At 59.1% G+C, this 55417-nt stretch carries 57 protein-coding genes (1 of these 57 cut by a window edge); 43 read left to right on the plus strand and 14 right to left on the minus strand.

Annotated features, from left to right (window positions below):
• The first annotated feature begins 113 nt into the window (after positions 1-113).
• The 17 genes from GOB86_RS08645 to GOB86_RS08725 all read left to right on the plus strand — a co-directional run bounded on the left by GOB86_RS08645 (position 114) and on the right by GOB86_RS08725 (position 14512).
• A complete protein-coding gene (locus tag GOB86_RS08645) occupies positions 114-425 on the plus strand; it encodes a hypothetical protein (RefSeq protein ID WP_242012570.1) in 312 nt (103 codons plus the stop codon).
• A 14-nt stretch (positions 426-439) separates the two neighbouring features.
• A complete protein-coding gene (locus GOB86_RS08650) occupies positions 440-796 on the plus strand; it encodes a HypC/HybG/HupF family hydrogenase formation chaperone (protein WP_277875465.1) in 357 nt (118 codons plus the stop codon).
• Between the two features lie 7 nt (positions 797-803).
• On the plus strand, positions 804-1214 hold the full coding sequence (locus tag GOB86_RS08655) for a thioredoxin domain-containing protein (RefSeq protein WP_165991945.1): 411 nt from the start codon (positions 804-806) through the stop codon (positions 1212-1214).
• Positions 1211-2101 (plus strand): hydrogenase expression/formation protein, encoded by an 891-nt coding sequence (locus GOB86_RS08660; protein WP_165991946.1) that lies wholly within the window; start codon positions 1211-1213, stop codon positions 2099-2101. The genes GOB86_RS08655 and GOB86_RS08660 overlap by 4 nt, the downstream gene beginning before the upstream one ends.
• Entirely contained in the window at positions 2098-2925 is an 828-nt protein-coding gene (gene hybE, locus GOB86_RS08665; RefSeq protein ID WP_165991947.1) for a [NiFe]-hydrogenase assembly chaperone HybE, read from the plus strand. Before GOB86_RS08660 ends, hybE begins: the two co-directional genes overlap by 4 nt.
• The gene (locus GOB86_RS08670) at positions 2922-3926 is read left to right on the plus strand and encodes a nickel-dependent hydrogenase large subunit (protein WP_165991948.1); all 1005 of its coding nucleotides are present in this window, start codon (positions 2922-2924) and stop codon (positions 3924-3926) included. The genes hybE and GOB86_RS08670 overlap by 4 nt, the downstream gene beginning before the upstream one ends.
• Positions 3919-4260: a hydrogenase maturation nickel metallochaperone HypA gene (hypA, locus tag GOB86_RS08675; protein WP_165991949.1), complete on the plus strand. Its 342-nt coding sequence runs from the start codon at positions 3919-3921 to the stop codon at positions 4258-4260. Before GOB86_RS08670 ends, hypA begins: the two co-directional genes overlap by 8 nt.
• Complete coding sequence (hypB, locus tag GOB86_RS08680) at positions 4260-5192, plus strand: hydrogenase nickel incorporation protein HypB (RefSeq protein WP_165991950.1); 933 nt, start codon at positions 4260-4262, stop codon at positions 5190-5192. The genes hypA and hypB overlap by 1 nt, the downstream gene beginning before the upstream one ends.
• A 7-nt stretch (positions 5193-5199) precedes the next feature.
• Entirely contained in the window at positions 5200-6687 is a 1488-nt protein-coding gene (locus GOB86_RS08685) for a sigma-54-dependent transcriptional regulator (RefSeq protein ID WP_253544050.1), read from the plus strand.
• A 1-nt stretch (position 6688) separates the two neighbouring features.
• Entirely contained in the window at positions 6689-6970 is a 282-nt protein-coding gene (locus tag GOB86_RS08690) for a HypC/HybG/HupF family hydrogenase formation chaperone (RefSeq protein WP_165991952.1), read from the plus strand.
• Positions 6971-6973: 3 nt separating this feature from the next.
• Positions 6974-8095 (plus strand): hydrogenase formation protein HypD, encoded by a 1122-nt coding sequence (gene hypD / locus GOB86_RS08695; RefSeq protein WP_165991953.1) that lies wholly within the window; start codon positions 6974-6976, stop codon positions 8093-8095.
• On the plus strand, positions 8095-9150 hold the full coding sequence (hypE, locus tag GOB86_RS08700; protein ID WP_165991954.1) for a hydrogenase expression/formation protein HypE: 1056 nt from the start codon (positions 8095-8097) through the stop codon (positions 9148-9150). Before hypD ends, hypE begins: the two co-directional genes overlap by 1 nt.
• A 1-nt stretch (position 9151) precedes the next feature.
• Positions 9152-10216, plus strand: coding sequence for a HoxN/HupN/NixA family nickel/cobalt transporter (locus tag GOB86_RS08705; RefSeq protein WP_165991955.1), 1065 nt, complete (start codon positions 9152-9154; stop codon positions 10214-10216).
• A gap of 9 nt (positions 10217-10225) precedes the next feature.
• Positions 10226-11551, plus strand: coding sequence for an RNA polymerase factor sigma-54 (gene rpoN, locus GOB86_RS08710; RefSeq protein ID WP_165991956.1), 1326 nt, complete (start codon positions 10226-10228; stop codon positions 11549-11551).
• A 417-nt stretch (positions 11552-11968) separates the two neighbouring features.
• Positions 11969-13570, plus strand: a complete 1602-nt coding sequence (locus GOB86_RS08715; protein WP_165991957.1) for a flavin monoamine oxidase family protein — start codon at positions 11969-11971, stop codon at positions 13568-13570.
• A complete protein-coding gene (locus tag GOB86_RS08720; protein WP_165991958.1) occupies positions 13570-13986 on the plus strand; it encodes a c-type cytochrome in 417 nt (138 codons plus the stop codon). The genes GOB86_RS08715 and GOB86_RS08720 overlap by 1 nt, the downstream gene beginning before the upstream one ends.
• A gap of 4 nt (positions 13987-13990) precedes the next feature.
• The gene (locus GOB86_RS08725) at positions 13991-14512 is read left to right on the plus strand and encodes a RidA family protein (RefSeq protein ID WP_165991959.1); all 522 of its coding nucleotides are present in this window, start codon (positions 13991-13993) and stop codon (positions 14510-14512) included.
• Between the two features lie 41 nt (positions 14513-14553).
• Here GOB86_RS08725 and GOB86_RS08730 read toward each other — a convergent pair whose 3' ends face one another.
• The 6 genes from GOB86_RS08730 to GOB86_RS08755 form a co-directional block, all read right to left on the minus strand.
• Positions 14554-15567, minus strand: coding sequence for an ABC transporter ATP-binding protein (locus GOB86_RS08730; protein WP_242012571.1), 1014 nt, complete (start codon positions 15565-15567; stop codon positions 14554-14556).
• A gap of 8 nt (positions 15568-15575) precedes the next feature.
• A complete protein-coding gene (locus GOB86_RS08735; protein WP_165991960.1) occupies positions 15576-16613 on the minus strand; it encodes an ABC transporter ATP-binding protein in 1038 nt (345 codons plus the stop codon).
• Complete coding sequence (locus GOB86_RS08740) at positions 16603-17577, minus strand: ABC transporter permease (RefSeq protein ID WP_165991961.1); 975 nt, start codon at positions 17575-17577, stop codon at positions 16603-16605. Before GOB86_RS08740 ends, GOB86_RS08735 begins: the two co-directional genes overlap by 11 nt.
• Positions 17578-17592: 15 nt before the next feature.
• A complete protein-coding gene (locus GOB86_RS08745) occupies positions 17593-18603 on the minus strand; it encodes an ABC transporter permease (protein WP_408737356.1) in 1011 nt (336 codons plus the stop codon).
• Positions 18604-18673: 70 nt separating this feature from the next.
• A complete protein-coding gene (locus GOB86_RS08750; RefSeq protein ID WP_165991962.1) occupies positions 18674-20482 on the minus strand; it encodes an ABC-F family ATP-binding cassette domain-containing protein in 1809 nt (602 codons plus the stop codon).
• Between the two features lie 63 nt (positions 20483-20545).
• On the minus strand, positions 20546-21295 hold the full coding sequence (locus GOB86_RS08755; RefSeq protein WP_165991963.1) for a response regulator: 750 nt from the start codon (positions 21293-21295) through the stop codon (positions 20546-20548).
• Between the two features lie 121 nt (positions 21296-21416).
• Here GOB86_RS08755 and GOB86_RS08760 point away from each other — a divergent pair, with 121 nt between their 5' ends.
• The 12 genes from GOB86_RS08760 (at position 21417) to glpK (ending at position 35440) form a co-directional block, all read left to right on the plus strand.
• Positions 21417-21917 (plus strand): sigma-70 family RNA polymerase sigma factor, encoded by a 501-nt coding sequence (locus tag GOB86_RS08760; RefSeq protein WP_338421521.1) that lies wholly within the window; start codon positions 21417-21419, stop codon positions 21915-21917.
• Between the two features lie 113 nt (positions 21918-22030).
• Positions 22031-22627, plus strand: coding sequence for a sigma-70 family RNA polymerase sigma factor (locus tag GOB86_RS08765; protein ID WP_165991964.1), 597 nt, complete (start codon positions 22031-22033; stop codon positions 22625-22627).
• Between the two features lie 116 nt (positions 22628-22743).
• On the plus strand, positions 22744-22905 hold the full coding sequence (locus GOB86_RS16065) for a NepR family anti-sigma factor (protein WP_231945768.1): 162 nt from the start codon (positions 22744-22746) through the stop codon (positions 22903-22905).
• A gap of 101 nt (positions 22906-23006) precedes the next feature.
• Positions 23007-24680, plus strand: a complete 1674-nt coding sequence (locus GOB86_RS08775) for a histidine kinase dimerization/phosphoacceptor domain -containing protein (protein WP_165991995.1) — start codon at positions 23007-23009, stop codon at positions 24678-24680.
• 100 nt (positions 24681-24780) lie between these two features.
• Entirely contained in the window at positions 24781-26502 is a 1722-nt protein-coding gene (gene cydD / locus GOB86_RS08780; protein ID WP_165991965.1) for a thiol reductant ABC exporter subunit CydD, read from the plus strand.
• A gap of 1 nt (position 26503) precedes the next feature.
• Positions 26504-28237: a thiol reductant ABC exporter subunit CydC gene (gene cydC, locus GOB86_RS08785; RefSeq protein ID WP_165991966.1), complete on the plus strand. Its 1734-nt coding sequence runs from the start codon at positions 26504-26506 to the stop codon at positions 28235-28237.
• Between the two features lie 86 nt (positions 28238-28323).
• Positions 28324-28701: an OmpA family protein gene (locus GOB86_RS08790; protein ID WP_165991967.1), complete on the plus strand. Its 378-nt coding sequence runs from the start codon at positions 28324-28326 to the stop codon at positions 28699-28701.
• Positions 28702-28775: 74 nt separating this feature from the next.
• The gene (gene recQ, locus GOB86_RS08795) at positions 28776-30626 is read left to right on the plus strand and encodes a DNA helicase RecQ (protein ID WP_165991968.1); all 1851 of its coding nucleotides are present in this window, start codon (positions 28776-28778) and stop codon (positions 30624-30626) included.
• A complete protein-coding gene (locus GOB86_RS08800) occupies positions 30623-31405 on the plus strand; it encodes a DeoR/GlpR family DNA-binding transcription regulator (protein ID WP_165991969.1) in 783 nt (260 codons plus the stop codon). Before recQ ends, GOB86_RS08800 begins: the two co-directional genes overlap by 4 nt.
• Before the next feature lie 121 nt (positions 31406-31526).
• Positions 31527-33044 carry a glycerol-3-phosphate dehydrogenase gene (glpD, locus tag GOB86_RS08805; protein ID WP_165991970.1) on the plus strand — a complete coding sequence of 506 codons (1518 nt, stop codon included), beginning with the start codon at positions 31527-31529 and terminating at the stop codon, positions 33042-33044.
• Between the two features lie 49 nt (positions 33045-33093).
• Positions 33094-33912, plus strand: coding sequence for an MIP/aquaporin family protein (locus GOB86_RS08810; protein ID WP_165991971.1), 819 nt, complete (start codon positions 33094-33096; stop codon positions 33910-33912).
• A gap of 28 nt (positions 33913-33940) precedes the next feature.
• Positions 33941-35440, plus strand: coding sequence for a glycerol kinase GlpK (glpK, locus tag GOB86_RS08815; RefSeq protein ID WP_165991972.1), 1500 nt, complete (start codon positions 33941-33943; stop codon positions 35438-35440).
• 62 nt (positions 35441-35502) lie between these two features.
• On the opposite strand, the gene GOB86_RS08820 is transcribed toward glpK, so the two are convergent.
• A complete protein-coding gene (locus tag GOB86_RS08820; protein WP_165991973.1) occupies positions 35503-35994 on the minus strand; it encodes a copper chaperone PCu(A)C in 492 nt (163 codons plus the stop codon).
• Positions 35995-36127: 133 nt separating this feature from the next.
• Here GOB86_RS08820 and nrdR point away from each other — a divergent pair, with 133 nt between their 5' ends.
• From nrdR to thiL, 3 genes are all read left to right on the plus strand, one after another.
• A complete protein-coding gene (nrdR, locus tag GOB86_RS08825; RefSeq protein ID WP_086646468.1) occupies positions 36128-36604 on the plus strand; it encodes a transcriptional regulator NrdR in 477 nt (158 codons plus the stop codon).
• A 62-nt stretch (positions 36605-36666) separates the two neighbouring features.
• The gene (gene nusB, locus GOB86_RS08830; RefSeq protein ID WP_165991974.1) at positions 36667-37194 is read left to right on the plus strand and encodes a transcription antitermination factor NusB; all 528 of its coding nucleotides are present in this window, start codon (positions 36667-36669) and stop codon (positions 37192-37194) included.
• Complete coding sequence (thiL, locus tag GOB86_RS08835) at positions 37160-38158, plus strand: thiamine-phosphate kinase (protein WP_165991975.1); 999 nt, start codon at positions 37160-37162, stop codon at positions 38156-38158. Before nusB ends, thiL begins: the two co-directional genes overlap by 35 nt.
• 74 nt (positions 38159-38232) lie before the next feature.
• On the opposite strand, the gene GOB86_RS08840 is transcribed toward thiL, so the two are convergent.
• The gene (locus GOB86_RS08840) at positions 38233-39390 is read right to left on the minus strand and encodes a GNAT family N-acetyltransferase (protein WP_165991976.1); all 1158 of its coding nucleotides are present in this window, start codon (positions 39388-39390) and stop codon (positions 38233-38235) included.
• A gap of 21 nt (positions 39391-39411) precedes the next feature.
• Between GOB86_RS08840 and GOB86_RS08845 the strand changes: the two genes are divergently transcribed.
• Positions 39412-40263, plus strand: a complete 852-nt coding sequence (locus GOB86_RS08845; RefSeq protein ID WP_242012573.1) for an SDR family NAD(P)-dependent oxidoreductase — start codon at positions 39412-39414, stop codon at positions 40261-40263.
• 112 nt (positions 40264-40375) lie between these two features.
• Here GOB86_RS08845 and GOB86_RS08850 read toward each other — a convergent pair whose 3' ends face one another.
• Positions 40376-41764, minus strand: coding sequence for an NAD-dependent succinate-semialdehyde dehydrogenase (locus GOB86_RS08850; RefSeq protein WP_165991977.1), 1389 nt, complete (start codon positions 41762-41764; stop codon positions 40376-40378).
• A 238-nt stretch (positions 41765-42002) separates the two neighbouring features.
• On the opposite strand from GOB86_RS08850, the gene GOB86_RS08855 reads away from it, so the two are divergent.
• Positions 42003-42950, plus strand: coding sequence for an AraC family transcriptional regulator (locus GOB86_RS08855; RefSeq protein WP_165991978.1), 948 nt, complete (start codon positions 42003-42005; stop codon positions 42948-42950).
• Positions 42951-42965: 15 nt separating this feature from the next.
• On the opposite strand, the gene cysG is transcribed toward GOB86_RS08855, so the two are convergent.
• Positions 42966-44372, minus strand: coding sequence for a siroheme synthase CysG (gene cysG / locus GOB86_RS08860; protein WP_165991979.1), 1407 nt, complete (start codon positions 44370-44372; stop codon positions 42966-42968).
• Positions 44373-44487: 115 nt separating this feature from the next.
• Positions 44488-44721, minus strand: coding sequence for a hypothetical protein (locus tag GOB86_RS08865; protein ID WP_165991980.1), 234 nt, complete (start codon positions 44719-44721; stop codon positions 44488-44490).
• Between GOB86_RS08865 and cobG the strand changes: the two genes are divergently transcribed.
• From cobG to cobJ, 4 genes are read left to right on the plus strand one after another with little or no spacing between them, the layout of a single operon-like run.
• Positions 44701-45933, plus strand: coding sequence for a precorrin-3B synthase (gene cobG, locus GOB86_RS08870; protein WP_338421522.1), 1233 nt, complete (start codon positions 44701-44703; stop codon positions 45931-45933). The genes GOB86_RS08865 and cobG overlap by 21 nt on opposite strands.
• On the plus strand, positions 45920-46549 hold the full coding sequence (locus GOB86_RS08875) for a precorrin-8X methylmutase (RefSeq protein WP_165991982.1): 630 nt from the start codon (positions 45920-45922) through the stop codon (positions 46547-46549). Before cobG ends, GOB86_RS08875 begins: the two co-directional genes overlap by 14 nt.
• Positions 46546-47271 (plus strand): precorrin-2 C(20)-methyltransferase, encoded by a 726-nt coding sequence (locus tag GOB86_RS08880; RefSeq protein ID WP_408737357.1) that lies wholly within the window; start codon positions 46546-46548, stop codon positions 47269-47271. Before GOB86_RS08875 ends, GOB86_RS08880 begins: the two co-directional genes overlap by 4 nt.
• Positions 47268-48035, plus strand: a complete 768-nt coding sequence (gene cobJ / locus GOB86_RS08885) for a precorrin-3B C(17)-methyltransferase (protein WP_165991984.1) — start codon at positions 47268-47270, stop codon at positions 48033-48035. The genes GOB86_RS08880 and cobJ overlap by 4 nt, the downstream gene beginning before the upstream one ends.
• Here the strand turns inward: cobJ and GOB86_RS08890 are convergent.
• The gene (locus GOB86_RS08890) at positions 48002-48838 is read right to left on the minus strand and encodes a cobalt-precorrin-6A reductase (protein WP_194301143.1); all 837 of its coding nucleotides are present in this window, start codon (positions 48836-48838) and stop codon (positions 48002-48004) included. The genes cobJ and GOB86_RS08890 overlap by 34 nt on opposite strands.
• A 109-nt stretch (positions 48839-48947) precedes the next feature.
• On the opposite strand from GOB86_RS08890, the gene cbiE reads away from it, so the two are divergent.
• Genes cbiE through cobM form a run of 3 tightly spaced genes read left to right on the plus strand, consistent with a single transcriptional unit; the run spans position 48948 to position 51313 of the window.
• Positions 48948-50189: a precorrin-6y C5,15-methyltransferase (decarboxylating) subunit CbiE gene (gene cbiE, locus GOB86_RS08895; RefSeq protein WP_165991985.1), complete on the plus strand. Its 1242-nt coding sequence runs from the start codon at positions 48948-48950 to the stop codon at positions 50187-50189.
• A complete protein-coding gene (locus GOB86_RS08900) occupies positions 50186-50557 on the plus strand; it encodes a cobalamin biosynthesis protein (protein ID WP_165991986.1) in 372 nt (123 codons plus the stop codon). The genes cbiE and GOB86_RS08900 overlap by 4 nt, the downstream gene beginning before the upstream one ends.
• Before the next feature lie 3 nt (positions 50558-50560).
• A complete protein-coding gene (cobM, locus tag GOB86_RS08905) occupies positions 50561-51313 on the plus strand; it encodes a precorrin-4 C(11)-methyltransferase (RefSeq protein WP_165991987.1) in 753 nt (250 codons plus the stop codon).
• Here the strand turns inward: cobM and GOB86_RS08910 are convergent.
• The gene (locus GOB86_RS08910) at positions 51310-52401 is read right to left on the minus strand and encodes a cobalt-precorrin-5B (C(1))-methyltransferase (RefSeq protein WP_165991998.1); all 1092 of its coding nucleotides are present in this window, start codon (positions 52399-52401) and stop codon (positions 51310-51312) included. The genes cobM and GOB86_RS08910 overlap by 4 nt on opposite strands.
• 83 nt (positions 52402-52484) lie before the next feature.
• Positions 52485-53558 (minus strand): AraC-like transcriptional regulator QhpR, encoded by a 1074-nt coding sequence (qhpR, locus tag GOB86_RS08915; protein ID WP_165991988.1) that lies wholly within the window; start codon positions 53556-53558, stop codon positions 52485-52487.
• 179 nt (positions 53559-53737) lie between these two features.
• Here qhpR and GOB86_RS08920 point away from each other — a divergent pair, with 179 nt between their 5' ends.
• Together GOB86_RS08920 and eutC are read left to right on the plus strand one after the other, a co-directional pair.
• Complete coding sequence (locus GOB86_RS08920) at positions 53738-55126, plus strand: ethanolamine ammonia-lyase subunit EutB (RefSeq protein WP_165991989.1); 1389 nt, start codon at positions 53738-53740, stop codon at positions 55124-55126.
• Positions 55123-55417: the beginning of an ethanolamine ammonia-lyase subunit EutC gene (gene eutC, locus GOB86_RS08925; protein WP_165991990.1), read on the plus strand. It continues 503 nt past the right edge of the window; 295 of the gene's 798 nt are visible here — the first part of the coding sequence; its start codon is at positions 55123-55125; its stop codon lies beyond the right edge, outside the window. Before GOB86_RS08920 ends, eutC begins: the two co-directional genes overlap by 4 nt.

Here is a 55417-nt window from a genome sequence, read left to right on the forward strand (position 1 = left end):
AGCGTCGCATTCGTCTGCCTCCCTCAAAGCGAGAAAAACAGTCAGCACAGGACGCCGGAAAGTACAACCCTCACGTACCATACTCAGGGCTTAACTGACGACACGCCGTAGCATTGCTGGACCTGCGCGGCCATGCGCCACGCGCCATTCATCTGGTGGGTGTGCAACCCGTGACTATGCAGGACTATGGCGGCGGGTTGACCAAGGCCGTGGCCGAGCAGGTGCCCCATGCCGTGCGCATGGTGCTGGACCTGCTAGCGCAACGCTGTGGCGTGGTTCCGACCCCATTGCAAAACGCTCCAGAACCGGGTGCGGGGGTCATGACACAGGCCGTGGCCCGCAAAGCCTACGAGCAGGGCCGCCCATCCGAGGAGATGGCCTGCCGTTACGGGGATGAGCGCGTTCTAGCGCGCAGAGGGGTGTAAACATGTGTCTGGGCATGCCAATGAAAGTGCTTCACTGCGATGGCAGCATGGCGCTCTGTGCGGTTGAACCACGCACGGGCACACAACAGCCCGCCCGACAGGAGCAGGTCGATACCATTTTGGTGCCCGATACGCGGGTAGGGGACTACCTGCTGGTTTTTATGGGCATGGCCCGTGCGCGCATGGAGCCGGTGGAGGCGCAAAAATTGCAGGATGCCCTGCATGCACTTGCCACACTGGCAACAACGCAGGTCGATGGTGGCACTGCAGAGCAGATCGTAACCAGCGGGTTTGCAGACCTGTGTGCAGCACCACCACGCCTTCCCCCCCACCTACAGGCTGCATTTGATGCAGGGCTTACGGAGGCCTGAACACGATATGTCCGTCTTGGAACTGCCACTGGTCAAAGGCCTTACAACCCGGCATGGCATGCCCGTCCTGCACACGTTGGAGCAGGCAGGAGCAGGTTTTGTGCTGCTTTTGCTGCCCAGCCATTCCAGAATACATCTGGAAACACCTGATCTGGCGGCCATTTTGCCAGACCTGCTGCAACTGGGGGCCGCAAGCTTGCAGGGCGCGCAGCCGATTGGCGGTGCCGTAGCCGATGCAACGCTTGAGGCGGCACTGGTTCGCAATGATGGCGATATATCCCTCCCGGCTCTAGTGTTGTTGGAAAACGGGCAGGTCAAAACCAGTATTTCGCGTATGCGGGACTGGGAGACCTATGTGAGCAGATTTGGGGTGATTTTTGCCTCGCCCGCCACACAGAGCGGGGAGCCTGTAGCATGAGCGCGTCTTTTATGTTCCCACCCGCAGGGTTTGGGCCGGGGTCGCAGATTGGGCAGGCAGATGAGGAGCTGAATTATCTGGCCATGCCCTCGGGCGTTACTGTGTACGAACCACATGTGCCAGAAATTGAGGACCCGGCCATTATGGCTGCAACACTCACATTTTTGGAAAACCTGCAAAAACAGGCGCAGGCCTGGCAGGAAGGGGATGCCTGCCTTTTGCCCAGGCATGATCTGGCTCCCGCATCCGCCGCGGCAGTTAATGACGCGCTGGGTGAGGGAGAGGTCTCCGCCAGACTGGAAGACACCGCAGGACTGGTGGAAGTGCAGGAAACCGTGTTTGCGGGCGTATGGTCCTTGCGAGCCTATGGTGGCCCGCATGGGCAGGATGTGCGTGAGCAGGTGGAGGTTTCGGCTTTTCCCAAAGCTCTTGTGGCGCGTGCGTTCCCCGCAAAACGTAGCCGCCCCGATGTGGCCGCCGGTGTGAGAGACGGGGTAGTGAACGCTCCGGCTATTTTGACTGAACTGTTTGAGCAAAGCGAGAACTGGCACCCCCAGAGCAGCCCCCATGTTGTAAACCTGAGCCTGCTACCGCACACACCCGAGGATATGGACATGCTGGAGAGTTGTCTGGGCCGGGGGCGGCTGACCATTCTGTCACGCGGGTATGGTAACTGCCGGATAGAGGCAACAGCCACACCTCATGTCTGGCGTGTGCGGTATTTTAATTCCATGGACACGCTTATTCTGGACACGATCGAGGTGTCCTGCGTGCCGGAGGTCGCCTGCGCGGCACCGGAGGATATTGCGGATTCCGCAATCCGCCTGCACGAAATCTGCACCGTTTTGCGTGCGGAAAGTGCCAGCCAGCAGGGTGTGGGGGCATGAGCAGCCACACCCCCCGGTTTGAAGGCTCGTATCTGGGTGATGCCACGCGTCTTCCTGATGATGCGATCATGGAGTGCAAAATCTGCTGGAGTGTCTATGACCCGGCAGAGGGGTGCGTTGTATGGCAGGTGCCCCCGCATACGCCTTTTGCCAGCCTGCCGGATTATTGGCGCTGCCCGACGTGTGACGGTGCAAAGGACCAGTTTATGGTGGTCTCCGCCTCCACCATGCCATCCGCAGTTGGGGCGGAAGTCCCCGCTACCCCAGCCACGCCCCTGCACCGCGATGGGGCACACTCCATGGAGCAAAGCCCCGCCAGCAGGTTTGCCCAGACGCTGGAAGGTGTGTTTGCCGATATTTATGCCAGCAAAATGCGGGGCCTGCCGTTTGTGAACGAGGCCCTGAATGTAAAGGCCGTAGGGTTCTGCACATTTGAGGAACAACTGGTAGGGGCGCTGTTGACCCCTTGGTTTATGAATCTGATTGTGGTCCCCAGCGTAGGGGCAGATTGGTCGGGCGTGGTCTCAGGCAGTAAAAAGCTACTGGATTTTCCATCCGGTTCGTACGAGTTCACCGCCGCCCTGCGTGATGGAGGGGCCGAGGCGCTGCCCGGTTATTGGGCGTGTTCGCTGTTCTCACCTGTGTTCAATTTTACCACCATGTTGCAGGCGACCGATACGGCACAGGCGGCCGTACGCGGTTTGCTGGACCCGGCCCTGAACCCCCAACCAGTTGCCGTGCAGGCGGAACAGCCAACGCCAGAACCTGCCATGGGGCGCAGGAGCCTTCTGGTCGGGCCGTCAGCCAGACAGGCCGGGGTATGATCGGCGGACTTCTCTTATATGGGGGGCAGAATGGCCAGCCATGGGGTGTCCGTACGCATAATGTGGTGGATGCCGGGTTGTTATGTGCTGGTTTGCAGCCAGAACAGGCTCTGGCGTTGATCGGGCGGGTGTTCAGCCTGTGCCGGGTTGCTCATTTGGAGGCCAGTTCGCGGGCCTTGGGGTTGGCAGGGCAGTCCGCGTTTGATCCTGCGCGCATGCAGGATGAAATTTTGCAGGACCACGCGTTGGCGTTGCTGGTCACATTGCCTGCGCAATTGGGCTTGCCCCCACAGCGCGAGAGCCTGTGCAAAGTGCTCCATAACCGTGAGGCCGGGGCGTCTTTGGTCAAGGAACTTACGGGTTCGGCTACGCCCATTGCCAATATGGCAGCACCAGCGTTTGCAGCATGGCTTGCAGGCGGGGTGGCGGAGAACGCGGCTTTTCTGCCCAAATTGTTCAACCGCTGCCATGCCGCGCTGGAGGGGGCGGGGGCGGATGTGACAATGTGTGGCCTGACCCCACAGGCCATACAGGCATGGCTGAGGCATGACCGCGAGCAGGGCGGGCCTGTTATGGCGTATGATGCCAGCATATGGCCTGATTATGCGCATTATCCGGTCATGCAGGCACTGGTCGGGCCGGAGGGTGTTCCACCGTTTGCGCGGCTTGTTGCACGGATGCTGGAGTTTCTGGTCTGTCTGGAAGGGCGGATGGGGAGCATACCTGATCGCGTTGGCTCTTTTCTGGCCGGTCTGGGGGCCGGGGTGGGGGTGGCGCGTGCCGCGCGTGGCATGTTGGTCCATGTGGCGCAGGTGCATAATGGTCTGATCACGGATTACCAGATTTTATCTCCCACCTTGTGGCATGTTGCTCAGGATGGGCTTTTCCGTCAGGCCATCTCCCGCCTGCGTTCGGGCTGCGCTAAGGTGACGGTTGAGTGTGTTCTGGCGGCACTTAACCCTTGTGTCCCTGTTACGGTGGAGGCGGCACAGCATGCATGAAATGTCCCTGTGTGAGAGCCTGATAAGCGTGATCGAGGAAAGCGCGCAACGTGAAGGTTTTACAAAGGTTACCCGTGTGCGGGTGGAGGTCGGGCGTTTTGCCGGGGTGGAACTGCCCGCCATGCACTTTGGCTTTGAGGTCGTAGCGCGTGGCACACTGGCCGAAGGTGCCAGACTGGACTTTGATGTCGTGCCCGGTAGCGCATGGTGTTTTGATTGCGGGCAGACCGTGGAACTCGACAATCGCATGGACCCTTGCCCCATATGCGCGGGTGTGCGCCTCCAGCCTACGGGCGGGACGGAAATAAGGCTGAAAGACATGGAGGTAATCTGATGTGTACAACATGTGGCTGTAGCGGTGATGGTGCAACGTTCGAGGGCGGTGATCACGCCCACCCCCATGGCGCGGAGCATTCCCATGGTCATGCCCACGACCACCCGCATGACCATGGGCACGATCACCCTCACCCCCACCCGCATGAAGGGGAGGGCGCGCATGCCGACCTGAACTACGGCAACGGCCCTGCGCGTTCACATGCGCCGGGGTTGTCACAGGCGCGCATGGTGGAAATCGAGCGCAATATCCTCTCCAAGAACGATGCTTACGCAGCCAGCAACCGTGCCCGCTTTGCGCAGGATGGCAGTCTGGCGCTCAACATGTTGGCAGGCCCGGGGGCAGGCAAAACTACGTTGCTGGTGGAAACACTCAAAACACTGGCAGGCGCCATTCCCTGTTCGGTTATTGAAGGGGATCAGCAGACCAGTCATGATGCCGATCGTATTCGCGCAACAGGCACGCCAGCTATCCAGATCAATACCGGTAAGGGGTGCCACCTGGATGCGCACATGGTTGGCCACGCCGTGGAGCATCTTGGTGTGCACATGGGTGGTATCCTGTTCATCGAAAATGTTGGCAATCTGGTCTGCCCGGCGGCTTTTGATCTTGGGGAAAAGCGACGCGTGACCCTCCTTTCCGTTACGGAAGGCGAGGATAAACCCCTTAAATACCCGGATATTTTTGAAAAAGCAGACATGGTTCTGCTTACTAAGACCGACCTGCTCCCGCATCTGGATGTGAATGTTGAGGTGTTGGAGGCAAACATAAAACGCGTAGCCCCGCAGGCACAGATCCTGCATGTTTCCACCCGCAATGGGCAGGGCATGCCACAATGGCTGGACTGGCTGAAGGGCGAGCGCCGCGCGCTGCTGCATGCACTGGCGGCACAGGCACAGGCCCGTGCGGACATGCTACGCGCGGCGGAGTAAGCATATCGTGGTAACGCCTGCCTGCATTTTGGTTGTTGATGACGAACCACGCTCCGTGGAGGTTATTGCGCGCATCCTGCGTGAGGAATTTGAGGTTCTGAGCGCGACAAACGTGGAGCAGGCCCGCGCGTTACTGGAAAACAACTGGGTTCACGCCATTTTTTGCGACCAGCGTATGCCGGGCATGAGCGGTGTGGAATTTCTGGCCGATGTCCGTGCGCGCTGGCCAGATATCGTCCGCATGATTGTCACCGGTTATACAGAACCGGATGACATGATAGATGCCATTAATCAGGCGGGTATTTACCAGTATATTACAAAACCGTGGCACCCGGACCAGCTTTTACTGGCTGCACGCAATGCCACGCAGCTGTTTGCCATGCAGCGGGAATACGAGCGCCTCTCTCTCGAACTCAGGCTGGCTCCCCCCGTGGCGGAGGGGCGTTTGCGCCAGCAGCGTGAGCGGGTGGCGGGTAGCTACCATTTTGACGCCATTATCCGCACCCCTGCCAGCCCGATGAGCGATGTCTGTCGACAGGCCGCCAAAACAGCGGTGTTTGATATTCCTGTGCTGATTGAAGGAGAAACCGGCACAGGCAAGGAACTGCTTGCCCGTGCGGTACACTACGCAAGCCAGCGCAGTGCCGGTGCATTTGTTGCCGTCAATTGTGGCGCTATTCCCGACGACCTGCTGGAATCTGAATTGTTTGGCCACCGCAAGGGGGCTTTTACCGGCGCACATGCAAACCGCCGTGGTCTGGTGGAAGAAGCTGATGGCGGCACGCTTTTTCTGGATGAAATTGGTGATATTTCTCCCGCTTTTCAGGTCAAGATCCTACGTTTTTTGCAAGAAGGCGAATTCCGCCCTCTGGGCACGAACGAAACCACGCGGGTGGATGTGCGCGTGCTGGCCGCAACGCACAGGGACCTGCGGGCGGAGGTCAGGGCAGGCCGGTTCCGCGAGGATCTGTATTTCCGCCTGACCGGCATGGTTCTGAGCATTCCTCCCCTGCGGAGTAGACCTGCGGATATTCACGTTCTGGCGCAGCATCTGCTGGATGCAGCCTGTGCCCGCCATGGGCGGCATGTGCGCGGCTTTGCTCCGGGGGTGCTGGATGTGCTGGTGCAATATGGCTGGCCGGGCAATGTGCGTGAATTACAGAACGAAATCTTACGCATGCTGGTTCTGGCTGAAAGCGATAGTCTGGGCTTGGACCTGTTATCCCCCGTGGTTATGGGGGCGGAGCCAGTTCCGCAGGCCATTCAGGCACAGGCCGTGGCGGACCCCGTGGTGCATGATGGTGGCACCTTGCAGGAGCGCATGGACGCGCTGGAAGCCAATGTGCTGATGGAAACCATCGCCCGGTGTGGTTGGAACAAAAGCCTGACCGCGCGTGAACTGGGCCTCTCCCGCGTGGGGTTGCGGGCCAAGATCGAGCGCTACGGCATTGTACCCGATGCGGGGAAACAGACTTTACAGAAGGGAAATTCCTGAAATGTGTCTCGGTATTCCCGGCCAGATAACGGCCATTGTGGATGAGCAGGCCATGTTGGCCGAGGTGGATGTTTCTGGCGTGCGCAGGCAGGTCGATGTGCTGTGTGTTGCACAGCAGGGCAAACCACTGGCAGAACTTGTGGGTACATGGGTGCTTGTGCATGTAGGCTTTGCCATGAGCCGGATAGACGAGACCGAAGCGCGCGAAACCCTGCGTCTGCTTGCCAGCATGGATGAACTGGCTGGGGAGCTGGACGCCATGCGCACCAGTGCTCAGGCCTGAGCCATGCAGTTTGTAAAGGAGTTCCGCAACCCCCATCTGGCGGAAGCGCTTCTGGCACAGATCAGTCAGGTTGCGGAGCGTATAGGCCGCACCCGGTCAAGCCCCGTTACGGTCATGGAAGTCTGTGGGGGGCATACCCACACGATTTTTCGGTATGGGCTGGACCGGCGGCTTCCGGCTAATATCGAGTTCGCACACGGGCCGGGGTGCCCGGTGTGTGTGCTGCCCAAAGGGCGGATAGAAGACGCCATTGGCATAGCCCACAGGCCCGATGTGATTTTTGCCACCTTTGGGGATGCCATGCGTGTGCCCGGTGGCAGCGGCAGTCTTTTGCAGGCCCGTGCCGCAGGCGCGGATGTGCGCATGGTTTATTCTCCGCTCGATGCGTTGGCCCTTGCACGAGCCAACCCGGAGCGGCAGGTGGTTTTTTTTGCATTGGGGTTTGAGACAACAGCCCCCTCCACAGCACTGACTGTTTTGCGGGCTAATGCGGAAAAAATAAGTAATTTTACCATCCTTTGCCAGCATATTACCATTATTCCCACGTTGCGTGCCCTGCTGGAGCAGCCCGATTTTAACGTGGATGGGTTTATTGGCCCTGGTCACGTTTCCATGGTGATCGGCACGCAGCCTTATGCGTTTATTGCGCAGGATTTCAAACGCCCACTGGTTGTGGCGGGCTTTGAACCACTGGATATTCTGCAATCCCTGCTGATGGTGCTTAACCAGATCGAGGCAGGGCAGGCGTGTGTGGAAAACCAGTACGCGCGCGTGGTGGCAGCGCAGGGTAACCCGGCGGCCATGGCAGCGATTGACCGGGTTTATGAGGTCCGGCAGGCGTGCGAATGGCGCGGCCTTGGCCAGATTACCGGGTCCGGCCTGCAATTACGGCCAGAGTGGAGCCAGTTTGACGCGGAAAAGCGTTTTGCCATGCAACCCCACCATCTGGCTGATCTGGAACAGTGTCGTTGCGGAGATGTGCTGACAGGGCGGATCAAACCCCCGCAATGTCAGGCGTTTGGGCGTGGCTGCTCGCCAGATCATCCATCTGGCGCGCTCATGGTCTCGTCCGAAGGGGCCTGTGCAGCCTATTACGAATATCATGGCGTGGGGGAGGCGGCATAATGCCCGGCACTTTAACAGGGATTGGTGCAAATGGCCGCATTACGCTGGCGCACGGGGGCGGTGGCAGCGCCATGCGCGCCTTAATTGAAGAGGTATTTCTGGCGGCTTTTGCACAAGACCCGCTAGCTCCGCAGGAGGATCAGGCACGGCTGGATCTGGCAGCCCTTGCGCAGCAGGGAAACAGACTGGCCTTTACAACCGACGCCTTTGTGGTGGAACCGCTCGAATTCCCCGGTGGCAATATTGGCACGCTTGCCGTGTGCGGCACGGTGAATGACCTGGCTGTAGGGGGCGCATGCCCTGTTGCTCTGTCTGCTGCCTTTGTTCTGGCGGAAGGGCTGGAACTTGCCGTGCTCCGCCGGGTTGTGGAGGCCATGGCCCAAAGTGCGGCTCAGGCTGGTGTGAGTATTGTAACGGGGGATACCAAGGTGGTGCCCCGCCATGCCTGTGATGGGCTGTTTGTTACCACCAGTGGCGTAGGGGTTATCCGCCCTGAACACAATATCAGCATTGCCGCAGGCCAACCGGGGGATGTTGTGCTGGTCAATGGCTCACTGGGGGACCACGGGGCCGCCATTTTGTGCGCACGCGGTGATCTGGCGCTGCAAACACACCTGCAAAGTGATTGTGCGCCCCTGAATGGCCTTGTGGATGCACTGCTGTGCGCAGTGCCAGATGTGCGCTGCATGCGTGACGCCACGCGTGGAGGTGTGGCGGGCGTGCTGACCGAACTGGCAGAGGCCAGTAATGTGCTTGTCACGGTGAATGAGGCGGCATTGCCCGTTCATCCCGAAGTAGAGGGCGTGTGCGAAATACTGGGGCTGGACCCGCTGTTTTTAGCCAATGAGGGCAAGCTGGTGGCCGTGGTCCCTGCCAGCCACGCTGCGCGCGCGCTTGCGGCCCTGCAAGGTCACCCGTTGGGGCGCAATGCCGCCATTATCGGCACGTTGCAGGCCAGTGCTGCCGGGCAGGGGGCTGTGCATATTGTTAACGAGTTTGGTGGCGCACGGGTATTGACCATGCCATCAGGGGAACAACTGCCAAGGATTTGCTGATATGCGGCAAGACCCGTCCTTTCTGGCTCAAGACCAACTATGGTTGCCGAGCAGGGCCGTTCTGGCGGCACGGTACGCGCAGGGTTACTGGTTGCTTGCGGCTTTGCTGCTGTTTAATGCGTTTGCATGGACTGCTGCTTGGGTCTGCTTTGGTGGGAATGCAACACTTTTGGCATCCGCTCTGCTGGCATGGGTGTTCGGGCTGCGCCACGCCATGGACGCGGACCATATTGTGGCGATTGATCTGGTCACCCGCAAACTTATGGTTGCGGAGCGCTCTCCATTGGGGGTGGGGCTGTTCTTTTCGTTAGGGCACTCCTCTGTTGTGTGCATTGCCGTGTTGTTTTTGACGGTTTTACCGACGCATGACTGGCTGGAGCGCTGGCACCTTGTGGGCGGCAGTATTGGCTCGGCTGTGTCCGTAACCTTTCTGTTCCTCATGGCGGGGTACAATGTGTATGCGGCGGGGCGGCAATGGCGGTTGTTCCGCAACAAGGCGGATATGCCCGATACCGTGTCTGGCGGAATAATGGCGCGGCTGTTCGCCCCGGCTTTTAGGCTTATCGGGCGCTCATGGCAGATGTATCCGCTTGGTTTTCTGTTTGGTCTGGGGTTTGACACGGCAACCGAGGTCGGGCTGCTGGGGCTGGCTGCGGCCCAGAGTGCTCAGGGGCTTGGGCTTGTGGGTATTCTTATGTTTCCGTTGCTGTTTACTGCAGGCATGTCCGCCATAGACACGCTTGATGCCGTGCTGATGATGCGCGCTTACGGCTGGAGCGCGCAAACGCGTACCCGCCGCCAGATTTATAATCTGGTCATAACCAGTGTTTCAGCCCTTGCCGCCATAGGGGTCGGGGCGACTGAGTATGCCGCGGGTCTGGGGGAGGATGGCGTGGCAGGTTCCTCCCTGGTGGGTCTTGCTTCCATGCTGGCGGAGCATTTCCCTCTTCTGGGCAGTGCGATCATGGCGGTTTTTCTGGCATTGTGGGCTGGCGCTTTTGTGTGGGACAAAGCCGCAGCCAGACGGGCGGAGGTTATTGTACCTGCGCCCCATACACGGACCTGACCACCCATTATGCGCCCGGTTCTGGAGCAGAAGGTCCGCCATAAACAAGGCGTTGCCGTAACACCCAGAATGCGTGAAGCCCTAAGGCTGCTGCGTCTGCCTCAGCCTGATATGGAAGCTTATATAGCCCAGCAGGTGGAACAGAACCCGTTTCTGGAACAGCCAGACTGGGAGTTTGACCAGCCAGCCAGTTATCCCGTCCACTCGGGCGTGCCCACCACGCAGGACGAGACTGAACGGCTGGTGGCGGCAGAGGCGTCGGTTGAGGAACAGCTACTCCGCCAGATTGCTCTTTCCGTCAGGCCAACATGGTTATGCCGTCTGGCGGCTCTGCTGCTGGAAGAGGTGGATGAATACGGTCGACTGTCCTCTGCTACGTTGGACATATTCAGCCAGAGCCGGGGGGTAGCGCGTGCCTGCGTGGAGGAGGCCCGGCAGTACCTGCTCAGGCTGGAACCCGTGGGCGTGGGGGCGCTGTCTGTTGCCGAATGTTTTGCCGTGCAGCTTGATGATGAAGGATTGCTGGACGAAGCCTTTACAAGACTGCTGGCCAATCTTGGTCGTCTGGTCAAAGGGGACCGGGCCGGACTTGCGGGTGTGTGTCGTGTAAGTGCGCGGCAACTGGAGCAGATGCTCCAGATACTGCAACGGCTGGAGCCATACCCATACTGTAGGCAGGCGGTCGAACCTGCATTGCTGCGTAAGGCGGAGTTGCGTGTTGAGCAGGACGGACAGGGGCAATGGCGGGTTTTTGCCTACGCGGACCGTGCGCAGAGCCTTATGCTGAATACGGAGTTGCGCGGCCGTCTCTCCTCGCGCCTGAGTGTGCGTGAACGCGGACAGGTGAAGGAATGGATCGCAGATGCACGCTGGCTTTTGAACGTAGTAGCCAGACGGCGCAGAAGCCTTGTGCTACTTGGGCAAAAAATTCTGGAACGCCAGCCAGATTTTTTGAGCCGGGGGGTAGAAGCCCTGCACCCCCTGACCATGCTCCAGATCGCACAGGACATGCAGGTGCATGAAAGTACGGTCAGTCGGCTGGTGGCGGATAAATATGTTTCCACGCCGGATGGGGTTTTGCCGCTCCGTTACTTTTTTACCGCAGGTGTCGGTCGTGGTGGGCAGTCGCCCCCCCGTGCGGCGGCGGCGGCCCGAGCCTGCCTGCGCAGGCTTGTGCGGGAAGAAAAACCGGACAACCCTCTTTCCGACAATGCATTGGTGGAGGTGCTGGAAAAACAGGGGTTTCGGGTCTCCAGACGCACCGTTGTCAAATACCGCCAGATCATGGGAATAGGCTCATCATTTGCCCGCAAAGGGCAGGGGATTTCAGTATAGTGGCGTGCTGCCAACTATAATTCCTTTGTTTGCAACGGTTTTAGTTCGAACATAAGCAGGAATAATCGTTTATCGCGCCTAGACAGCGCTCTTGTACCAAAGATGCGTCCGCACCCTGTTTTTATCTTTGTTCCTATTCCGGAATGGTTTACGGGGAGTAAAGTAACATTTTTTGGTGGAGCCCCGACTATGCGATCCACGCACAGCATGAATACAGCATGGTTATGGAAAAGACCTACCTTCACAGGTCCTTTCCCTGTCATTCCTGCCTTCGCACATAGTCTGCAAACGCAGAAGCTCCGGGTGAGAACTGTTTTTTCAAATAGAAGATAACCGCCTTTATTTCAAACGGCTTTCGCATGCGTTCCGGTTCTTTGCGTATGGAACCATGGGTGGAAGATAAAGCAGGAATACGCAATGGCAGGTCCATCACACGCTCCCTTACAGACACGTCGGCAGCTTTTGGGGCGTATTGGCACGCTGGCAGGGAGTGCGGCTCTTTATCAGGCCATGACCAGCATGGGGCATGCCATGGGAACGGATTTTTCAGGTCCCCCCAATCTGTCCGGTGCAAAGCCGGGCACATCTGTGCTGGTTCTGGGTGCTGGTCTTGCGGGAATGCTCAGTGCGTACGAATTGCGCAAGGCTGGCTATGACGTTCAGGTCCTTGAGTTCCAGACCCGTAGTGGTGGGCGCAACATCAGCCTGCGTGGGGGGGATACGGTAGCCGAACTGGGTGGGGCTACACAAAAAGTTGGCTTTGCTGCGGGTAACTACCTTAACCCCGGCCCGTGGCGTATTCCCTACCACCATCAGGCTTTGCTGCATTATTGCCGCGAATTTGGCGTGCAGTTGGAGCCGTTTATTGAGCTTAACCATAATAGCTGGCTCCATTCGACCGGTTTCTTTGGCGGCAAGGTCGTGCGTTACAGGGAACTGGCGGCTGATTTTACGGGGTTTACGGCGGAACTTCTGGCCAAAGCGGTAGATCAGCACAAACTAGATGATTTGGTTAGTGCGGATGAAGTGGCCTACCTGAAAAACGCCATGCGGGGCTGGGGAGCACTTACGCCAGACTTGCAATATACCAAAGGCACACTCAGTTCACTCCGCCGTGGCTTTGAAAAACCGCAGGGCGGTGGCCCAGATGGCGCACCTGTTCCCTCTGAGTTGATGAACCGTGATGAAATCTGGAAATCCGGAATGTGGAACTGGATGGCTTTCCACGAGCGGCTGGATATGCAGACAACCATGTTCCAGCCAGTGGGGGGGATGGACAGTATTGGCAAGGCCTTTGCCAGACAGCTACCGGGGTTGATCCACCTGAACTGCAAGGTAACCGCCATTCATCAGGACAACAGTGGCGTGAGCGTTACCTATAACGATATGGGGCACTCTGGCGCGGTACGCCATGCCAGAGCGGATTATTGTGTCTGCACCATACCCCTTTCCATTCTCTCACAACTTGATGTGCAGGTCAGTGATGGCATGAAGGCAGCCATAGCAGCCGTGCCTTACGGGTCCTCCGTCAAGCTCGGGCTGGAGTTCAAACGGCGGTTCTGGGAGGAGGATGACAAGATTTACGGTGGGATCAGTTTTACGAACCAGCCGATCAGTCAGGTGTCCTACCCAAGTCATGGTATTTTTTCCAAAGGGCCTGCGGTCCTGCTGGGGGGGTATATGTTTGGCCCCGCAGCGTATGACTTTGCGGGCATGACGCCACAGGAACGGCTGGAGAAGGGCATAAAACAAGGACTGGCTTTTCATCCACAATACCGCAAGGAATTCCTTAACGGTGTAAGCTATGCTTGGAGCCGTACCCCATGGACGTTAGGATGCTGCGCCCTGTGGAGTGAGGAGGCGCGGAAAACGCATTATCAAGCCCTGTGCGCGGTTGACCAGCGTGTGGTTCTGGCCGGGGAGCATGCCTCTTACGTGGGATGCTGGCAGGAAGGAGCGGTTCTGTCCGCGCTGGATGCGGTTACAAGGCTGCATAAACGCGCGTTGGGGGCTGCATAATGCGTAAGATCTTTCTTTTTTCCGTAGCCATGTTTGCCTTCGTAATATCTGGTGCCGCGCGTGCGGATAGTGCCGCACCGGCTACGACCAAAATGGTGGATATGCCATCGGGGGAGGCCGTCTACCGGCATATATGCCAGAGTTGTCATATGGCGGATGGGCTGGGGGCAGTTGGAGCGGGTGCGCGCATTCCAGCACTTGCACACAATCCGCGTTTGCAGATTGCCAGTTACCCCGCAACCGTTATTCTCAATGGTTATGGTGGCATGCCGTGGTTTTCTGGCATGCTGAATGACCGGCAGGTTGCCGATGTTGTTGCGTATATTCGCACACATTTTGGGAATGACTACAAAGACCCACTCAACCCCGCAGACGTGGCTTTTATGCGCCTGCATCTGACACCCGAAGCGGAGTAATCTTATGCGTATGCTCAAAACTTTTGCAGTTTCCACCATGTTTTCCGCTGTAGGGCTTGCTGCCGTGGGGGCATGTGTGCCCGCACAGGCCCAGAATGGCGTTGTCAGGCAGAACGAACCATCATACCCCATTGCTTCTGCCGTCGAGGTGCCTGCTGGCTACTCCACCGTTTACGTTAGCGGCATTGGTTCACCCGTGACCAACCCTGCGGCTCCCGCCAAAAGCGTGGCTGCCTATGGTTCCATGGTTACTCAGACGGAGGAAAGCCTTAAACGTATCAGGGATATTCTCAAAAATATGGGTCTGGGTATGGGCGATGTCGTGCAGATGCATGTGTTTATGGTTGCGGATGCGCAGACCAAAAAACTGGATTTTGATGGTATGATGCAAAGCTATACAAAGTTCTTTGGCACCAAAGATCAGCCCAATCTGCCGGTCAGGTCCGCTTTTGCCGTAGCGCAACTGTCCAATCCCGGCTGGTTGGTGGAAATTGAGGTTGTGGCCGTCAAACCCCCTCACCATTAAACAGACTTTGCGTAAGGCGTGTGGAAAACACACGTCTTACGTTATTTTAAAACAGGATAATGGCAGGCGACCTCATGGCCGGGGGCAATCTGCCTTAAGGCAGGTGCTTCGTTCTGGCATCGGGGCTGCACGGCCGGGCAGCGTGTATGAAAACGGCAACCGGATGGTTTGTTAACCGGGCTTGGAATTTCGCCCCGTAAGGGGGCTGGCCGTGCTGCTCCTACAACCGGGCGGGGCACGGCCTGCGTTAGCGCAATGGTGTATGGGTGTGCTGCATTGTGCAAAACGGTATCTGTCTCGCCCAACTCAACAATCACGCCAAGATACATGACCGCAACGCGGGTGGAAATCTGGCGCACGACCGCAAGGTCATGGGCAATAAAAACATAGGTCAGGCCAAGATGTTTTTGTAAATCAGCAAACAGATTTACAATTTGCGCCTGAACCGAAACATCCAGAGCCGAGACAGGTTCGTCCGCCACAATAAGGCGGGGAGCAAGGACAAGCGCGCGGGCAATGTTAATGCGCTGGCGTTGCCCGCCCGAAAATTCGTGTGGGTACCGCTCAAGTGCTGTATGGGGCAGGCTGACCAGTTCCATAAGTTCTGTCAGCCTGTGTGCTATGGTGGCGGAGTTCCGTCTGGTGCCCTCGGGTGTGCGGTGTACCCGCAAGGGTTCGGCCAGCAGGTCCCCAATGCGTCTGCGGGGGTTGAGGGATGCATAGGAATCCTGGAACACCATCTGCATTCGCGGACGTAGGGCGCGTAAGGTGCGTTCGGGCAGGTGTGTTATATTCTGCTCTTCAAATACAATCTGCCCGGCGGAGACATCGCTCAGGCGCAGCAGGCAGCGCCCCAGTGTGGATTTACCGCAGCCTGACTCTCCGACAAGCCCAAGAACTTCGCCCGGCATGATGGTGAAGGAAACGCCGTCGACCGCTTTTAGGGTCTGCCCCTTTTTTAACGTGTAGGTTTTATACACGTCCCTGACCGCCATCAGAGGCTGGGGGGCGGTTGGGGCGTTTGCCGCCTGCTCGTTTGGGGGCACGGAACGCATGGGGCTTCTCATAAAACGGGTGATGTGCTGGAGCCAGACCGTGGGGGCAGGGGTGCTCCCTCCGCTGGCAGCACGCAGGCAACGGTATGGCCCGGCCCGACGGTGCAAAATCGTGGAGGCGGGGCAGGCAGGCAAGTCGCATGCGTATGTGCGCAGCGTGGCGCAAAGGCGCAGCCTACGGGGCGCTCCATAGGCTGGGGTGGTCCTCCGGGAATGGCGGGTAGCCGGTCTGGGCGTGGGCCGCTCATGGGGGGGATGGAGGCCAGAAGGGCCGCCGTATAGGGGTGCTGGGGGTGGGCGAACAGGTCCCGCGTTGTCCCGGTTTCCGCCACCCGGCCAGAATACAGGACCAGCGTGCTGTCGCATGTTTCGGCCACCACGCCCATATCGTGGGTGATCAGCAGAACCGAGGAACCATAGGTTGTGCGCAGGTTACGCATGAGTTCCAGAATCTGGGCCTGCACGGTTACGTCAAGCGCAGTGGTGGGCTCGTCCGCGATCAGGAGCGATGGGTTGCATGAGAGCGCCATGGCGATCATTGCGCGCTGGCGCAACCCGCCAGAAAGCTGGTGAGGGTATCTGTTGGCGGTATTGGCAGGGTCTGGTACCCCCATTTCTCCCAATAGTTCCACCGTGCGCGCACGGGCCTGCCTGCGGGAGAGGCGCTGGTGGACGCGCAACTGCTCATCAATCTGCCAGCCGATGGTATAGACCGGTGTAAAGGCGGTCATCGGGTCCTGAAAGATCATGGCGACCTCCCGCCCCCGCAGAGCGCGGAGTTGCCTGTCCGGTAAGGCAAGAAGGTCCCGGCCCCTAAAGCGGGCGGAGCCGGTAACGTGCACACCGGGTGCGTCTATCAGCCCCATCAGGGCCATGGCGGTTATGGATTTGCCCGAACCGGACTCCCCCACCAGCCCCAGAATTTCCCGATCGCCAATGCTGAAGGAAATATTCTCGACAATAGGAATAACCTGCCCGCGTGACGTAAAGCTTACGCACAGGTCACGTACTTCAAGCAGGGGGGGAGCGGGTGTGTTAGCCAACATCACGCACCCTCGGGTCTAGAAAGAGGTAGGCTGCATCCACCAAGGCGTTGGCCAGCACCACAAATACCGCGGAATACATGACCGTTGCCATAATAAGGGGCAGATCAAGGCTGTTCAGCGCCTGATAGGTCAAGCGGCCAACACCGGGTAGACCAAATACGACTTCCGTCAGCAAAGCGCCTCCTCCCACAAGCTGGGCAAAATCCATGCCAAAGAGGGAGACAAATGTGATCAGTGCCGTGCGCAGGCCATGGCGGAGCAGCACGCGGGTGGGAGAGAGCCCTTTGGCGCGGGCGGTGCGTATGAAGTCTTCCCCCATAATGGCCACAAGGTCTGCGCGTAAAATCCGGCTGTAAATACCAACAAACATGACCGCGAGCACGCACCACGGAATAACCAGCGCCAAAAACCAGCCACTCGGGCTTTGGCTGAATGGCACATAGCCCAGCCCCGGCACCCAGGAGAACAGCCATGTATCATGGTAACGGTTCTGGGTGATCAGGTTGACAACCTGACCAAGCCAGAAAACGGGGATGGAAATCCCAACCAGTCCCAGAATCATAAGTCCACGGTCAATCCATGAATCTTTGAACGCGGCGGCAATAACCCCCATGGCAATGGACAGAACCACCCATATGATAGCAGCACCGGTTACGAGGGAGAGGGTAACAGGGGCTGCCCGCATGATCTCTGGCACGACCAGTTCACCACGGTTGGCATAGCTTGCCAGATCACGCGTGATGAACAGTTTTTTCATCATAATGGCGTATTGCACGGGCAGGGGGCGGTCAAAACCATATTCTTTGCGGACTTTTTCCATGGTCTGGGGGGCTGCGTTGCGGCCTGCAATGCGTGCGGTCGGGTCGGCTCCGGGAGTTGCAAAAAAAACCGTAAACACCAGAGCGGAAATGCCGAAGAGAACAAAAACCGTCTGACCCAGACGGCGCAGGAGGGGCATGATCATGGTCTGTCCGTCCTTTCATTCCCGCCGGGATGTGTCGCGCACGTCCAGCGCGTCGCGTAGTCCGTCGCCCAGAATGTTCAGGGCGAGCACAACAGCCACAATAGCCAGGCCGGGGGCAATGGCGACCATGGGGCGGGTGTATATCAGCCCTTCACCATCAAGGATGATTGTCCCCCATGATGCAGCAGGTGCCTGCACCCCAATGGAGAGAAAGGACAGCGCACTTTCCGCCAGAAGCGCCATAGCCATGAGCAATGGCCCCATAACGACCAGCGTTGTGCTGACATTGGGCAGAATATCACGCAGCACAATTCGCCAGCGGGGCACCCCCAGGCATTTGGCTGCTGTTACAAATTCGGCTTGACGCAGCGCAATAACCCGCCCACGCACTGGGCGTGCGGCATAGGGTACATAGACCAGTGCGATAATCACAATGGGAATAAGCAGGTTATCGGCCTCTATGACAAACGGCCCAATCCGCAGGCCCGAGGTGATTGTGACAATGGAGAGCGATATGGCGAACAGGTAAACCGGCACCGCCCACATAATATCCATCAGCCGGGATAGAACCATGTCTGTTATACCGCCAAAAAAACCGGCGCTAATGCCCACCACCCCGGCCATGACAAGGCACAGGACCGCAGCACTGAAGGAAATAAGCAGTGAGTTCCGCCCCCCGTAGAGCAGGCGGGCCATAATGTCGCGCCCCTGACTGTCCGCCCCCAGCAGGTAGGTGGTGCTGCCTGTTGGCCCAATGGGGCTAAGCCCCAGATGCAGCGGGTTGTCGTTGGGCTGCATAATGTCTGTTTCCTGCCCGTTCAGCACAATGGTGCCTGCTACGTTGGAGACAAACGGGTCGGTATGGGCAATGTGGTGAGCATAAAACGGCGCGCACAGGCATGCCAGAACAATAAGGGCGAGAACAGCAAAAGAGGCAAGTGCGGAGCGGTTGCGTAGTAACGACCGGAGCGCGCTTGCCCATGGTCCGGCAGAAGGTCTGGGCGTGTCGGACGGCTTTGTCATCATGCCTGCGATTATCAAGTCATCAAGAGTGCAAAGTCACCTTGCGGTGCTGCGTAGGGCGGACACTGGCGGCTTACTCAGCCGATAATGCTTCACGCTTCATTTCCAGTTCAAGCCACTGTTCTTCACATTCTGCCAGTCTTGCCTCGATTTTCCCCAGTTCTGCAGAGTGCCGGTCAAACGCCTTGGGGTCCTTGCTGTAAAGGTCGGGGTTGGCCATGCTGGCGCGGTGTGTGGTGGCCTTGGTCTCCAGCTTTTCCATTTCCAGTGGCAGGTTGTCCAGCGCATACTGGTCTTTGTAACTCAGCTTGCGGGTCGCCTGTCTGACGGGTTGTTCCCGGGGCTTTGCGGGTTCGGATACAGGGACAACAGGTGATGTTTCCAGCGGTTGCAGGTTCCGCTGGACCAGCATGTCGCTATAGCCCCCTGCGTATTCAACCCACGCGCCCGCGCCTTCGGCCGCCAGAACGGACGTGGCTATGCGGTCCAGAAAGTCACGGTCATGGCTAACCAGAAGGACCGTGCCGGGGTAGGTGCTGAGCATATCTTGCAAAATGTCTAGCGTTTCCAGATCCAGATCGTTGGTCGGTTCATCCAGAATAAGCAGGTTGGACGGCTTGGCCAGCGCACAGGCCAGCATCAGGCGGCCACGCTCCCCACCAGACAGGACGCTAACAGGTGTGCGCGCCTGTTCCGGGCGGAACAGAAAATCCTTCATGTAGCCAATAACATGGCGTTTTTCGTCCCCGATCTGCACCATGTCGCCCCCACCATCGGTCAGGGTTTCGGCCAGTGTGCGCTCGGGGTTAAGGGAGCGGCGCTGCTGGTCCAGCGTGACCATGCTCAGCGATGGGCCGAGGGTAATGGTGCCGCTGTCGGGCTGGTCGCCCCCGGTCAGCAGGCGCAGCAGGGTTGTTTTGCCCGCACCGTTGGCCCCCACAACGCCCAGTCGGTCCCCGCGCAGGACGCGCAGGTTCAGGTTATGAATAACGCATTTGTCGCCCCATGCTTTGTTCACATCCTCTGCCACAGCCACAAGACGGCTGGAGGTGGAGGCGGACTGAGCGTTCAGGGTTACGGTGCCCGGTGCACGCACGGCGTCTTTTCGGGCGGTGCGCAGAGCGGCCAGTTCGCGCACGCGGCGCACGTTGCGCTTGCGGCGGGCTGTTACGCCGTAGCGCATCCAGTCTTCTTCCCGCGCGATCTGGCGGTCCAGTTTGTGCGCGTCACGCTCCTCCTGTTCCAGCACTTCCTCGCGCCAGGATTCAAAGCGGTCAAACCCTTCATCCAGCCTGCGGGTGATGCCCCGGTCCAGCCAGACAACGGAGCGAGACAGGGTGGAAAGCAGCCGCCGGTCATGGCTGATCATGATCATGGCCGAGCCAAGGCTAAGCAACTCGCGCTCAAGCCATTCAATGGTTGGCATGTCCAGATGGTTGGTTGGTTCGTCCAGCAACAGTATGTCGGGTGCGGCGGCCAGCACGCCTGCAATGGCGCAACGCCGTGTTTCCCCCCCCGAGAGGTGGGCTGTGCTTTCCTCGCCCGTCAGGCCCAGAGCGTCCAGCATGGGGCCGGTGCGCCATTCCATGTTGGGGTCGGCAATCTGGGCGGCAACATAATCGGCCGTTGTGGCAAATGCGCTCAGGTCGGGTTCTTGCGGCAGGTAGCGCAGGGATGCGCCGGGCTGGAGGAACACACTGCCCGCATCAGGCTGGATAATGCCTGCCGCGATTTTGAGCAGGGTGGATTTGCCAGATCCGTTACGTCCGACCAGACAGACGCGCTCCCCCTTGCCAACAGCAAATCCCGCGCCGTCTAGGAGCGGCTTGCCGCCAAGGGTTAGGGTAATATCCTGCAAATGAAGTAGGGGGGGGAGCGCCATAACAGATTGAGCCGTTCCAGAATAAAGTCGATCAAGGTTTCTGGCAGCTTTTTACCCAACAGATCAGGTCTGAGCTACACCCATACTGCTTACGGCCTGATAGGTGGCAACGGCAAGGGTTAAGGGGTCAAACGGTTTGGTAATAACAAAGCAGGGTTCCAGTTTTTCGCCCGTCAGCAGTCTTTCGGGGTAGGCGGTTACGTAAATGACTGGAACTTTGAATGTTGCTGTAATTTCTGCCACTGCGGCCATGCCATCCCCCCCGGGTCCGAGGTTGATGTCCGCCAGAATAAGCCCGGGGCGGGTTTGTGCGGCCAGTTGGACGGCATCGGCCTGCGTGTGGGCAACGCCTGCAACCTTGTGACCACACTGCATGACCAGAAGTTCGATATCCATGGCAATAATCGGCTCGTCCTCAATAATCAGGACCGATGTCTGCACGCCTTTGTGGAGCTGCTTCTGGGCGGCTTCCAGCTCCTGCGCCGCATGGTCGTTGGGCAGGCCAATAATGCGGGCTGCGGTCTCCACGTTAATTTCTTCCAGCGTGGTCAGCAGCAGCAACTGCCGCTGTACGGGGGAAAGGCCTGGCCCTTGCGTGCTTCTATGCGTTTCGTCCATGCCATAAAGGCGCGAGATTGCCTGATAGAGCTGGAGCAGGGGCGTAAACCCTTCCGCCGGAGGTTGTGATGTCAGCCCCCTCAGGCTTTGTGCCACCAGCAGATCGCCCTCCGGCTGGTTGCCAGTCAGGGCGCGTGCATAACGTCTGCCATAAGGGAGAGCCCGGATCAGCCCGTCACGCAGTGACTCTGACATGACAAATCTCCTTATGATTAGGTCATGATAAAAACATACGGTAAGGCAATGATGCCACGGAGCGGCGTTTGCCGAAAGGGGATGAAGCCTGATTAACACACCAAATCCCGATCATGAGGACGTGCGCCCCACCTTTAGGGGGGAATTGCTCGCACTTTTGCCGTCTTTGCGCGGCTTTGCCCGCTTTTTGGCGCGCGACCCCACCATGGCTGATGATCTGGTGCAGGAGACTGTTCTGCGCGCATTGGACCGTATGGCGCAGTATGAGGCGGGCAGTAGCCTCAAGGCGTGGTGCTTTACCATCTTGCGCAATCTTTTTCTTGAACAGCGGCGGCGCGGCAAAAAAGAGCGTGAGGTGCTGGCCCATTACGAGCAACAGCCCCCCTTGCGCGCGGCCTCTGCCGCCGATGGGCGGCAGGAAGTGCATGAACTGGAGGTTCTGCTCTGGCAGTTGAGCCCTCTGCTGCGTGAGGCTCTGGTGCTGATTGGTGCGCAGGGCATGACCTATGTGGAGGCAGCCGAAATTTGCGAGGTGGATGTTGGCACTATCAAGGCGCGCGTGTCCCGCGCCAGAACCATGCTGCACAAACTGGCCCAGCAGCAGGCGGGGGAGGGCGGGTAACCTTGGATGGGGCGCGCTCTCGTTTTCGTGATTACAAAAAATGCACCTCCATGTAACCTTGCCGGGGTCTTGTTCATTGCTCCCTTAAACGGAAGAAGAGCGGAGTAAAAACAATGACAGCCTCGTTATTCCACGATCAGGTCATCGCCATCCTGCCCAAGCTGCGCGTGCAGGCATTGGCCCTGACCCGCAACCGCACCGCCGCTGAGGATCTGGTGCAGGATGCTGTATGCAACGCGCTGGCCGCTCAGCAGAGTTTTATCCCCGGCACCAATTTTGGCGCATGGATGCACCGTATCCTGCGCAACCGCTTTATTTCCGACTTACGCAAAAAGCGTGAAACCACGGATATTGATGATGCGCCCCAGTCCATGCTGGCCGTGGCCGCCCGGCATGATGACCGGCTTGCCCTGATGGAGCTGGATGCAGCACTTGCACGGCTGCCAGACGACCAGCGGGAAGCTTTGGTGCTGGGGGTTCTTGAAGGAATGAGCTATCAGGAACTCGCGGACATGTCCGGCTGCGCGGTTGGTACGGCCAAAAGCAGGGTTTTCCGTGCCCGGCGTCAGCTTGAAGCTTGGTTAACTGGAGAAGAATCCGTGTCCGAGGCGGCTGGTCGTAAAAAAAGCGGACGTGTGCACACAAACGCTGCAAAAACCATTGGTGCCGCGCGCCCGGAGTCCTCTAGCATGAACGCTGCTGTAGTCTGAACATGGCGCACGCTGAGCTTGAAAGATGCAGGTCTGTCGGGGATGAATTGCCCGCCCCGCATGCAGCGGCGTCAGACAAACAATGGCAGGATCCTAGGTTCGGAATGGGAAAGAGTATGGACGGCGCTCCCCCCCGCAAAGGCAGGCAGTCTCGGGATCAGGCTTTTGATGTTTGGCTGAAGCGTGGCCTGCACCAGCTTTTTGATGACGTTGTGAATGAACCTGTGCCCGAAGAGCTTTTAAAGCTGATTGAGGAAGACCGGAGCAAGCAGGACTGAGCCGTTTGTCTGTATTTTCCCCGGTGGGGCAGGTCATCCGGCGTCTTGGCGGCCTGCTTATGTCCGGTTTGGGGCGGGTGTTTATCACCACAAGTGCTCGCATGCGGGTGCTGATCTGCCTGTCGGGCATTCCCGTTCTGAGCATTGGCGCCGTTCTCGCCCTTCGTAATTATCAGGAAGTCAGGGTCGGCAGTGCGCAGCGCGCCGTTGCGGCCATTATGCGGCTGGACCAGCAGTTCCGGCACGATACAGACCGCCTGCGCAGTGCGCTCGAAACAATCGGCAACATGGACCTGACACACGACCAGATCGTGCATGCGCTCAGGCTGGCTGAAACAATTAGCGGGCAGCGATACTGCTTTTTGGCTGTGCTGGATGAAAAAGGGCAAAAACTCGATTCTGTCTCCCCCTCCGGTCGCTCCTGCGCGGAAGTCGGGACCTTAACCCCACCTGCGCGCATTAACGCCACGGTCATGGAGGCCGTACAAAAAAGTGGTGGTGGGGAAGATAACGGAGCATTTTTGCGCATCACCGTTCCTGCTGCTTTTTTGGCCGAGCCGGAAGCACACGGTTATCTGGTTGGCATACTGCAAATTTCGCGCACACGCGCCTATCTGGGCGGAGCCTCGGGGTGGGAGGCCTTTTCCGATGACACAAACCCCGTTCAGGCATGGCTTCTCATGCATGATGGGGAGCTTTTTCCCGTCTGCACCAACTGTAACTGGGAGCAGCCCCCACCGGACCTGGTGTTCCGGTTGAAGGAAAAGCTCGAAAAAAGCGATCGGTCCGTTGTGTCCCTTCCGTCCATGCAGGGAGGGTACGCGCTGGGGGGGATTGGCGGTGGGGCGGATATTTTTGTTTCAACCCAGCGCACCCCCATAGAGGCCGATGCCCTGCGGGCTATGGTGTTCCAGATTGCGGCGCTGCTGTTCCTGCTTGCTGCTGGTCTGGTCGGGGTTACGCTGGCTGCTAATATCGTGCTGGTCTGGCCCTTGCGGCGGCTGACATATTCCGTGCGTAAATGGCAGATGGAGGGGGTGTTTGACGGGCGTGTCACCCGCACCATGCCGCTTGAACTCCAACGTCTGGGGCAGGCATTCACACGTGCGACCCAGCGCTTGTCCCGGCATGAGGCAAGGCTGAAGAAGGCCATGGCGCATCAGGAACTTCTGATGAAGGAAATTCACCACCGGGTGAAGAATAACCTCCAGATCGTCGCGTCTCTTTTAAATCTTCAGGCCAACCAGATCGCCCACCCGGAGGTCAAGGCGGAGTTTGCTCTGGCGCGGGACCGAATCCGTGCGTTGGCAACGCTGCACCGCACGCTTTATGCGGAAGACTCTCTGACCAGTCTGAATATGGCTGTATTCCTAAAAGATTTGTGTGAGCAGACCTTCCATGTCGCGGGGGAGGCGGATGCAGGGCGCATCAGCCTACAGGTGGAGTCAGACAGTTTCTGGATGGACCCGGATCAGGCTGTGCCGCTGGCGTTGATCGTGACCGAGGTCGTTACAAACTCGATCAAATATGCATTTCCCGACGGCCGGATGGGCGTTATTCATGTGCGCCTGACAAAAAATGGTAATCTGGTCACGCTGAGTGTTGGCGATAATGGCATCGGCTGCTCGTTCGACCCGGCCTCTGGCACGCAGGGGATCGGGCTTAAACTTATTCACGGTTTTGCCAGACAGCTTAAGGCATCTTTGAGCTATAGCGGAAAAGACGGCGTGTTGTTCACTCTGGTCATGCACATGGATAAAGCGGAAAACCCCTGATCCGAGGGAAGCCGCAGAACGCTGGCATGCCTTATGCGCAGCGGGGAGTGGCGATCTAAACTGTTGCGTCCTTGGCGGAGCAGTATAAACGCTGTCTGTCATGAGTAACGAGAAAGCAGCAATACGTAACTGGACGCGCCTCCAGTCGCGTCTTGGTCGTCAGGCAGCACGATCAGTGGTTGGGTCCGGGCTGCTCTCCAGTCTTGCTGGTATTGGGCAGGCTTGGTGTGTGGCTGTTGTTCTTGGGCATGCCCTTGTGGGCTGGCATGCAGGTGGGCAGGGAGCCGGGTTTCCGGCTTGGCCTTTCCTGCTGTTTCCGGCTCTGGCCATTTTACGTGCTCTTTGCATGATTCAGGCAGATGTGGCAGCCGCAAGGGCTGGTATTGTCGCCCGCAGGCGTTTGCGGGGGGAGGTCATGGCGTCCATTCTGGCTGGTGGTCCTGCCCTTCTGCGCCGTACGCATAGCGGTGTACTGGCTTCTGTTGTTGTGGACCGCATAGAAGCGCTGGATGGCTTTTTTGGCCGCTGGGTGCCTGCCTCCGTTCTGTGGATGGCTGCTCCGCTTGTTATTTTGCTTCCTGTTGGCATTTTGCAGCCGCGTGCAGCTGTTATTCTGGGGCTGTGCGGTATTGCGGTGCCTGTCGGGCAGGCTGTGTTTGGTATTGGTGCGGCCGTAGCCTCACGCAACCAGTTCCTGGCCATGACCCGCCTTCAGGCGCGCTTTCTGGACCGTATCAAAGGTATCGCCACCATTGTTCTGGCTGGCCGGACAGAGGATGAAACGCGCCGTCTGGGTGATGCCGCAGAAGAACTGCGTGTGCGCACCATGAAGGTGCTGCGGGTTGCATTTCTCTCCTCCGCGTCAATCGACTGCGCCATGGTTGTCGCGTTTATTCTGCTTGCGGTGCTTGATGGGCGGCAGGCGCTGGCCATGCAGGCAAGTGGTCCTTCTCCCGCATTGCAGCAGACTGTGATTGCCAGTCTGTTTGCCCTGCTGGCCGTGCCGGAATTTTTTGCTCCCCTGCGTAGTTTTGCTCTGGCCTATCAGGACCGGGCACATGCGCAGGGCGCTGCGACCGCCATACTGGACCTGCCCGAAGTCACGGAGCGGCCAGTGCTGGATGGGGCCAGAACCGTTAGCGCCAACGGCGTGATGGTGGCGTTTGATGATGTAGGCTTTACGTGGGATCCCGCACGCGGTGCTGCGCTCGAACATGTCAGTTTTACCGTGCCTGCGGGGGAAACGCTGGTGCTGGCAGGCCCTTCGGGTGCGGGTAAGTCGACTATTATGGAACTGCTGCTGGGCTTTATTACGCCCCAGAGCGGGCGCGTCCTGTTCAATGGCGCTCCCTTGCAGAGCATCGTGCCCGATGCGCTCTCACGCGTGGTATCATGGATCGGGCAAAAACCCGTGTTGTTTGCGGGGTCACTGCGCGACAACATTCTGTTCGCCAAACCCGATGCAGATGAGCGGGAACTGGCCAGTGCCCTGCGTTCTGCCGCAGTGGACGAGTTTTTGCCAACCCTGCCCGACGGGCTGGATACACAGATCGGCGAAGGTGGGTTTGGCCTTTCTGGCGGTCAGGCGCAGCGTATTGCCATTGCCCGTGCCTACCTGAAAAACGCGCCGGTTCTGTTGCTGGACGAACCCACGGCGCATCTGGACCCCGCAACCGAAAAAAGCGTTTTTGAAAGCCTGCAACGGCTTGCCGTTGGCCGCACGGTTATTCTGGCAACACATTCGGCAGCCGCCCATATGTTCAAGGGGCGGCGGATAGACCTGCAAAACGGGCGTGTGATCAATCGGCAGGGGGCCGCCTGACATGGCAACGCAAGATCAGACAACTGCCGCGCAAACCAATGTGCCGCCTGTTGTAACCGCGCCCCAGTCTTCCACCAGATTTACGGACTGGCAGGCCATATGCGTGATTTTTGGCCTGTGGCGTAGGCAGGGTGTGCGCCTGATCGTTGGCGCATTGCTGGCGCTTGCGGCATTGGCTTGCGGGCTTGCACTTATGCAGGTGTCCGGCTTGCGGCTCGCCGAGTGTGTTCTGGGGGAGTTGGTTGTAACAACCACGTTGCTGCGCTGGGTAGGTGCGGGGCGTGTGACGTTGCGTTATGCCGAGCGGTTGTTTGCGCATGATGCCATGTTCCGTGCGCTGGCAGACCTACGGGTGTGGTTTTTCCATTCCCTTGCGCATGGTGCCGCAGCGGGGTTGGGGTTCCGTCGGGCTGGGGATATGCTCTCCCGTCTGGTGTCGGACATTGGTGCGCTGGATGGGCTTTACCTGCGCATTGTGGTGCCGCTAGCCTGCGCATGCCTTACCTTTCCGGCGCTGTTGGTTATTGTTGGGCGGCAGAGCCTTGTGCTGGGGCTGGCTGTTGGGCTGCTGTTCGCCTGCGCCTCTTTTGTGGTGCCGTGGCTGATTGCACGGTCGGGGCAGAAGGCGGCCGAGCAGTCGGCGCATCTGCTGGCGCATTTACGTATTTCCGTGCTTGATCTGGTTGGTGGCCTGCGCGAAATCCGTGCTTTTGGCGCGGAAGGGCGGATGCTTACCCGTGTTCAGGCAGCGGATGCGGCTTTGCTGCAAGGGCAGATGGCAGTTGCCCGCCGTGCGGCTTTTGCCAACGCTCTGGCTTTTCTGTTCGGACAGATCGCCATATTTCTGGTGCTGTTGGCCATTGGTGGCATTCTGTTCCCCAAGCTGGGTGCGCTCGAAGGGGTAAGCATACTCTTCCTGAGTGTGGCGGCGTTTGAAAGTGCTGTTACTCTTACGCGTGCTGGGTTGCAGGCTGGCATTATGGGTGCTTCGGCCCGTCGGGTGGTGGAAATGGCGGTAAAGCCCTCCGTTGCCCGCGCGCAGGCTGCTCAGCAGGATGCGCCTGCCAACACCAGTATTCGTCTGGATAATGTGCGCTTCCGCTGGGCTGAAGACAGACCGTGGGTTTTAAAAGGACTTACACTGGATATTCCCGCAGGGAGTCGGGTGGCCATTCTGGGGCCATCAGGGGCTGGCAAATCCAGTCTGGCGGCTCTGCTGCTACGCGCTGCCAGCCCGCAGAGCGGGCATATTCTGCTGGGTGGAGAGGATATCACCACCATTCGCCCTGAGTCCGTGCGGAGCAAAATGGCTTGGCTCTCACAGGCAACACATCTGTTTGATGATACCATTCGCGCCAATCTTCTGCTCGGCCGCCCCGATGCCTCGGAAGAGGATATGTGGAACGCGCTTGATCAGGCTGCTGTGTCTGATGTGGTGCGGTCCCTGCCTGAAGGGCTGGATACATGGGTGGGCGAGGGAGGTATCCGCCTGTCTGGTGGGCAGGGGCGGCGTATTGCTCTGGCGCGCACGCTGCTGGCGCCCGCCCCCATTCTTATTCTGGACGAACCCGCCACCGGGCTGGACGCGCAGACAGAGCAGGAGTTCCTGCGGACGTTGAATAGCGTAACCGAGGGGCGTACCGTTATACTGATCGCCCACCGCCTGACCGGGGTGGAAAAGCTGGATCGCATCTGGCGTCTGTCCGACGGGGTGGCAAAAGCCGCTGCGGCTTAGGCCTGCTGGAATCGTTATTGACGCCAGCAGCCGGGAGGGGCACCAAATAAAATGGTTCTGTTTTGATAATTATAGGAATGACCATTATGCGCCGCCTATTTTCAGTTGCCTGCCTCAGCCTGCTGGCTGCCTGTGCAAGTCAGGCTCCTCGCAAATATATTGTGTTTTTTTCCAATCAGTCTGCCGAGCTTGATCAGGCCGGGCAGGACGTGGTGGCGCAGGTCGCACAGGAAGCGGACAAGCACCCCTCCCGCGTTGTGCGGGTTGAAGGCTATGCCGGGGCAGGCAAGGACCTCTCCGCCGATGCTCTTGTTGCAATCCAGCGCGCCAAGGCCGTGACCGCCAAACTACAGGAAGATGGAGTGCGCGCCGACCGTATTGTGGAAACACCCCGCGCGCCGTCCAATATGGAAGGGATGGTCGTTGGCTCCCGCCGTGTAGAGATTGAACTGACAAGCCCCTGAACACGATGGAGGGAACAGAGCCTGCATTCACCGACATTCCTCCGTATGAGCCGCCTTTAGGCCCACCGGAGGACATGGGGTTTTCAGTGCCGCCGCGTGACCGGTTTTGTAACCGGTCCGTGCTGGAGGTTTTGCAGGCTGTTTTCGGGTTTCCGGGTTTTCGGAGTTTGCAGGCGCAGGCGGTTGAATGCGCCATGCAGGGGCAGGACGCCCTTGTGCTCATGCCCACGGGCGGGGGTAAAAGTGTCTGCTACCAGATCCCGGCTTTGTGCCGACCGGGCATGGGGCTGGTGATCTCTCCGCTTATTGCGTTGATGGATGATCAGGTGGCGGGGCTCAGGCAGCTTGGGGTTAATGCCGCCGCCCTGCATTCTGAACTGGATGAAAACGAATCTGCCCAGATCAGGTCCGATCTGGCCAATGGACGTGTGGACCTGCTTTACATTTCGCCCGAACGGCTTTTGTCTTCAGGCACACTTGACCGCCTTACGCGTATTCCACTCTCCATTATTGCCATAGATGAAGCGCATTGTATTTCGGCCTGGGGGCATGAGTTCCGGCCGGAATATCGTGCCCTTACCGCACTGCCACGGCATTTTCCCAATGTGCCCCGCCTGGCCCTGACTGCCACAGCGGATGAACGCACGCGTGATGATATTCTGGCAGCACTGGACATGCCACATGCGCATGTTCTGGTCTCCAGCTTCCATCGGCCGAACCTTAATATTGCTGTCCAACCCAAGGGTTCGGAGCTTAAACAACTGCTTGTGGCGCTGGAGCGCTACAGGGATGACGCCGCCATTGTCTATTGTGGCAGTCGCGCCAGAACCGAGCGTATAGCGGCCTCCCTGCGCGAGCGGGGGTGGCCCGCTCTTGCATACCATGCCGGATTATCTCCCGTGGAAAAGCGCGCGGCGTTGCTGCGTTTTCGCTCTGGTGAGCCATTGGTTATTGTCGCCACGGTTGCATTTGGCATGGGCATAGACCGGCCAGATGTGCGTGCCGTTGTGCATCTGGACATGCCATCCTCCCCCGAGGCGTATTACCAGCAGATAGGCCGGGCCGGGCGCGATGGCCTGCCGTCCGATACGGTGCTGCTCTACGGTGGGGAGGATATAGCCCGCGCGCGTTACTGGCTGGACCAGTCTGCCGCCCCCGATAATGAAAAACGAATCATGCGCAGCCGTCTGGAGGCCATGATCGCGTTTACGGAAACAACAGGCTGCCGCACTCAGGCATTGCTGAACTGCTTTGGCGAGGAACTGGAACAAGCCTGCGGCCATTGCGATAACTGCCGCCACCCCGTTCTTACGTTTGATGGTACGGAAGCAGCCCGGAAGCTGCTGTCCGCTGTGTACCGCACGGGGGAAAGTTTTGGCGCACTGCACGTTATTGCCGTTCTGCGCGCCAAACAGACAGATGGCATAAGCCGCCACGGGCATGACAAACTCTCGGTCTGGGGAATAGGGCAGGACAGGAGCGAGCAGTTCTGGCGCGGCGTTGTACGTCAGCTTATTGCCCGTGGCGCACTGCGCATAGAGGGGCAATACGGTGGGCTGCGGCTGAACCCCGATATTGCCCGCCCGATCTTGCGGGGGGAGGAAAGCGTTGCCCTGCGGGCCGATCCGGTTGTGGAGCATGGCGGAAATGCTGGCTCTGGCCGGGGGCAGAGGCAATCGGTAGCACTTGATCTGCCAGAGGACCGGCAGGCTCTGTTTGAAGCATTGCGCAAATGGCGGCGGGAGGAAGCAAAAGAGCAGGAAATCCCGCCTTATGTCATCTTCCATGATTCGGTCCTGAAGGATATCGCGCTCGAAAAACCCGATGATCTGGACACGTTGGGTGAGATCAAAGGCGTAGGCCGCTCCAAGCTGGAACGTTATGGCGAGGCCGTTCTGGCGGTTATAGAGGCGGAACCGGCATGAGCAATGCTCTGGAACGGCGGCGCAGGCATATTCTGCGGCTGGTCAACCAGCATGGTTACGTTGCGAGCGAGGAACTGGCGCGGGAGTTGGGCGTAACTGTCCAGACCGTGCGTCGGGATGTGAACATTATGGCCGGGCAGGGGCTTCTGGCCCGCCATCACGGTGGGGCGAGCAGTCTCTCGCCTGCTGAAAATATTGCCTATTCCGATCGCCAGATCCTGCATTTGCAGGAAAAGGAAGCCATAGGGCGCGAAGCCGCAAAGGCGATTCCTGATGGAGCCTCCCTATTTATCAACATTGGCACCACAACAGAGGCTTTTGCCCGGTCGTTGCGTACCCATCGCACTTTGCGGGTGATCACCAACAACATTCACGTGGCAACTCTGCTGGCCCCAGCACCTGAATGTAGCTTAATTATTACGGGTGGTAGCGTGCGGCTGCGCGATGGTGGCATTGTTGGCCCCGCTGCCGCCGCCATGATTGAGCAGTACCGGGCGGATTTTGGCGTGATCGGCATTTCCGGCATTGATGCGGATGGCACATTGCTGGACTTTGATGCGGATGAAATTAATGCCGCGCAAGCCATTATGCGCAATGCCAGAACCGTTTTTTTGCTGGCGGACCATACCAAGTTCTTGCGCAGGCCCATGGCGCGGGTGGGGCATATATCCCAGATCAATGCGTTTTTTACGGATCAGATGCCCCCTCCGGGCATTCGTGCCATTTTGCGTGAGCATGACGTGGATTTGCATGTTATTGGCACGCAGGAATGTTCGTAAAAGAAACATGATGGTTCAAAAAATCTCTTCTGGCGGGGACGGTGACCATAGTTCTTGCGTTCTGTTTTCGAATTCGAATAAAACGAACAAAGCCTTCGTATAGATGGAACCGATAAAAACCATGTCAGCACCTGCATCATCCGAGCGTATCTATGACCTTCTTGTCGTCGGGGGGGGCGTTAACGGCACCGGCATTGCGCGTGACGCCTGCGGGCGCGGCGCGTCTGTCCTGCTGGTCGAGCAGGATGATCTGGCAAGCTATACCTCCTCTTCCAGCACCAAGCTGATCCACGGTGGTTTGCGGTATCTGGAATATTATGAGTTCCGCCTTGTGCGCGAAGCGCTGATGGAGCGTGAACGCCTGCTGACCATGGCCCCCCATATTATGTGGCCACTACGGTTTGTGCTGCCCCACTCCAAGCTGGTTCGTCCTGCGTGGATGCTCAAAGCCGGTCTGTTTTTGTATGACCATCTGGCATCCAACATGACGTTGCCTAAATCCATTGGTGTGGATTTTCGCAAGCATTCATCCGGTCGTGCGCTCAAACCCGAATATACCAAAGGCTTCATCTATTCCGATGGCTGGGTGCAGGATAGCCGCCTGGTTGTGCTGAACGCCATGGACGCAGCCGAGCGTGGGGCGGATGTGCGCGTGCGCACACGCCTTATTGCGGCGCAGCGCGTGAACGGGCAGTGGGTGGCAACGCTGGAAAACCGCGCGACAGGCGAGACGCAGACCGTGCGTGCCAAGGCGATGGTCAATGCGGCTGGCCCGTGGGTTGCGCGCCTGCTGGCCGACACGCTCAAAATTCCTAATTCCAAATCCGTGCGGTTGGTCAAGGGGAGCCATATTATTGTCCCGCGTGTGTACGAGGGGCCGCAGGCTTACATTTTCCAGAACCCGGACAAGCGGATTGTTTTTGCCATTCCTTACGAACAGAAGTTCACCCTGATCGGCACCACGGATATTCCGTGGAAGGAAGAGCCGGGCAAGGTTGGCATTGCGCCAGATGAAGTGACCTATCTGTGCGAGAGCGTGAACCGCTACCTCAATGTTCAGGTTCACGAAAGCGATGTGGTGTGGAGTTACGCAGGACTGCGCCCGCTGTATGACGATGCATCGGCCAACGCTTCCGCTGTAACGCGCGATTACGTTCTGGATCTGGATACGCAGGATGGCGCGCCGCTGCTCTCCATTTTTGGTGGCAAAATCACGACCTCCCGTAAACTGGCCGAGCATGCGCTGGAAAAGCTGGCCCCTGTTCTGCCAGCAGTGGGTGGTCAGAGCTGGACTGCAAGTGAGGTTCTGCCCGGTGGTGATATTGGCGAAGGCGGGTTTGATGGCGCATTGGCCCGTCTGCGCCGCGTGGCACCCTGGTTGCCAGAGGGGCTGGCCTGGCGCCTGATGCGTAACTACGGTAGCCGTGCATACGAAATTATCGGGCAGGCCGATGCCATGGAAGGTATGGGCGAACTGCTCGGTGGTGACCTGACGACGGGAGAAGTCGATTACCTGATGGACCGGGAATGGGCTCGTACGGCAGAAGATGTTCTGTGGCGGCGTAGCAAGCTTGGTCTGCACCTGAATGACGCGGAAAAAACCCGTGTTGAAACCTATGTTCAGAAGAAAGCTGTCTGATCTGTAAAACACCGCTTTCCGAACAAAAAAAATAAAAAGAGGAAAGATTATGGATAAGGTAAGGAACTCACTGCTGGGCGAACTGATAGCCGAGTGTCTGGCTGTGCTGATCATCATTCTTGTGGGTGATTCAGTGGCGGCGATGTACTCGCTGTATGACCCCAGCCCCTACCAGCTCTCCTACTGGGGGGTTGCCATTACGTGGGGGCTGGGTGTGACCCTTGCCATTTACGTAACGGGGGCTGTTTCGGGCACCCATGCCAACCCTGCGGTAACGCTGGCATTGGCCTGCTACCGTGGTTTTGCATGGCGCAAGGTTCTCCCTTACTGGGTGGCGCAGGTTGTGGGGGGCTTTTTGGGGGCTTCCTTGGTGTATGCCCTGTATGGTTCGGTTATTGTGCATTACGCGCTGGCCCACCATCTGGACTTTGCCAACGATGGGGCGGCTGCGGGTGTGTTCTTTACCCATCCGGGTGAGTTTGTAACGCCCCTGCATGCACTGCTGAACGAGACAATTCTGACCGCATTCCTCGTTCTTGGTATTTTTGCCGTGACCTGCCAGTACAATACGGCAGCCCCGCAGGCGAATTCCGGCGCATTGATTATTGGCCTGCTGGTTGCCATTATCGGTGCGTCCTCGGGTTATCTGGAAGGCTGGGCCATTAACCCCGCGCGTGACTTTGGACCGCGCCTGTTCTGCTTTGTGGCAGGGTGGGGGCGCACGGCTCTGCCATCTCCCCAGAATTACTGGTGGGTGCCTGTTGTTGGCCCGCTTGCGGGCGGTGTTATTGGCGCCACAATCTATCAGACGCTGCTGCGTCCGTTCATGCCCGCTCTGGGCCGCCACTCCACTCCTGCGGCAGACTGACTGCTCAGAATAAGAAGGGATATTCCCCATGACCAAAAAAGATTGTGTTCTGGCGATCGATCAGGGAACAACGTCAACCCGCAGCATTGTTTTTGACCGCGACGCCAACGAACTGGCTGCTGCCCGTCAGGAATTTCCCCAGCATTACCCCAATGCCGGCTGGGTTGAGCACTGCCCCGAAGATATCTGGACCGATGTGCTCAACACCGCCCGGGCCGCGCTGGAGAAGAGTGGCGCCATAGACCGGGTTGCAGGTATTGGCATTACCAACCAGCGCGAAACCATAGTGGTGTGGGAGCGCAGCACGGGCAAGCCGATCCACCGCGCCATTGTCTGGCAGGACCGGCGGACTGCCAGTGTGTGCCAGAAACTGCGCGATGAGGGGGCCGAGGCTTTGGTGCGCGAACGCACGGGCCTGCTGCTGGACCCCTATTTTTCCGCCACAAAGCTGGCATGGCTTTTGGATAATGTTGATGGCGCGCGCACCCGTGCGGAAAAGGGCGAACTGGCGTTCGGCACCATTGATTCCTTCATTTTATGGCGTCTGACCGGCGGCAAGGTCCATGCGACCGATGCCACGAATGCGTCACGCACCATGTTGTTTGATATCCATCGGCAACAGTGGGACGAGGACCTGTTGTCCCTGTTCCGTATCCCCGCTGCTCTGTTGCCCGAAGTCAAGGATAGCAGCACCCTGTACGGCGAGACGGACCCAGCCCTGTTCGGGCGTGCCATTCCCATTGCCGGGATTGCGGGTGACCAGCAGGCAGCAGTTGTGGGGCAGGCCTGCTTTACGCCGGGTATGGCCAAGGCGACCTACGGCACAGGCTGCTTTTTGCTGTTGAATACGGGCGATAAACCCGTGGAATCGCGCAATCGGATGCTGACCACGGTCGCCTACCGCCTGAATGGCAAACCGACCTATGCGTTGGAAGGCTCCATTTTTGTGGCCGGTGCAGCCATTAAATGGCTGCGGGATGGCCTGCACCTGATCACGCATGCATCCCAGACGGATGATATGGCAACCCGCGTCCCCCACAGTCATGGTGTGTATATGGTGCCGGGTTTTGTCGGACTTGGCGCGCCACACTGGGACCCCGATGCGCGTGGCCTGATCTGTGGTCTGACACTGGATGCAACGTCTGCCCATATTGCCCGTGCTGCTCTGGAATCCGTGGCGTATCAGACGCTGGATCTGGTAAGTGCCATGGTGCAGGATGGTGGCGGTACCACCGAGAGCATTCGTGTGGATGGTGGCATGTCTGCCAACGACTGGTACTGCCAGTTCCTTGCCGACATGCTGCAAGCCAAGGTTGAACGCCCCCGGAATGTTGAAACGACTGCCTTGGGTGCTGGCTTTTTGGCAGGCATGGCGACTGGTGTATGGGAAAATGAGGAAAACGTGGCAGCCGAATGGGCGCGCGGCACCTTGTTTGAGCCTAAAATGGACAGCACCCAGCGCCGCACCATGATCGCTGGCTGGCATCAGGCTGTTAAGCGCACACTCAGCACCTATACGGGTGGCTAAAACCCGGCGCCCCCAAAGAAGCGGTCCTTGTTCCGCTTCTTTGGGGGCGGGCGAGGTCTTACTTACTGGGCGGTGGAGGTTATGGGGGCTGAAACACTTTTGCTCGACCCGCCCAAAAACTGGAATGTAACCTGCACATTGGGCTGGCTCAGTGCCTGTGAGGCCGGGCCAACGCAGAGCATGTGGTAGCCTGCACTTGCGAACACCAGTGTTGTCGTTTCCGGCAGAGCCAGATGCTGGAACAGGTGCCGGGTGCCGGGGGTATTTTCCTGATCGGTGTGGTAGCCAATCAGCTTGCTGCATGCGGGTGAGGTAACACCGGTTAGCAGATGGGTCGTATGGCTGTTATTGGTGAGTGTAAAATACAGTTCCGGCTGCCCTTGCCCCGGTGTGGTGGGGAGGTGGAGTGAAATATCGGTAATGCCGATATCTTTCTGGGCATCGGCCTGTCCGGGAACGGATTGTCCGGTATTGTGTTCTTGTGCATGCACGGGGCTGAGTGCCATCAGGCTGAGCAGGGCGCTGGCCAGTATTGCTTGGTAACGAGGTTTCATGGTTACTCCGTGGGCCTTGGGGCATGAGCAGTATGGACGAACCCGGTTAAAACAAATATCTGATTGTCACCTAGCGCTCTTTGAACAGCACAATGCCGTCGGATACGCGCCTGAGGGGAAGGTTGGTACCATCATGCGTTGCCCTTTTTGCGGGAACCCGGATAGTCAGGTCAAGGACAGTCGACCCAATGAAGAAGGGTCGGCCATTCGTCGCCGACGGGCGTGCCTGTCCTGTGGGCAGCGGTTTACCACGGTGGAGCGTGTGCAACTGCGAGAACTGGTCGTGGTCAAGCAGGATGGCCGTCGTGCACCGTTTGACAGGGATAAAATTTCCCGCTCCATCCGTATTGCCTTGCGCAAGCGCCCGGTATCGGACGAGCAGATGGAGCAGATCGTAACCGGGGTGGTGCGTCAGCTTGAGGCCTCGGGGGATACAGAGGTTGCTTCCGCCCGAATTGGCGAATTGGCGATGGATGCGCTCAAGGAAGTGGACGGCGTTGGTTATGTGCGCTTTGCCAGCGTGTACCGTGACTTTACGGAAGCGCGGGATTTTTCTGAAATTCTGACGCTCATGGAAAGCAAAACCCAGCAGAGCGAACAAAAAGACTAGACCTTTATGGATAAAAACGCCACAAAACGCGGCTCTGCATAAAAGCGGGGCAGGAGAGAACGATGACAGAACTACAGGACCAACCCAAGCTGAAAGCCGCCCAGCGGCCACGCACAGCCGCGCGCGTTGCCGCCGTGCAGGCTCTGTTCCAGATTGAACAGAATGGGGATCGTCCGGATTCCGTTATTGAGCAGTTTCTGGTCCATAGGTTCGGCACGACCCTGAGCGGTGAATCCTACGAGGACGGGCGTATTCCCGAAGCGGATGTGGCGCTGTTTACCGCCATTGTAAGGGGGGCCGTCTCCAACCACACCGCTATTGAGCAGGATATTGTCAAAACCCTGCCATCCACATGGCCGATCGAGCGGCTGGACCCGGTTTTGCGTGCCCTCTTTTGTGCCGCCATAGCGGAATTCCGTCATGCGGAAGTGCCCGCTCCGGTGTTGATCAATGAGTACATGGATGTGGCGCATGGCTTCTTTTTTGGGGACGAACCGCGTCTGGTGAATGGTGTGCTGGACACGCTTTTCAAAACCCCGACACCGGTTGAGGATCATGACAGCACCACACCTTCCCCAACCCACGACTGACCTGCCGGCCGAATTTGCTTTTATACGGCGGCATTTTCTGCCACTGGCAGGTTCCGCCGCCCTGAATTTGGGCGATGATGCTGCCGTTTTCTCCCCCCCACAGGGGCGGGAAATGGTGATGGCGGTTGATGCCATGGTGGAAAATGTTCATTTTCTGCCCACAGACCCACCCGATACAATTGGCCGTAAACTATTGCGGTGTAATCTGTCTGACCTTGCCGCCATGGGGAGCATGCCAGAAGGCTGGCTGCTGGCCTTTGCCCGCCCGCCCCATATTACGGAAAGTTGGGTTGAGCAGTTCTGCCTGGGCCTGGCGCAGGATCAGGCCCATTTTGGGCTGAGCCTGATGGGGGGGGACACAACCTCCACCTCCGGCCCGCTTGTGCTGTCCCTGACCATTGTCGGTTCGGTTTGCCCCGGTCAGGCTATCCGGCGGTGTGGTGCATGCGCGGGGGACGGATTGTGGGTGAGTGGCACCATTGGCGATGGCGCCTTGGGCCTGCGCGTGTTGCAGGGGGTGGAGCGACTGGCTGACCCAACGGGTCATCTGGCGCAGCGTTATCGCCTGCCGCAGCCACGTGTGGGGTTGCCACTCTATGGTCTGGCGTCCGCTGCTATGGATGTATCCGACGGGCTGGTGCAGGACGCAGGACATCTGGCGCGGGAAAATGCGCTGCATGTGCGGATTGAGGCGAACAATATTCCCCTGTCCGCCGCTGCCCGCAGTCTGGGAAGATCATGGCAGGAAACATGCCTGACTGGCGGAGATGACTACGAAATTCTGTTTGCCGTTCCCCCTGAGCGTGAACAGCAACTTAGCTTACACCCAAGCCTGCCAACCCCGTATGGGCATGTGCCTGTAACGCGCATAGGCCAGTTTGAGGCTGGCCCTCCCGGCGTATCCGTTATGGATGGTAACGGGTCGCTAATGCAGTTCAGAACAAACGGGTGGAGCCACCTTTAAACTCCGCTTCCAGAACACCGGCACGTGTGGCTGATGCTCTGGAGGGGAATGGAGTGGGGGCTACGATAAAAAATTCAGGCCTCGGGTTGTGGTAGAGTTTTTTCATACATGCGGTGGCGCTTGTATGGGGTGGGAACAATACGCTCAATAAGGTTGCGTAGCCCGGTATGCGTTTCCAGCACCCAGCCCAGTTCGATGCTCCGGTAGGGTAGAACATGCCCGCGCTTCATCAGTTCATCAATAATCAGAACCGGCAGCATGGCGCGCAGGGCAGTGCCCATATATTTTTTGCGCACACCAAGAAGCACGACCCGCGCGGAATGAAAGTCATGCCGAAGAACGCGTGAACCCAGTTTGAGCCAGCCCAGAGGGGAGGGCGCGCCGCCCAGATCCCCGCTGATATCAAACATGTTGGGTATAACCAGCGCTATGGCTGCGGGCTCGCCTTCAACCTCGGCCAGCACATACTGCTCAGGCCGCAGGATGGGTTTGAGCGCTTTAAGCAGGGCTTCAACCTCATGGGCTGTCAGTGGCACGTTGCCCCATGTATCGGCCCATGCATCATTATAGATTTCGCGCAGGATTTTGGCGTCTTCAACAATGTGCTTCAGACGCAGGCCGCGCATGGTAATTTTGCCCAGACGCTGGCGCAGGTTGGGGGGAATCTGGTTGGCGCGTTCGGCCTGCGGCCCGGTTTCCATACGGTAGGAAAGCAGGTCCATCGCTTTTTCAAAGCCCGCCAGCTCAATGGCGGGGCCAATGGTTGCGGGGTGCCATGGCGTGCCGATCATGGGCATTTCGTGCTGCCCCTCAATCATCACGCCGGATTGACCGTTGCTGTTAAGCGTCCATGGGCCACGTATGCGTTCAACACCGCGTGCTTCAAGCCATTTGGTCGCGGCCTCGAGCAGGAGCGGAACGCAGGCGGGGTCGGCTGTGTCCAGCGCACCAAAAAAGCCGGTTCTGGGGCCGGGCTGCTTGAGCACAAGGGAATCTATCTGGGCAGATATGCGGCCAATCGGTTTGCCATCACGCCATGCCAGAAAGTAACACGCAAAGCCGTGGTCAAAAAAAGGTGCCTTTTTGGGAGAGAGCATATCGCGCTCTTCCATATCCAGAGGGGCAACATATCCGGGCAGGCCATCGTAAAGTTTGCGCGGAAGCTTTATAAAGAGAGAAAGCTGACGTGAGCCCGAAACAGGGGAAACGGTAATCTGAGTCGGGAAAGACATTGCCCCTCCATGGAACGGAACATGAAAAACTTCCCGGGTGATGCCTTATTCTCTCTCAATGGGAAAGGAAAAAATGTGAAATCAGATGCATCGGGGAACGGTGTTATGCGTTCCGTGCTGATCACAGGGGCCACGGGAGGCATTGGTGCGGAGCTTGCGCACCACTACGCAACACCCGGTCGAACCCTGATTCTGTGGGGCAGAAATACCCTGCGCCTGACCCAGATAGCCACGGAATGCTGTGCCAGAGGGGCGGTTGTGCATACACGCCAGATTGACCTGTGCGATGGAGCCGCGGCCCTGACGGCTTTTGAGGAAGATGACGCAGCCCATAACATGGACTGCGTGGTGCTTGGCGCGGGTCTGTCGGATATTCAGTCTTTGGAGGACAGGACGGAAGACCCCCGTAAAGTTCTCCAGCTCGGGCTGGTCAATTACGCAACGCCGGTTACGCTGGCTACCGCGGCGGCAAGGAGCATGGTGGAACGGGGGCACGGGCACATCGCGCTCATAGGCTCCGTGGCAGGATTTTACGAAATGCCATTTTCCGCCTCCTATTGCAGTTCCAAATCCGGATTGGCTTTTTTTGCCAAGTCCGCAGCGCCTGCGTGGCGGCAATATGGTGTGAAGCTCACATTGATCGTGCCCGGGTTTGTGGACACGCCCATGAGCCAGCGGCTGGAAGGCCCGCGCCCGTTTCTGGTCTCAGCCAAAAAAGCCGCTCGTGTTATTGCCCGCGCTATTGCGCAGGGACGGCGGGAATATGTTTTCCCGTGGCCGTTCCGTGTGTTGCGGGTGGTTGAGCGGCTGCTGCCCCAACGGCTGCGTGAGCATATTCTGCTACGGCTCGCAGTTGGTCAGACGGACAGCTAGACCAGCTTGGGGGCGTTACACAAAAGGCCCGGCATATATCTGCCGGGCCTTTTGTGTGGGTAGCCATGAACGCCGCGCAAACGGCGCTCATAGTGACGACCTGAGTGTTCGATCAGAACGGTGCGTCAATGTCCACAACGTCAATCAGCTTGTGGTTGACGAATTCCTTAATGCCAAGGCCGATCAGTTCGCGGCCAAAACCGGAGCGGGCCACACCACCAAACGGCAGGTCGGCTTTAACCATGGTCGGATGGTTGATGTACACCATGCCGGTGTAAATGCGGCGGGCAACTTCCACCCCACGCTTGGTATCCTGCGTGAACACGGACCCACCCAGACCGTAAGGCGAGTCATTGGCAATGCGAATGGCGTCTTCCGTGTCTTTTGCGCGGTAAAGCTGGGTCACCGGGCCAAAGAACTCCCACAGGCGGGCAGGGTTGTTTTCCAGATTGGTCAACAGCACCGGCTGGAAAAAAGCCCCTTTGTCGGGCACAGGTGCGCCAATAACTTCGGCCTTGGCGCCCAGCTTGCACGCTTCATCCACCTGAGTGCGCAGGTCGTCCGCTGCCTTCTGGGAGGAAAGGGGGGCCAGCGTTGTATCCGGGTCCATCGGGTCGCCTGCCTTAAGTGCAGCCACACCTTTTTTGTAGAGGTCCACAAAGCGGTCATAAATGGCGTCGGCCACAATCAACCGTTTGGAAGAGACGCAAACCTGCCCTGCATTCCAGTGGCGGCCAAAGACGGCCCATTTGACCGCTTTTTCCAGATCGGCGTCATCAAGCACAACAAACGCGTCGGAGCCGCCAAGTTCCATGGTCGCTTTTTTGAGCGCCTTGCCTGCAACCGAGGCCACAATGGCCCCAGCCCCTTCGGAGCCGGTCAGGGCAACACCGCATACGCGCGGGTCGTTCAGCACGGTTTCGGTATGGTGGCGGGCCAGATACAGGTTGCGGAACGCGCCTTCGGGTAGGCCTGCCTTGCGCATCAGGTCGTCAAATGCGGCGGCGCACTGCGGTACGTTGGAGGCGTGTTTGAGGATGACCGTGTTCCCGGCGGAAAGCTGGGGCGCAATAATGCGGGCGATCTGGTAGTAGGGGAAGTTCCACGGTTCAATAGCAAACACAATGCCCTGCGGTTCGTGGACCAGCATGGCCTGCCCTTCTTCGGGGTTTTTGACCGGCAGGGGCTCGGCTGCCAGCAGGCGTTCGGCGTGTTCGGCGTAATATTCAAAAATTTCGGCCGAGAGTGTGACTTCCGCTTTGGCTTCGGCAAAAATCTTGCCCATTTCCAGCGTCAGCAGGGCGGCGTAGTTGTCCATGTTGTCCCGCAGGATTTTTGCCGCAGCAGCCATGACTTCAGCACGCTGGGCAAAGGAGACATCGCGCCAGGACTGGAACGCGGTGTAGGCGTTGTCCAGTGCGTTCTGGACTTCCTGGTCCGTGGCGTCGGCAAAGGTTTTGACGACTTCGCCCGTGTAGGGGTTTGTTGTGGCGTAGGCCATGAGTCTGTTCTTCCCTGACTGTTATATCCGTGGAGCTAAAATGGGCCGGAATAGGGTGTGGGCGGTAGAGCAATTCTGCTCACTTCTTGCCTTATTCTCTCTGTCGGGGCTTCCATATGCTCTTTTAGGCAAGGAGGCTGCGTGGCCGATTGCCTTATTCTCCTATATCTGGAATGCTGGGTGCCAGTTTATCCCGTAAGGGGTGGGCGGATGAGCATGATGGAGCAAAGAGGCGTGCATGGCCGGTAATCTGGCTGAATTACAGGATCTGGTGCTCCGGCACTGCACACAGTCCACGGTTACAACCGCCATTCCCGAACTCACACTCTATCGGGCGGAGGCTGTGAGTGAGCCCATTCCCTTTGTATTCGAACCGCGCGTTTACGTTATTGTGCAGGGCAGAAAGCAGGTCATGCTGCGCGACCGCGTGTTTGATTATGATGATAGCCACTACCTTGTTACGGCGGTGGACCTGCCGGTTGCGGGGTGCATTACACAGGCCAGTCCGGAGCGGCCATATCTGGCTCTATGTCTGGCGCTGGACCCGGTAATGATTGCGGAATTGCTGCTGGTCGTGAATGACCGGCAGGTAGATCCTAATCAGGCGTGTATTATGGGTATGGGGTTAAGCCCGCTTAACTCAGGAATTACCGAGCCTCTTTTGCGGTTGATGAAGCTGCTGGACCAGCCCGAAGATATTCCTATCCTCAAACCCCTGATCGTGTGCGAACTGCTTTACCGGCTGTTGCAGGGTGACCAGGGGTGCGCGCTCAGGCAGATTGCCACGGCGGGCAGCAATCTCTCCCACATTAACCGGGCCATCCACTGGATTTCCCAACATTATGCGGAACCGTTCGATATTAGCCGTGCGGCCAGAGTGGCAGGTATGGGGTTGTCCACTTTCCACAGGCATTTTCGGGCAGCCACCAACATGAGCCCCCTGCAATACCGCACGCAACTGCGGTTGCAGGAAGCCCGCAGGCGCATGGTGAGCGAAAACGTAGATGCGGCAGAGGCAGCCTTTGCCGTAGGGTATGAGAGTCCCTCCCAGTTCAGTCGGGAATATCGGCGTATGTTCGGGCGGCCTCCGGCAACGGATGCGCTATGCGTAAGGGCGGACCAGCTTTCCGAGCGCAGTGGTGGTGGTGCCAGGGCGGTGTATGTCCATCAGGCCCATTGCGCTTAGCATAAGGGGCGTGGTTTACGCCGGGGGAGATATAACCCGGTGGCGAACGACTTCCCCTACAATGACCAGCGCGGGGCTGGTTATGTGGTTGTCGGCAACCTGTTGTGGCAGGGTGGCCAGTGTTCCGGTCAGCACGCGCTGGCGTGGCAGGGTGCCGCCTTCCACAATGGCGGCGGGCCAGTCTGCGGGCAGGCCATGTTCGATCAGCCGGGCACAGAGCTGGCTGACCAGAGTAAGCCCCATATAAATAACAATGGTCTGGCTGCGTAGGGCTATGGTCTCCCATGCCAGATTCAGGGTGCCATCGGCTCTGGCGTGGCCGGTAATAAACAGGCAGGCCTGCGCGCAGTCCCGGTGGGTCAGTGGTATGCCCGCATAGGCAGCGCACCCATTGGCGGCGGAAATGCCGGGTATAATGCGGAATGGAACCCCGGCTTCCACCAGCGCTTCTATTTCCTCACCCCCACGGCCAAAAATAAACGGGTCTCCCCCTTTTAGTCTGAGCACGCGCTCGCCTGCCTTTGCCCGGCGGATGAGTTCGGCGTTAATGCCTGTCTGGGGTAGGGTATGGTTGTTGGTCTGCTTGCCAACAAAAACCCGCTCGGCATCGCGGCGCACGTAGTTCAGAATATCCGGCCCGACCAGATTGTCGTACAGAACGCTATCTGCATCCTGCATCAGCCGCAGGGCCGCAAGGGTGAGCAGATCGGGGTTGCCCGGTCCTGCGCCCACAAGCCAGACCTCACCCGTTCTGGCATTGCCTTCATCTAGGATGCGGTCGAGTTCGTTCTGTGCAGCCTGTGTATTGCCTGCCATGGCCAGCGGGCCACCAGATCCATCCAAAAAGCGCTCCCATACCCGGCGGCGTATGGCGGAATCCGGTACGCGGGTGCGCAGGGCCACGCGGCTTTGCTGCATGAACGCGGCCAGCCTGTGCAGACCGGCTGGCATGATCTCCTCTATTTTCGCGCGGAGCCTGCGTGCCAGAACCGGGGCGGCACCTCCGGTGGAGACCGCGATCTGCACAGCGCCACGCGTGGTCATGGCTGGGGTAATGAAGCTGGAAACCTCGGGGTCATCCACAGCACAGACGGGAATGTTCAGGCTTTGGCAGAGCGCGCTCAGTTCGGCATTGAGCGCGCGGTTGCTCGTAGCAAGGTACACCATGCGGCAACCGGGCAGGCGTGCGCTCAGGTTGTCCGCCGTGGCGTCCTGCCGTGTTACGTGCGCCTTGCCGTCCGCCACAAGGCGTTCGAGCTCGGGGGATAGGGTGGGGGATAAAATTTCCACCCGTGCGCCCGTGGAGACAAGAAGTTGCACCTTGTTGGCCGCGACGTTGCCGCCGCCAGCCACAAGAACACGCGCCCCTTCCAGACGGAGCATGATGGGAAACCAACTGGTTCGCTCAAATGATGCCTGCATGAGTCATGCTGCAAGCAGGGTTTTGCTTGCGATGCAAGAGGAAGCTGCTTCAAACAGCATAAAAGTAGATGCCTGCCGTGCCATGGAGCACTTTGACAAGTCCGCGTCAGGGGGCCTAACACGAACGCAGGCCAGCCCCTGCACGTTGCGCGGTATGGGGCAGAACAGGGCGGTTATCCAGCGTTCTGGCTGTATGGCCCTGTTCCACCATGGGGGCGGGTATGGTGCATAGCCCTTGTCGTTTTTGCAGGACACCGTGTGCCAGCAGGGGGGAGACCCCATCTGTGGCCAAAGCACGCAGGTGGCCGACCAGACGGGAGTAACCGGGGTGTATGGCGGTTTTGCTCAACCGGAAGTCAAAGGGTGGTGCCCGGGTCTTTTCGCGCCCATGGAGGCGGCGGATGGCTGGCTCGTACGGGTGCGCCCCACGCTAGGGCGGCTGGAAGCCGCACAGGCTTTTTTGCTGGCCGACGTTGCCCGCAAAATGGGTAACGGCCGCATAAGTCTGACCAACAGGGCCAGTCTGCAACTCCGTGGGTTTAGTGCGGATGCGGCGCGCCGGTTCCCTGATATTGCGGTGGCTGCGGGGCTTGGGCTGGCTGATGCGGGTATGGAGCGGCGGCAGGCCATGCTTGTCTCCCCTCTGGCGGGGGATGACCCGGCCTGCGCCGTGGATACGGTCGCCTGCGCGGAGTCCTTGCGCAAAGCACTGATCGGCGCGGAAGCACTGACGGCCCTGCCGGGTAAATTTGGTTTTGCGGTGGATGGCGGTGGGCTCTACCCCGCAGGGCTGTTACAGGCGGATATTATCCTGCGCGCCGTGGGGGAGGGGCAGTGGTCCGTTGTCTGTGGGGGCATGTGCGCCCCGCCTACCACTTATGCCGTGGCCGCCAGTCAGGCCGTGGGGCTTGCCCATGTGTTTGTAACGTCCCACCAGAGTGTTCGCCCGCAACGTAATCGGGCGGTTGGGCAGGTGTTGTTCCAGTTGCTGGGGCTGGCCGGGGAGTTGCAAACATTTGCTCCTCATCCGGTGGGGGCGTGTTGCGGGCGTGTCGGACCGCTGGGGAGCGCTCTGTTCGCCCTTTCCGCGCCAATGGGGTGCATGACCGCAGACATGCTGCATGATTGCGCCAATGTGGCGGCGGCACAGGGGGATGGTATTTTGCGGCTGACACCATGGCACACCCTTGTTCTGGGTGGCATGGCGCAGCCTCCTGTTGTGGCCGGTATGGTTGCTGACCCTCATTCCCCTCTGTTGCGCATATGGGCCTGTAGCGGAGCTGGTGCCTGTGCGCAGGCTGCTGGTGAGACGGAAGAACTGGCCCGTAGTCTGGCGCCGTTGTTGCCAGATGGCGCGCATCTGCATGTTTCTGGCTGCCGCAAGGGGTGTGCCCACCCGGCAGCGACCGACTTTACCCTTGTTGCCGGCGGGCAGGGTTACGGACTGGTGCGTAACGGATCGGCAACGGGGGACGTAGAAAGCCTGTTCGTGGACGACCATGCTGTTTATAAAGCATTCGAGTTATTCAAAAACGAAGGAGCGGTGGATGCCGGCCTATGAGTATATTCGGGATGGGGCGGCCATCTACCAGCGTTCTTTTGCCACCATTCGGGCAGAGGCGGATCTGAGCGCTTTTACCCCGGAGCAGGCAACCGTGGTTGTGCGGATCATTCATGCCTGCGGCATGGTGGATGTGGCGCAGTCCGTTGCCATGACCGGGGATCTGGTGCCACGCGCAAGGCAGGCCCTGCGTGATGGATGTGCCATTCTGTGTGATGCGGAAATGGTGGCCCGTGGTGTTACCCGTACGCGCCTGCCTGCGGATAATGATGTGATCTGTACCCTGCGCGACCCGCGCACACCACAGCAGGCGCTGGTCATTGGCAATACACGCTCTGCCGCGGCCCTCGATTTTTGGGGCGACAGGCTTGGTGGTGCCGTAGTGGCCATTGGTAACGCCCCTACGGCATTGTTCCATCTGTTGGAAATGCTGGATGCGGGAGCCCCCCGCCCGGCGGCGGTTCTGGGCGTGCCGGTGGGGTTTGTCGGAGCCGCGGAATCCAAGGAGGCCCTGACCAAAAGGCATGATGTGCCATGGCTGGTGGTGCATGGGCGACTTGGTGGCAGCGCCATGGCCGCCGCCGCGCTTAATGCTCTGGCGACCGAGGTCGAATAATGGCTGCCACACTGAGTATTGTAGGCGTGGGTCCGGGGGACCCGGAACTGATTACCCTGCGTGCGGCGCGCGTGATTGGTTCTGCCCCCGTGGTTGCGTATTTCTGCCGAGAAAACCACCCAAGTCAGGCACGGACCATCGCACAGGCCCATATTGGCCCTAATGCGCGTGAAATGCGGCTGGTGTACCCGTTTACAACCGAAATCTCGGTCAATGACCCGGCTTACCACCAGAACATGTCAGCTTTTTACGACCAGAGCGCGGATCGTCTGGCTGAAGTGCTTGCAACAGGCAGCGATGTGACACTCCTGTGCGAGGGAGACCCGTTTTTGTACGGTTCGGCCATGTATGTATTCGACCGGTTGCGTGCGCGGTGCAATACACAGGTGGTCCCCGGCATTATGGCCATGAATGGCTGCTGGAGTCAGGCGCTGGCTCCCATGACCCATGGGGATGACGTGCTCTGTGTGCTTCCTGCGACCTTGCCGCAGGCCGAACTGGCCAACTGGCTGGAACGCGCGGACGCGGCTGTGATCATGAAGATCGGGCGGAATATGCCCCATGTTCGTCAGGCCGTTGCCCAGAGCGGGCGGCTGGAGGACGCGGTGTACGTGGAGCGGGGCACACAGGGGGGGCAGGTTATTACCCCGCTGGCTGAGTGCAACGGCAAAGCGCCTTATTTTTCCCTTGTGCTGCTGCCCGGAAGGAAGCGTGTACGATGAGCGGTGGTTCTCTGGTCATTGTGGGCCTTGGGCCGGGCAATCCGCAGCAGTTGACCCCGCAGGCACGGCAGGCGCTTGCCCATGCAACCGATCTGGTCGGGTATGCGCCTTATGTCAGGCGTGTGGAGGCCGGGCCGGAGGTGGTGCGTCATATCTCCGATAATCGGGAGGAAATCTCCCGCGCCCGCCATGCGTTGGAAATGGCCATGAGCGGGCGGCACGTGGCCGTGGTCTCAGGTGGGGATGCCGGGGTTTTTGGCATGGCAAGCGCTGTGTTCGAGGCGGTGGAAAACGGCCCCGAAGTCTGGCGAATGCTTGATATTCGGGTCATTCCCGGTGTGAGTGCCGTTCTGGCCGCCGCAGCCCGGCTTGGTGCGCCGCTGGGAGGGGATTTTTGTGTGATTTCCCTTTCCGATAACCTCAAACCGTGGCCGGTTGTGCTGGAGCGTTTGCGGCTGGCGGCACAGGCGGGGTTGGTGATTGCGCTGTACAACCCGCGTTCGCACGCACGGCCATGGCAGCTAGGGGCCGCGTTTGACCATTTGCGCCTGAGTATGGGCGGGAATGAGCCAGTCGCTTTTGCCCGCGCCATTGGGCGACCGGATGAGGCCGTCAGGCTCTCCACGATTGCGCAGGCCAATGCTGAATGGGCGGATATGAGCACACTGGTGCTGATCGGTTGCCCGGCAACAAGGGTGCTGACCCGGCCAGAAGGGCAGGAGCCGTGGCTTTATACGTCTCGCAAGGTTGAAGACGCGCGTTGATGCAGCCACGCCAGAGCCGCCGTGGCATCCTCGGCGTGTGGGGTGTCCTGCCGGGCGGGTCGCGCAATCATGATCACGGGTATGCCCAGCATGCGTGCGGCTTCCAGCTTGGGGTAGGTGGCCGCGCCCCCCGAGTTTTTGGTCACCAGCACGGTAATGTTGTGTTCACGCATAAGCTGGAGTTCGGCTGCCAGATCAAACGGCCCCCGTGCGCGTATGACGCACGTATGGGGGGGCAGGTCAGCGGCTTCGGGCTGTTCTATGGAGCGGAAAAGATAGTGGTGTTGCGGAGCCTCCCCAAAAGGTCGGGTCTCCTTCCGCCCTGTGGTCAGGAACACGGATTGCGGATGGGTATTCCATCTGCTCGCATGGGCAAGCGTGCTGGCCGCGTCCGATATGTTGGGCACCATCAGCCATTCGTCGTGAGGCGTTGCTTTCCAGCCCGGTCGTTCCAGCCGCAGCAGAGGCACACATGCCGCGGTGCAGGCCAAGGCGGCATGGCGGCTCATTTGTGCGGCAAAGGGGTGGGTGGCATCTACAACGGCGTCGATGGCGTTATGGTGCAGCCAGTCGGTCAGCCCCTGTACGCCTCCAAAGCTGCCAATACGTGTGGCCAAGGTCGGCAGGTGCGGCTGGCGGGTTGCCCCGGCAAGGGAGAGAACCGCATGGCAGGCAGGCCAACCGGTGGCCAGCATACGGCAAAGGGTACTGGCCTCCGTGGTGCCGCCCAGCACCAGCACACGCAGGTCAGGCGGTATGGTGTTCCCTTGCTCGGTCAGGCAGGGTGGGGACGCTGCGGGCATGTTAAAACCTTAGTGCCGGGTTATATCGGCCAACCTATACCCGCAGGCCATGAGCGGGAGCAAGTAAAGGCCACCAAGCCGAATTGTTGTGTGCCGGAAAGGGTCAATAATGTCTGATGACCATGCCCATGGACCGGCCCCCTGGCTGAGCGTGATCGGGGTGGGGGAGAATGGTCTGGACGGGCTGAGTGGCACAGCCAGAAGTCTGATCATGCAGGCGGAGTATGTTTTTGGTGGTGCGCGCCATCTGGCACTGGTGGCGCCGCTGCCGCAGGGCCGGTGTGTGGCGTGGCCCACGCCATTTAGTGCTGGGGTGCAGCAGGTTATGGCTCTGCGTGGGCACCGCGTGGTTGTGCTGGCCTCGGGCGATCCGTTTTTCTACGGGGTTGGGGGCGTGCTGGCCCGTAGCCTTGGGGTGGAGGAAATGCTGTGCCTTCCAGCACCTTCCTCCGTGGCACTGGCCTGTGCACGGCTTGGCTGGGCGGGGGAGCAATGCCACGTTGTTTCTGTCTGCGGCAGGCCCATGGCGCGGCTGCGTCCGTTTTTGCAGCCCCGGGCAAGGCTGCTTGTGCTCTCGGCCGATGCCCGGACACCCCGGCAGTTGGCGGAATGGCTGGTAAGCCTTGGTCTGGGCGACGTGCGTTGCCACCTGATGGAGGCCCTTGGCGGCCCTGACGAGCAATGCCGCAGCTTTGTTGCGCAGGACGGTCCGCCAGTAGATGTGGCGGCTCTGAACCTGCTTGCGCTGGAAGTGCCAGCAGATGCGACCGAGCAATGCCTGCCCCGATGCAGCGGCCTGCCCGATAGTTGCTTTGAGCATGACGGACAGTTAACCCGGCAGGAAATAAGGGCTGTAACCCTGTCCGCTCTGGCGCCCCGCGCGGGAGAGTTGTTGTGGGATATTGGGGGTGGAGCGGGGTCTGTTTCCATCGAGTGGATGCTGGCAGGGCAAGGCTGCCGCGCCATAACAATTGAGAGCGCGCCAGAACGCGCAGCCCGCATTGCCCGAAATGCGCAGGCGTTGGGTGTTCCTGATTTGCAGGTTGTGCAGGCCCGTGCCCCAGAGGGTTTGAATGGGCTGGAAACGCCAGATGCTATTTTTGTAGGTGGTGGAGCAAGCCGCGCAGGTGTGCTGGAACACGCATGGGCAGCCCTGCGGCCGGGCGGGCGGATGGTGGTTAACGCTGTGGTGGTGGAAACCGAGAGCCGGCTTGTGCAGGCTGTGCGGGAGTGGGGGGGGCGGATGACCCGTCTTTCCGTTGCGCGTCTGGATGGGGTTGGGGGGTTCCATGCTTTCCGGCCAGCCATGACCGTCACCCAGTGGGTGGCCAGCAAGCCCCTTACCGCATGATTGTGGTAGGTATGGGATGGCGGAAGGTCGCATTGCCGGAGCATGCATTGGAGTTGGTTGCCCGCAGCCTGCATAGGCTGGGGGCCGGAACTCCTGACTATATTGCGGTCCCTGACTTTAAAAATACAGATGATCTGCCCCATGCGGTTGCGCGTATGTGGGGGGCTGGTGTGTTGTGGGTGAGCCGCGCACAACTCCAGCAGATGCAGGCTTCGTGCCCAACTGGTTCGGCCACGGTTATGGGGCATGTAGGGGTTGCATCTGTGGCAGAGGCATGTGCTCTTGCCGGTGCGGGGGCTGGGACACGGTTGTGCCTGCCCCGTCAGGTCTTTTGTGGTGTAACCTGTGCGGTGGCAGAAGGAGATTAGGAAGTGACGGTTCATTTTATTGGCGCAGGCCCTGGTGCTGCGGATCTGTTGACCATCCGGGGGCGTGACCTGCTGGCGTCCTGCCCGGTCTGCCTTTACGCGGGCTCCATTGTGCCGCCGGATATGCTCCAGTACTGCCCTGATGATGCCCGTCTGGTTGATACAGCGCCCATGTCGTTGGATGAGATCGAGGCTGAGTATGTAAAGGCCCACAAGGCCGGGCAGGATGTGGCTCGGCTGCATTCGGGCGACCTGTCCATTTATAGTGCCGTGGCCGAGCAGGTCCGCAGGCTCGAACGCAACAACATTCCGTGGACCATGACGCCGGGCGTCCCAGCCTTTGCAGCTGCGGCATCCGTTCTGGGGCGGGAATTGACAGTGCCCGGTGTGGCGCAGAGCCTGGTGCTGACCCGTGTTAACGGTCGCGCATCCGCCATGCCTGAGCGCGAAAAGCTGGAAGCGTTTGCCACCACGGGGGCAACACTTGCCATCCACCTTGCCGTGCATGCTCTGGGCCGTATTGTGGCAGAGCTAACCCCGTTTTATGGCCCGCAGTGCCCTGTGGCCATTGTTGCCCGCGCATCCTGGCCAGACCAGCTTGTGCTGCATGGCACGCTGGAGAGTATTGAAGCAGAACTGGAACATAACCCGATTGAGCGTACAGCACTTGTGCTGGTCGGCCCCGCCCTTGCAGGCATAGCCGGGCGGGAGAGCGCTTTGTATGACCCGGATTACCGCCGCCGGTTCCGCAGTTAGAGCGGTAAAGGCCCATCCGCCTTGCCCACCAGCGTGCCTGCGCGGTCAAACACCAACACGTCCAGTTCCACGGCGGCGGGGTGCAGGGTATGGTGGGCAACATCCCACGCCTTGTGAGCAATCAGGTTCCCTAAGGGGAAGTTGTGATTGCTGGTTAGCAAAAAAGCTTCCGCAACCGTAGGGCAGGTCTGGATCAGGCCCGGTAGGCCGTCTGGCGCGCCATGTTGGGCTGCCAGTTGGGCCAGAGCGAACATATCCGCCCGGCTGCGGCTGGAATGCAGGTCAAGGCAGCCCTGACCCAGCTTGGTCATTTTGGCAATACCACCAGCAAGGCTCAGGCGCGGGACGGGGTGATGGCGGATATATTTGAGCAGCCCGCCTGCAAAATCCCCCATCTCAATCAAGGCCACATCAGGTAGACCGTACAGGGCCTGTCCCGCTTTTTCGGACACGTTGCCCGTGGCCGCCAGAACATGGTGCAGCCCTTCGGCCCGTGCCACGTCAACCCCACGGTGAATACTCTCAATCCACGCCGAGCACGAAAATGGCATGACAATGCCCGTTGTGCCTAAAATAGACAGCCCGCCCACAATACCCAACCGGCCATTGAGCGTGCGTTGCGCCAGTTCCTGCCCGTTATCAATGCTGATCGTGACTTCCACGTCCGGGGTAAGGCCGTGATTGGCCTGTGTCAGGGCTGTGCGGATCATGGCGCGCGGGGTGGGGTTAATGGCGGGCTCACCCGGCGGTAACGGCAGGCCGGGGCGTGTAATGGTGCCAACACCCGGCCCCGCTTTGAACACAATGCCCGAACCCGCAACACCAGCCCGAACCGTGCAGCGGACCATGGCGCCATGGGTAATGTCCGGGTCATCTCCCGCGTCTTTTATAACCGCGGCACAGGGCGCATCTGGTGTGCCGGAATACTGGCAGAGGCTAAACGTGACGTTTTTGCCAGAGGGCAGGGTAATCCACACGGTTGCAGGGGGTTCGTGCCCTTGCAGGACCAGCCATGCGGCCTTGGCCGCAGCCGTTGCGCAACTGCCCGTGGTCCAGCCACGGCGGAGGGGAGGGGCGGTCTGCTTCATGCCCTGTTCGTGTCTCATATTATGCGTGGTTGATGCAAATATGAATATAGCGGCAGGGGGGCTGCGGGGCTGCTACGGAGCGGTCAGGGCGCGTTAAGCCGGGTTGTTTTGATAAGGTGTTCCTCCCGCCATGCACGGGGGGACAGACCACTCCATTTGCGAAAAGCGCGGCTGAAGGCGCTTGTTTCTGTGTAGCCAAGGGCCATGGCAATTTCCCCCATATCCGAGCCGGACTGGCTGAGGTGGCGGCAGGCCTCGGCGTAGCGCACTTCCTCAAGCAGTGCGCCAAAGGAGAGGTTAACCTGCGCCAGCCTGCGTTGCAGCGTCCATGCTGGCATGTTCATGCTCTGGGCAATGTCGGAAAGTGTGCAGCATCGCTCTGCCAGCCCTGCGCGAATAATGGAGGCAATCTGCTCCTTCAGCGGGGGGGAGGGGGTTGCCTGTCCGTTGCTCTGATGGTTGCACGACAGCGAAATAAGGGAGGCCCGCATGATTTCGAGCATGTTCGCGTTGGCTTTGGGCATGGGGCGCTCCAGCCCCGTTTTGCGGAATAGCAGTGCGTTTGTGGCGTGGCCAAAGCGGATGTCGGCCTGAAAAGCATCCCTGTGCTCATGCGTTTGTTCAGGGCGTTGGTGTTCAAACAGAACAGCCTCGGGCACCCAGTCTTCCCCCATGCCGTGGCGTAGAACATTGCAGAACATGCCCATGGTCAGTTCCGCATCATGCCTGCGCTGGGTAATTGTGGGGTCCTGAATGGCGTATTCCAGCCGGAGCAGGCCATTTTTCTGCTCAATCAATTGCGTGTGCGTGTTGCATTGATGGTAGCCAAAATGGCTGGCCAGATTGCGCACGGCCTCCTCCACTGTAGCGGAAAGGAGGGCAATATACCCCACAAGCCCCAGCATTTCCGGCTGGAACTGCTGGCCAAACCATAGGCCCAGATTGCCATCCTGCGTCTCACGCGCGGCTTCTTCAAACAGGCGGCAATAGGCTGTCAGGTCCAGCCTGTCCGTTGGCAGGGCGAACTGACCGGTGGAAAGGCCGGAACGCCCGGCAATCCGGTCAATATCCCCCCCGCGGGCGGTAATGAACTCTTCAACACCGGTTGCGGCAGCGGCCAGCACACCAGATGTCGGGCTTTGCATCGGGTCAGACATGGCAGGATACGTCTATGTAAGGGTGTAATTTGTTTTGAATGATCAATAAATTGTTTCCTCCAGTCAAGTCCGAAGGTGGGGATGCTGCTATTGTAACGATATCGAACTAAAACGCGAGGTGCTTCGTTCCTGGCCCTTGCGGCAAGAGTGCGCCACGCAGGGGCGGGAGGCTTTGCTAGATGGGATATCGTCACAGACTAGGGGGGGAGAGCTACCATTTTCCTGACCTTAAAACCCTTCTGGCGGTTGCATCTTCCACGCGCTCTGGCGACCAGTTAGCTGGTCTGGCCGCTCAGTCCGATGCCCAGAGAATGGCCGCCCGTTACGCTCTGGCCGATGTTCCCTTGCGCAGTTTTGTCCAGACAGCACTTGTCCCCTACGAGGAAGACGAAGTGACGCGCCTGATCGTGGATACCCACGATGCCAACGCCTTCTCACCCATAGCGCATATGACTGTTGGAGAGTTCCGTGACTGGCTGCTCTCGCACGAGGCGGATACGGTAAGCCTTGCGCGGATTGCGCCCGGTATTACGCCAGAAATGGCCGCTGCCGTAAGCAAGCTCATGCGCAATCAGGATATGATGAGTGTTGCGCGTAAAATTCAGGTTATCACCAAATTTCGTAACACCATTGGCCTGCCGGGTTGCCTGTCCTCACGCCTGCAACCCAACCACCCGACGGATGACCTTAAAGGGATTGCGGCCTCTACGCTGGACGGTCTGCTTTACGGGATGGGGGATGCCGTTATTGGCATTAACCCGGCAACGGATAGTGTTGCCAATGGTCTGGCCCTGCTGGATATGCTGGATCAGGCTCGCCAGCTTTACGATATTCCAACCCAGACCTGCGTGCTGACCCATGTCACCAATACGCTGGAAATCATGAACCGTGGTGGCGCGGTGGACCTTGTTTTCCAGTCCGTTGCGGGCACGCAAAAGGCGAATGAAGGGTTTGGCGTCAGCCTTGCCATCCTGCGCGAGGCGCATGAGGCGGCTCTGGCGCTCGGTCGGGGCACGGTCGGGCAGAACGTTATGTATTTTGAAACAGGGCAGGGGGCGGCCCTGTCCGCTGGTGCTCACCACGGCATTGACCAGCAGACGGTAGAGGCACGGGCCTATGCCGTGGCACGGGCGTTCGATCCTCTGCTGGTCAACACCGTGGTCGGCTTTATTGGTCCGGAATATCTGTATGACGGCAAACAGGTCATACGCGCCGGGCTGGAAGACCATTTTTGCGCCAAGCTGATGGGTGTGCCCATGGGGTGCGACGCCTGCTACACAAACCACGCCGAAGTCGATCAGGATGACATGGACAACCTGATGACCCTGCTGGGGGTGGCGGGTATTACCTTCCTGATCGGGGTGCCCGGCGCGGATGACATCATGCTCAATTATCAGAGCCTGTCATTCCACGATATTCTGACCCTGCGACACATGCTGGGTGCGCGCCCAGCGCCTGAATTTGCCGCATGGCTGGAGCGTATGGGGCTTTACGACCCGCTCGCCAACCAGATGCGCCCACTGGCGCTGGAGCAGACCCCACTTGCCAGACTGATCGGTGCAGCATGACAGAGCACGGCAAACCCGTCGTCCCGACCAATGCTGCGCTGGATGAGTGGCAGCCCCTGCGTGGGCTGACCCGCGCGCGTATTGGCCTTGGTCGCAGTGGCAACGCGCAGCGCACAACGGATGTGCTGGCGTTTCAGGCAGCACACGCGCAGGCGCGGGATGCGGTGCATGCACCATTGGACGTGCAGGGCATGGAACGACAGTTGCATGGCGCGCCCTGCCTGCACGTGCAGAGTCGCGCGGCGGACCGGGCCACGTATCTGCGTCGCCCGGATCTGGGGCGCAGGCTTT

The sequence above is a fragment of the Acetobacter lambici genome (assembly GCF_011516885.1).
Classification (GTDB): domain Bacteria; phylum Pseudomonadota; class Alphaproteobacteria; order Acetobacterales; family Acetobacteraceae; genus Acetobacter; species Acetobacter lambici.

Bases quoted from the DNA above. Each gene is read 5' to 3' on its own strand.
- GOB86_RS08655 (WP_165991945.1), top strand. From the start codon at position 804: ATGTCCGTCTTGGAACTGCCACTGGTCAAAGGCCTTACAACCCGGCAT.
- GOB86_RS08690 (WP_165991952.1), top strand. From the start codon at position 6,689: ATGTGTCTCGGTATTCCCGGCCAGATAACGGCCATTGTGGATGAGCAG.
- GOB86_RS08725 (WP_165991959.1), top strand. From the start codon at position 13,991: ATGCGTATGCTCAAAACTTTTGCAGTTTCCACCATGTTTTCCGCTGTA.
- GOB86_RS08775 (WP_165991995.1), top strand. From the start codon at position 23,007: ATGCGGGTGCTGATCTGCCTGTCGGGCATTCCCGTTCTGAGCATTGGC.
- GOB86_RS08740 (WP_165991961.1), bottom strand. From the start codon at position 17,577: ATGATCATGCCCCTCCTGCGCCGTCTGGGTCAGACGGTTTTTGTTCTC.
- glpK (WP_165991972.1), top strand. From the start codon at position 33,941: ATGACCAAAAAAGATTGTGTTCTGGCGATCGATCAGGGAACAACGTCA.
- GOB86_RS08755 (WP_165991963.1), bottom strand. From the start codon at position 21,295: ATGTCAGAGTCACTGCGTGACGGGCTGATCCGGGCTCTCCCTTATGGC.
- GOB86_RS08855 (WP_165991978.1), top strand. From the start codon at position 42,003: ATGGCCGGTAATCTGGCTGAATTACAGGATCTGGTGCTCCGGCACTGC.
- nusB (WP_165991974.1), top strand. From the start codon at position 36,667: ATGACAGAACTACAGGACCAACCCAAGCTGAAAGCCGCCCAGCGGCCA.
- GOB86_RS08730 (WP_242012571.1), bottom strand. From the start codon at position 15,567: ATGCGTTCCGTGCCCCCAAACGAGCAGGCGGCAAACGCCCCAACCGCC.
- GOB86_RS08745 (WP_408737356.1), bottom strand. From the start codon at position 18,603: ATGATGACAAAGCCGTCCGACACGCCCAGACCTTCTGCCGGACCATGG.
- GOB86_RS08840 (WP_165991976.1), bottom strand. From the start codon at position 39,390: ATGTCTTTCCCGACTCAGATTACCGTTTCCCCTGTTTCGGGCTCACGT.
- GOB86_RS08735 (WP_165991960.1), bottom strand. From the start codon at position 16,613: ATGTTGGCTAACACACCCGCTCCCCCCCTGCTTGAAGTACGTGACCTG.
- qhpR (WP_165991988.1), bottom strand. From the start codon at position 53,558: ATGTCTGACCCGATGCAAAGCCCGACATCTGGTGTGCTGGCCGCTGCC.
- rpoN (WP_165991956.1), top strand. From the start codon at position 10,226: ATGCGCCCGGTTCTGGAGCAGAAGGTCCGCCATAAACAAGGCGTTGCC.
- hypE (WP_165991954.1), top strand. From the start codon at position 8,095: ATGCCCGGCACTTTAACAGGGATTGGTGCAAATGGCCGCATTACGCTG.
- hypD (WP_165991953.1), top strand. From the start codon at position 6,974: ATGCAGTTTGTAAAGGAGTTCCGCAACCCCCATCTGGCGGAAGCGCTT.
- GOB86_RS08750 (WP_165991962.1), bottom strand. From the start codon at position 20,482: ATGGCGCTCCCCCCCCTACTTCATTTGCAGGATATTACCCTAACCCTT.
- GOB86_RS08875 (WP_165991982.1), top strand. From the start codon at position 45,920: ATGCCGGCCTATGAGTATATTCGGGATGGGGCGGCCATCTACCAGCGT.
- recQ (WP_165991968.1), top strand. From the start codon at position 28,776: ATGGGGTTTTCAGTGCCGCCGCGTGACCGGTTTTGTAACCGGTCCGTG.
- hypB (WP_165991950.1), top strand. From the start codon at position 4,260: ATGTGTACAACATGTGGCTGTAGCGGTGATGGTGCAACGTTCGAGGGC.
- hybE (WP_165991947.1), top strand. From the start codon at position 2,098: ATGAGCAGCCACACCCCCCGGTTTGAAGGCTCGTATCTGGGTGATGCC.
- GOB86_RS08705 (WP_165991955.1), top strand. From the start codon at position 9,152: ATGCGGCAAGACCCGTCCTTTCTGGCTCAAGACCAACTATGGTTGCCG.
- thiL (WP_165991975.1), top strand. From the start codon at position 37,160: ATGACAGCACCACACCTTCCCCAACCCACGACTGACCTGCCGGCCGAA.
- cbiE (WP_165991985.1), top strand. From the start codon at position 48,948: ATGTCTGATGACCATGCCCATGGACCGGCCCCCTGGCTGAGCGTGATC.
- GOB86_RS08650 (WP_277875465.1), top strand. From the start codon at position 440: ATGCCAATGAAAGTGCTTCACTGCGATGGCAGCATGGCGCTCTGTGCG.
- GOB86_RS08765 (WP_165991964.1), top strand. From the start codon at position 22,031: ATGACAGCCTCGTTATTCCACGATCAGGTCATCGCCATCCTGCCCAAG.
- hypA (WP_165991949.1), top strand. From the start codon at position 3,919: ATGCATGAAATGTCCCTGTGTGAGAGCCTGATAAGCGTGATCGAGGAA.
- GOB86_RS08890 (WP_194301143.1), bottom strand. From the start codon at position 48,838: ATGCCCGCAGCGTCCCCACCCTGCCTGACCGAGCAAGGGAACACCATA.
- GOB86_RS08900 (WP_165991986.1), top strand. From the start codon at position 50,186: ATGATTGTGGTAGGTATGGGATGGCGGAAGGTCGCATTGCCGGAGCAT.
- GOB86_RS16065 (WP_231945768.1), top strand. From the start codon at position 22,744: ATGGACGGCGCTCCCCCCCGCAAAGGCAGGCAGTCTCGGGATCAGGCT.
- GOB86_RS08845 (WP_242012573.1), top strand. From the start codon at position 39,412: ATGAAAAACTTCCCGGGTGATGCCTTATTCTCTCTCAATGGGAAAGGA.
- GOB86_RS08790 (WP_165991967.1), top strand. From the start codon at position 28,324: ATGCGCCGCCTATTTTCAGTTGCCTGCCTCAGCCTGCTGGCTGCCTGT.
- cydC (WP_165991966.1), top strand. From the start codon at position 26,504: ATGGCAACGCAAGATCAGACAACTGCCGCGCAAACCAATGTGCCGCCT.
- GOB86_RS08715 (WP_165991957.1), top strand. From the start codon at position 11,969: ATGGCAGGTCCATCACACGCTCCCTTACAGACACGTCGGCAGCTTTTG.
- GOB86_RS08670 (WP_165991948.1), top strand. From the start codon at position 2,922: ATGATCGGCGGACTTCTCTTATATGGGGGGCAGAATGGCCAGCCATGG.
- cydD (WP_165991965.1), top strand. From the start codon at position 24,781: ATGAGTAACGAGAAAGCAGCAATACGTAACTGGACGCGCCTCCAGTCG.
- glpD (WP_165991970.1), top strand. From the start codon at position 31,527: ATGTCAGCACCTGCATCATCCGAGCGTATCTATGACCTTCTTGTCGTC.
- GOB86_RS08850 (WP_165991977.1), bottom strand. From the start codon at position 41,764: ATGGCCTACGCCACAACAAACCCCTACACGGGCGAAGTCGTCAAAACC.
- GOB86_RS08820 (WP_165991973.1), bottom strand. From the start codon at position 35,994: ATGAAACCTCGTTACCAAGCAATACTGGCCAGCGCCCTGCTCAGCCTG.
- GOB86_RS08920 (WP_165991989.1), top strand. From the start codon at position 53,738: ATGGGATATCGTCACAGACTAGGGGGGGAGAGCTACCATTTTCCTGAC.
- GOB86_RS08800 (WP_165991969.1), top strand. From the start codon at position 30,623: ATGAGCAATGCTCTGGAACGGCGGCGCAGGCATATTCTGCGGCTGGTC.
- GOB86_RS08810 (WP_165991971.1), top strand. From the start codon at position 33,094: ATGGATAAGGTAAGGAACTCACTGCTGGGCGAACTGATAGCCGAGTGT.
- nrdR (WP_086646468.1), top strand. From the start codon at position 36,128: ATGCGTTGCCCTTTTTGCGGGAACCCGGATAGTCAGGTCAAGGACAGT.
- cobJ (WP_165991984.1), top strand. From the start codon at position 47,268: ATGAGCGGTGGTTCTCTGGTCATTGTGGGCCTTGGGCCGGGCAATCCG.
- GOB86_RS08910 (WP_165991998.1), bottom strand. From the start codon at position 52,401: ATGAAGCAGACCGCCCCTCCCCTCCGCCGTGGCTGGACCACGGGCAGT.
- cysG (WP_165991979.1), bottom strand. From the start codon at position 44,372: ATGCAGGCATCATTTGAGCGAACCAGTTGGTTTCCCATCATGCTCCGT.
- GOB86_RS08720 (WP_165991958.1), top strand. From the start codon at position 13,570: ATGCGTAAGATCTTTCTTTTTTCCGTAGCCATGTTTGCCTTCGTAATA.
- GOB86_RS08660 (WP_165991946.1), top strand. From the start codon at position 1,211: ATGAGCGCGTCTTTTATGTTCCCACCCGCAGGGTTTGGGCCGGGGTCG.